This window comes from Cronobacter malonaticus LMG 23826 (genome assembly GCF_001277215.2).
Taxonomy (GTDB): domain Bacteria; phylum Pseudomonadota; class Gammaproteobacteria; order Enterobacterales; family Enterobacteriaceae; genus Cronobacter; species Cronobacter malonaticus.
In genome coordinates, this window is record NZ_CP013940.1 from 3769506 (window position 1) to 3827176 (window position 57671).

Below are 57671 nucleotides of genomic sequence, written 5' to 3' on the forward strand. Positions count from 1 at the left end.
CAGCCTAAATTCCAGGCGCCCTCCGGGCCAGTAGTGGGCTTTGAGGCGCTGCTGCGCTGGCAGCATCCGCAATACGGATTGCTGTCGCCCGACGCGTTTCTGCCGCTGGCGGAAAAGACCGGAATGATAATCAGCATTGGTGAATGGGTGCTGGACGAAGCCTGCCGCCAGCTAAATGAATGGCACCAGGCGGGCCATCAGGCCTGGTCGGTGGCGGTGAATCTCTCTACCATGCAATTCGAACAACCCGATCTGGTGGAGACGGTGATGAGCTGTCTTGAGCGCCACCAGATAGCGCCGGAGAAACTGATTCTGGAAGTGACCGAAACCACGGCCATGAGCAACCCGGACGAAAGCGTTCGCCTGCTGACCCGGCTTACGGAACTTGGCGTTAAAGCGTCGATTGATGATTTCGGCACGGGTTATTCGAGCCTGCTCTACCTGAAGCGACTGCCCGCCAGCGAGCTGAAAATCGACCGCGCGTTTGTCAATGAACTGCGCGCCGAGGGCGAAGACGCGACGATTGTTTCCGCCATCGTGGCGCTGGCGAAAACCCTGAATCTGCGGGTAGTCGCAGAAGGGGTGGAAACGGTTGAACAGCAGCAGTTTCTGACGGAGCTTGGCTGTAACACCTTACAGGGCTATCTGCTCGGTAAACCGCTGGCGCCGGAGGTGATCACGCGCGAAGGCAACAATCTGGAGCATCCTCAGCCCGCCACTGCCGCCAACGAGAACGTACAAGCCTGACTGCCACGCCAGCAGCACCAGGCTGCTGGCAAAATGCGGTTAATGTTCATTGCCCGGCTGCGGATTATTATTTTCCGGGCGCGGCAACATCCGCAATATATTGTCCACCAGCACGGGGGCTTGTCTGAAAAGATCGCACGCCTCTGGCTCAAATAACCAGTTTTTAAGAATACCGCTCAGGCAGCCGTGTAAAATCGTTAACATAATATCGACATCCAGAGATCCCGCTATCTGTTTCTCCGCAATCCCCTTACGCAGTAATTCCCCGATATAACAACGACTGAAACCAATTCGCTCACGGATTTCACTCTCCGGCATCATCTCTTCATCAAATTCGCATTTGCGGTAAAGAATTTGCAGCAGCGCGCGCTGGCGTGGGCTACGGGCGATATATTGCAGCGCAGCAATAAAGGTTTCACGTAATAAGCATAAAGGATCGCGCCATACGTCTTCCGGGATGTTCGGGCGAATAATGTCTCTTACCGGTAATTGCTGTTGCCAGATTTCATTAAACAGTTCGGCTTTACTGGTGAAATGCCAGTACACCGCGCCGCGCGTCACCTGCGCGGCCTGCGCGATATCCGTAAGCGTCGTGTGCGCGACACCGCGCTCGGCAAATGTAAAGATAGCGGCTTCAATAAGCTGCTGGCGCGTTTTTAGCGCCTCTTGTTTGGTTCTCCGGGCCATAAATCACCTTGCCTTTTCCTGGCGGGGGACAATCAACGATAACGCTGCGTTTTTATCACATCTTTTATTTCCTGGCGTGGGTTTTATATATAGATTTAGTGAATACATTAATTATTGAAATACACAAATTAAATATATTTCGTTCGGGATACGCTTTAACGCAAACAGAAACAAAATAATTTCAGAAATCATAACATCAAGAACAAATGAAGCGCATTCTTTGCTTTCTGATGCTTTTCGCCGTCCGAATAAATAAGGAATACTGACACAGACGCTGAATTATTTGTACGATAGCGCGTTGCTATTTTCATCTCACCCGTATTCCTGCTACCGACGTAACGGTAGATTTTGTATTTATGCTAATCAAGGAACAGCAATGACCAATTATGCCAGGCTTCTGCTTATGCCTTTTGGCCTGTACCTCTGTGTGTCAGGGATGACAGGTTGTGATAACCAGTCTAATGAGGCGCCTGCCGCTGCCGCACCGCAGGTGACCGTGCATATCGTAAAACCCTCTCCCGTCGCGGTCGTGACGGAACTGCCGGGCCGCACGCGCGCTTTTCGCGTAGCTCAGGTTCGCCCGCAGGTGAGCGGCATTATCCTCAGCCGTAACTTTACCGAAGGCGCGGATGTGAACGCAGGCGACTCGCTGTATCAGATCGATCCGGCGATGTACCAGGCCGCCTGGCAGAGCGCCAAAGGCAGTCTCGCGAAAGCGCAGGCTGCCGCGGAGATGGCCCGTCTGACGGTAAAACGTTACGCGGCGCTGACAGGCACGCAGTACATCAGCAAGCAGGAGTATGACGAGGCGGTGGCGAACGCGCATCAGGCCGAGGCGAGCGTGGCGGCAGCGAAAGCGGCGCTGGAGAGCGCCAGAATCAATCTGGCATGGACAAAAGTCTCCTCCCCAATCAGCGGTCGCATCGGTAAATCGAACGTCACCGAAGGCGCGCTTGTCACCAGTAGTCAGGCGAGCGAACTGGCAACCGTTCAGCAGCTCGATCCGATGTATGTGGATGTTACTCAGTCCAGCACCGACTTCCTGCGCCTGAAAAACGCGATGGCGCAGGGGAGCGTTGAAAAAGAAGCCAATGACGGCAACGTCGAGCTGGTGATGGAAAACGGCGACACCTACCCGCTGAAAGGCCAGTTGCAGTTCTCCGATGTGACGGTCGATGAAAGCACCGGCTCGATTACCCTGCGCGCCATTTTCCCGAACCCGCAGCATCTGCTGCTGCCAGGCATGTTCGTGCGCGCCCGTGTTCACGAAGGCATTCAGCCTGACGCCATTCTGGTGCCGCAGCAGGGCGTGACGCGCACGCCACGTGGCGAGGCGATGGTGATGGTGGTGAATGAGAAAAACCAGGTGGAAAACCGCAGCGTAACCACAAGTCAGGCCATTAAAGAAAACTGGCTGGTTACAAGCGGTCTCAAAACGGGCGAAAAAGTCATTGTCAGCGGGCTGCAAAAAGCGCATCCGGGCGTGGTCGTCACGCCTGTTTCCGCGCCTGCGAAGTAAGGTGACATCATGGCTAACTTTTTTATTCAACGCCCCATTTTCGCCTGGGTTCTGGCGATCATCATGATGATGGCGGGCGCGCTGGCGATTCTGCAACTGCCTATAGCCCAGTACCCGACCATCGCTCCACCGGCCATCGCCGTCTCAGCCACCTATCCGGGTGCCGACGCGCAGACCGTGCAGGACACCGTGACGCAGGTTATCGAACAGAACATGAACGGCATCGATAACCTGATGTATATGTCCTCCACCAGCGACTCCGCAGGCGGCGTGACGGTTACGCTCACCTTTACGTCCGGTACCGACCCGGATATCGCCCAGGTGCAGGTACAGAACAAGCTGCAGCTCGCCATGCCGCTGCTGCCGCAGGAGGTTCAGCAACAGGGCGTCAGCGTTGAGAAATCCAGCAGCAGCTTTCTGCTGGTCGCCGGGTTTATCAGCGACAACCCGTTACTGACGCAGGAAGATATCGCCGACTACGTCTCTTCAGATGTGAAAGACACCATCAGCCGAACTAACGGCGTAGGTGATGTGCAGCTGTTCGGCGCGCAGTATGCCATGCGCATCTGGCTCGATACGCATGCGATGAATAATTTCCAGCTCACGCCGCTGGACATTATCAATCAACTGCAAGCGCAGAATAACCAGATAGCGGCAGGCCAGCTCGGCGGCACGCCTGCCGTGCCGGGGCAGCAGCTTAACGCGTCGATCATCGCCCAGACGCGGCTTAAAGATCCGCAGGAGTTTGGCCGCGTGATGCTCAAGGTGAACCCGGACGGCTCGCAGGTGCGGTTGCGCGATGTGGCGCGCATTGAGCTTGGCGGTGAGAACTACAATATGCTGACCAAAATTAATGGCCAGCCCGCCACGGGGCTTGGGATCAAACTCGCTACCGGTGCCAACGCGCTGGATACGGCGAAGGCAATCAAGACCACTCTTGCCGACCTGCAGCGTTATTTCCCGCAGGGCATGAAAGTGGTTTACCCCTACGACACCACGCCGTTTGTGAAAATCTCCATTCACGAAGTGGTGAAAACCCTGTTTGAAGCCATCGTTCTGGTTTTTCTGGTGATGTACCTGTTCCTGCAAAACCTGCGGGCGACGCTTATTCCTACCATCGCCGTGCCGGTCGTATTGCTTGGTACATTCGCTGTGCTGTCGGCGTTCGGCTATTCGATTAATACCCTCACGATGTTCGGCATGGTGCTGGCGATAGGGCTGCTGGTGGATGACGCCATTGTGGTGGTCGAGAACGTCGAGCGCGTGATGGTGGAAGAAAAACTGCCGCCCAAAGAGGCGACACAGCTGTCGATGTCGCAGATTCAGGGCGCGCTGGTGGGGATCGCGATGGTGCTCTCTGCTGTTTTCGTACCGATGGCGTTCTTTGGCGGCTCTACCGGCGCTATCTACCGGCAGTTCTCCGTCACCATCGTTTCTTCTATGGCGCTTTCCGTCCTGGTGGCGCTGATCCTTACGCCTGCCCTGTGCGCCACGCTGCTTAAACCAGCGGGCGACGATCACCACGCGAAGAAAGCGAAATTTTTCGTCTGGTTTAACGCGCGCTTTGATTTAAGCGTGAATCACTACACGCAAAGCGTCGGCGGCATTCTGCATAAAACCGGACGCTATCTCGTACTTTATCTACTGATTGTCGCCGGTATGACGGTGCTGTTTGTCCGCCTGCCGACGTCCTTCCTGCCGGAGGAAGATCAGGGCGTTTTCATGACGATGGTGCAGTTGCCGTCAGGCGCGACGCAGGCGCGTACCCAGCAGGTACTGGATCAGGTTTCTCATTATTATCTCAACGATGAGAAAGCGAATGTGGAGTCGGTGTTTACCGTCAGCGGCTTTAGCTTCAGCGGCCAGGGGCAAAACGCCGGGATTGCGTTTATCAGCCTGAAACCGTGGGAAGAACGGCCCGGCCATGAAAACAGCGTCGGGGCGATTGTCGGCCGCGCGGGCCATGCGTTCAGCAAGATTCAGGACGGGCTGGTATTTCCGTTTAACCTTCCGGCTATTCTTGAGCTGGGTACCGCGACCGGCTTTGACTTTGAGCTGAAAGACCAGGCCAACCTTGGGCATAACGCGCTCACTCAGGCGCGTAACCAGCTACTCGGTATGGTACGCGAACATCCGGATCTGCTGACGCGCGTACGCCCGAACGGGCTTGAAGATACGCCGCAGTTCAAACTGGATGTCGATCAGGAGAAAGCGCAGGCGCTGGGCGTGTCGATTCCGGATATCAACCAGACCATCATGACAGCGCTGGGCGGCACCTACGTGAACGACTTTATCGACCGTGGCCGCGTGAAAAAAGTCTACGTACAGGCCGATGCCGCGTTCCGTATGTTGCCGTCGGATATCAACACCCTTTATGTGCGCGGCAGCGGCGGCGATATGGTGCCGCTCTCTGCATTTACCACGTCTCGCTGGATCTACGGTTCGCCGCGCCTGGAGCGCTATAACGGGATGCCGTCGATGGAAATTCTTGGCGAGGCGGCACCTGGCAGAAGTACCGGCGAAGCGATGGAGTTAATGGAAAGTCTCGCCGCTAAGCTGCCCACTGGCATCGGCTACGACTGGACCGGCCTCTCTTATCAGGAGCGGCTTTCCGGCAACCAGGCGCCCGCGCTCTATGCCATTTCACTGATTGTGGTGTTCCTGTGCCTGGCGGCACTTTATGAAAGCTGGTCGATTCCGTTTTCGGTGATGCTGGTGGTACCGCTGGGGATTATCGGCGCGCTGCTGGCGGCGTCGCTGCGCGGGCTCAATAATGACGTCTATTTTCAGGTGGGTCTGCTCACTACCATCGGTCTGTCAGCGAAAAACGCCATTCTGATTGTGGAGTTCGCCAAAGACCTGATGGAAAAAGAGGGCCGCAGCCTTACAGAAGCGACGCTTGAGGCGGTGCGCTTACGCCTGCGCCCGATTCTGATGACGTCGCTGGCGTTTATTCTCGGCGTACTGCCGCTGGTGCTGAATAACGGCGCGGGCAGCGGTGCGCAAAACGCGGTCGGCACCGGCGTGATGGGCGGTATGTTGAGCGCCACGCTGCTGGCGATTTTCTTCGTGCCGGTCTTTTTTGTGGTGATCCGCCGACGGTTTATAAAACCCAACGGCAATGCGTAAGGATTAATTACAAGGCGCCTTTATGGCGCCTTGATTTATTCTGCTTATCTGATTTTCTATTTCGTTGTATCATTGCAAACACCCTAAGCCCTTACTGCCATTAGTTTATTATTCATGACATCGTAACGGTGAATGATAACGTAAAGCGCCATCCTTCATAATTTCTTCACATTACCTCTGATTTACACCCTGACTATCCATCATTTTTACATTTCACATGAATTGCAATTATTGTCTGCTCAACGAACAGCAAAACGCGTGATAACCTTCTTTTATTGGCCGCCGCTGATAAATGATTGATTAATTCGAATCGTTTCGGGACGGCGGTTTATTCTGTAGAGGTGAATGATGAAAAAACTAATTCCCGCCGCACTGCTGTGTACGTTACTGGCTGGCTGCGCCCATGATTCCCCTTGCGTGCCGGTTTATGACGATCAGGGACGGCTGGTGCATACCAATACCTGCATGAAAGGCACTACGCAGGATAACTGGGAAACCGCAGGCGCTATCGCAGGTGGTGCCGCCGCGCTCGCCGGGATGACGATGGGCATCATCGCGCTGAGTAAATAAAAAAGCTGACGGGGCGATCTCCGCTGGTCTTATTGCTTTAAAACGGTGCAGAGTTTTGTCATAAGGTAAAATTTTGGCATTGCTTTGGCGCATAATAAAAAAGACGTCATAAAACGGACGTCTTTTTTATCCTCAACGCCTCGTTATTTTAATTCCTCGCGTGAGTTATCTCACAGGTTTCCCCACTGATTGTGGCTGCAATATTAACGCAGGAAATCATCTTTATGCCGTCTGAATAAAACGCGCTTTATTTTGCTCCAAAATGTGGCGTGCATTGTCTTTTTGCACTTTTTCAGTGCGCTTATTTTTTTCTTTTCTGTCTACACTTCGCTTAATACATCAGCGCGCGGCTTTTTATGCCTGATGTAAACCTGGCATTCCCTTTGCTTTACCCCCTATGGCTTATGCCACAGACAGCAAACTGGCGCCTCCCGGTCGCCTTATATCTATAACGATAATTCTCGCCACACAGGATGCATTATGAAGAAGATGATGATCGCCACTCTGGCCGCCGCAGGCGCGCTGTTCGCCGTTGCTAACCAGGCCCATGCCGGCGCCACGCTGGACAGTGTGAAAAAGAAAGGTTTTGTACAGTGCGGCATTAGTGACGGTTTGCCGGGCTTTTCCTATGCGGATGCCGGCGGCAAGTTTACCGGTATCGACGTTGACGTCTGCCGCGGCGTGGCTGCTGCTGTCTTTGGCGACGCCTCAAAAGTGAAATATACCCCGCTGACTGCGAAAGAGCGTTTCACCGCGTTGCAATCCGGCGAAGTGGATGTCCTCTCCCGTAACACGACCTGGACGTCATCCCGCGATGCGGGCATGGGCATGTCGTTTACCGGCGTTACCTATTACGACGGCATCGGCTTTCTGACCCACAACAAAGCGGGCCTTAAAAGCGCAAAAGAGCTGGATGGCGCGACCGTCTGTATTCAGGCTGGCACCGACACCGAGCTGAACGTGGCGGATTATTTTAAAGCCAACAATATGAAATATACGCCGGTGACTTTCGATCGCTCCGATGAATCGGCCAAGGCGCTGGAATCCGGGCGCTGCGATACGCTGGCGTCTGACCAGTCTCAGCTTTACGCGCTGCGCATTAAGCTCAGCAACCCGGCCGAATGGATTGTTCTGCCGGAAGTTATCTCCAAAGAGCCGCTCGGCCCGGTGGTTCGCCGTGGCGATGATGAATGGTTCTCCATTGTACGCTGGACGCTGTTCGCCATGCTGAACGCCGAAGAGATGGGCATCGACTCTAAAAACGTCGATGCTAAAGCGGCTAACCCTTCCACGCCGGATATGGCGCACCTGTTAGGCAAAGAAGGCGACTACGGCAAGGATCTGAAGCTTGATAATAAATGGGCGTATAACATCATCAAGCAGGTCGGTAACTATGGCGAGATCTTCGAGCGTAACGTCGGCCAGGAAAGCCCACTGAAGATTAAGCGTGGCCAGAACAATCTCTGGAATAAAGGCGGCATTCAGTACGCGCCGCCGGTACGTTAAGCAGTATGCCGTTACGGGCGTCGCTGTCGCGGCGCCCAGCCCAGAGTTAAGGTTGCCTGAGGTTTACCTATGTTCCATCGACGCCCTGGCGTGAAAGGCCCCCTGTCCCTTTCCAGCCCTGCGGTTCGCGCATGGCTGTACCAGATTGTGGCGATTGCTGTCGTGCTTGGCATCGCCGCGTATTTGATTCATAACACCATTACTAACCTGAATAATCGGGGCATTACCTCAGGATTCGCGTTTCTCGATCGCAGCGCCGGGTTTGGCATCGTCCAGCATCTGATTGATTACCAGGAAGGCGATACGTATGGCCGTGTTTTCCTGGTCGGTCTGATGAATACGCTGCTGGTTTCCGCACTCTGTATCGTTTTCGCCTCGTTTCTCGGCTTTTTTATCGGCCTTGCGCGGCTCTCTGATAACTGGCTGCTGCGTAAACTCTCGACGATTTATATCGAGACCTTCCGCAATATTCCGCCGCTGTTACAGATCTTCTTCTGGTACTTCGCGGTGCTGCGCAACCTGCCAGGCCCCCGGCAGGCAGTCAGCGCGTTCGATCTGGCGTTTTTAAGCAATCGCGGGCTTTACCTGCCCTCGCCCGAGGCGGGAGAAGGCGCGCTGGCTTTTGTGGCAGCGCTGGTCATCGCGGTCGCGTTGTCCGCCGGGTTGTATCGCTTTAATAAGAAGCATCAGATGAAAACCGGTCAGCTGCGGCGTACCTGGCCTTCGCTTTTACTGCTGATCGTCGTGCTGCCGTTGCTGGCGCATCTGATATTCGGCCCGGCGTTACACTGGGATGTGCCTGTGCTGCGCGGGTTTAACTTCAATGGCGGGCTGGCGCTCATCCCGGAGCTGGCGGCGCTGACGCTGGCGCTTTCGGTTTATACCTCTGCCTTTATCGCTGAAATTATCCGCGCCGGGATTTTGTCCGTACCGCACGGCCAGCATGAAGCGGCCCGCTCGTTAGGCCTGCCGAACCCGGTCACGCTGCGCCAGGTCATTATTCCGCAGGCGATGCGCGTCATTATTCCGCCGTTAACCAGCCAGTATCTGAATATTGTGAAAAACTCGTCGCTGGCAGCCGCTATCGGTTACCCCGATATGGTGTCGCTGTTTGCCGGTACGGTGCTGAACCAGACCGGACAGGCGATTGAAACGATCGCTATCACGATGTCGGTCTACCTCATTATCAGTCTGTCGATTTCACTCCTGATGAACCTTTATAACCGGCGTATAGCCCTGGTGGAGCGCTAAACCATGACGACAAATGCGATATCGCCTGCACCTGCGCGTCCGGTTAACCGCGGCGCGCTGGTCTGGATGCGCAAAAACCTGTTCTCCAGCTGGAGTAATAGCCTGCTGACGCTGTTTTGTCTCTGGATGATATGGGAGCTTATCCCGCCGCTGCTGAACTGGGCGTTTTTGCAGGCTAACTGGGTAGGCAGCACCCGCGCCGACTGCACCAAAGAAGGCGCCTGCTGGGTATTTATTCACGCTCGCTTTGGCCAGTTTATGTATGGACTTTATCCACATGACGAACGCTGGCGAATTAATCTGGCGCTGATTATCGGTCTGGTCTCGATTGTGCCGATGTTCTGGAAATCCCTGCCGCAGCGCGGTCGCTATATCGCGTGCTGGGCCATTGCATATCCCGTTGTGGTGTGGTGGCTGCTGTATGGCGGTTTTCTGGGGCTGGAGCGCGTCGAAACCCGCCAGTGGGGCGGACTTACGCTGACGCTGATTATCGCCTCGGTGGGAATAGCCGGCGCGCTGCCGCTGGGGATCCTGCTGGCGCTGGGGCGTCGCTCCCGAATGCCAGTGGTGCGGGTGCTCTCAGTGATTTTTATTGAGTTCTGGCGCGGCGTACCGCTTATTACGGTGCTATTTATGTCATCCGTGATGCTGCCGCTGTTTATGGCGGAAGGAACCAGCATCGACAAGCTTATCCGCGCGCTGGTCGGGGTAATTCTGTTCCAGTCCGCCTATGTGGCGGAAGTGGTGCGCGGCGGCTTGCAGGCGCTGCCCAAAGGCCAGTACGAAGCAGCGGAATCGCTGGCGCTGGGCTACTGGAAAACGCAGGGGCTGGTGATCCTGCCGCAGGCGCTGAAGCTTGTGATACCGGGCCTGGTCAATACCATTATCGCCCTTTTTAAAGATACGAGCCTGGTCATTATTATCGGGCTTTTCGATCTGTTCAGCAGTGTACAACAAGCCACTGTCGATCCCGCCTGGCTCGGGATGTCGACGGAGGGCTATGTTTTCGCCGCGCTGATCTACTGGATCTTCTGCTTTAGCATGTCGCGCTACAGTCAGCATCTGGAAAAGCGCTTTCACACCGGGCGTACGCCGCACTGAGGATAACCATGAGTCAAATTACACTGCAGCCTGCCGACGCGATGATTACGCTTGAGAACGTGAATAAGTGGTACGGTCAGTTTCATGTGCTTAAAGATATTAATCTGAAGGTGAAACAGGGGGAGCGCATCGTACTATGCGGGCCATCCGGCTCCGGCAAATCAACCACGATCCGCTGTATCAATCATCTGGAAGAACATCAGCAGGGGCGCATTGTCGTGGACGGCATTGAGCTGAACGACGATCTGCGCAACATCGAAAAGGTACGCACCGAAGTGGGGATGGTGTTTCAGCATTTTAATCTGTTCCCACACCTGACCGTATTGCAGAACTGTACGCTGGCACCGATTTGGGTGCGTAAACTCCCTAAAAAAGAAGCGGAAGCGCTGGCGATGCATTATCTGGAAAGGGTGCGTATCGCCGAACATGCGCATAAATTCCCGGGGCAAATCTCCGGCGGACAGCAGCAACGCGTGGCGATTGCCCGCTCACTCTGTATGAAACCGAAAATTATGCTGTTTGATGAACCAACCTCAGCGCTCGATCCGGAGATGGTCAAAGAGGTGCTCGACACGATGATTGGTCTTGCTAAGTCAGGTATGACGATGCTATGCGTGACGCATGAAATGGGGTTTGCGCGTACGGTGGCTGACCGGGTGATCTTTATGGATCGCGGCGAAATAGTAGAAGAAGCGCCGCCACAGGCGTTTTTCTCGAATCCGCAGTCAGAACGTACCCGCGCATTTCTCTCTCAGGTTATTCACTGATAGTCCTTTCGCCCCGCCGTTCTGGTGGGGCGCATCTTTTCTTTTACTCTTTATTCTCGAAAATGAGGCAGAGACACGCTGTTTATCGGCATGACTATGCAGACATGAAACAAATAGAGCCTTATTCAGATCCAGAAATGCAGGGGCAGGAAGAATTAAAGGAGACTGGCTGGTATTAGCTGTACGGCTAAAGGCTTTAACTGCCGCTGGTATTGGAGGACGGTCGCCCGGCCCACTCTCCGGTTCGTTGCTGCGCACCCATAACAGACAAAACAAAAGGCCCAGTCTTTCGACTGGGCCTTTTGTTTTATTTGATGTCTGGCAGTTCCCTACTCTCGCATGGGGAGGCCCCACACTACCATCGGCGCTACGGCGTTTCACTTCTGAGTTCGGCATGGGGTCAGGTGGGACCACCGCGCTACAGCCGCCAGACAAATTCTTTTTAAATGCCGAACATTACCCGAAAAACTGGTGCTGATACCCAGAGTCGAACTGGGGACCTCACCCTTACCAAGGGTGCGCTCTACCAACTGAGCCATATCAGCACACTTAATTTGATGCCTGGCAGTTCCCTACTCTCGCATGGGGAGGCCCCACACTACCATCGGCGCTACGGCGTTTCACTTCTGAGTTCGGCATGGGGTCAGGTGGGACCACCGCGCTACAGCCGCCAGGCAAATTCTGTCTCGTTCACCGCTTCCGCCATGAACGTTTATCCGTCACAAGCTGAATATCTCTCTCAACACGCCAGACTTCTTTGGCGTTGTAAGGTTAAGCCTCACGGTTCATTAGTACCGGTTAGCTCAACGCATCGCTGCGCTTACACACCCGGCCTATCAACGTCGTCGTCTTCAACGTTCCTTCAGGAGACTTACAGTCTCAGGGAGAACTCATCTCGGGGCAAGTTTCGTGCTTAGATGCTTTCAGCACTTATCTCTTCCGCATTTAGCTACCGGGCAGTGCCATTGGCATGACAACCCGAACACCAGTGATGCGTCCACTCCGGTCCTCTCGTACTGGGAGCAGCCCCCCTCAATTCTCCAGCGCCCACGGCAGATAGGGACCGAACTGTCTCACGACGTTCTAAACCCAGCTCGCGTACCACTTTAAATGGCGAACAGCCATACCCTTGGGACCTACTTCAGCCCCAGGATGTGATGAGCCGACATCGAGGTGCCAAACACCGCCGTCGATATGAACTCTTGGGCGGTATCAGCCTGTTATCCCCGGAGTACCTTTTATCCGTTGAGCGATGGCCCTTCCATACAGAACCACCGGATCACTATGACCTGCTTTCGCACCTGCTCGAGCCGTCACTCTCGCAGTCAAGCCAGCTTATGCCATTGCACTAACCTCCTGATGTCCGACCAGGATTAGCTGACCTTCGTGCTCCTCCGTTACACTTTGGGAGGAGACCGCCCCAGTCAAACTACCCACCAGACACTGTCCCCACGCCGGATCACGGCGCCAGGTTAGAACATCAAACATTAAAGGGTGGTATTTCAAGGTTGGCTCCACGCAGACTGGCGTCCACGCTTCAAAGCCTCCCACCTATCCTACACATCAAGGCTCAATGTTCAGTGTCAAGCTGTAGTAAAGGTTCACGGGGTCTTTCCGTCTTGCCGCGGGTACACTGCATCTTCACAGCGAGTTCAATTTCACTGAGTCTCGGGTGGAGACAGCCTGGCCATCATTACGCCATTCGTGCAGGTCGGAACTTACCCGACAAGGAATTTCGCTACCTTAGGACCGTTATAGTTACGGCCGCCGTTTACCGGGGCTTCGATCAGGAGCTTCTCTTGCGATAACCCCATCAATTAACCTTCCGGCACCGGGCAGGCGTCACACCGTATACGTCCACTTTCGTGTTTGCACAGTGCTGTGTTTTTAATAAACAGTTGCAGCCAGCTGGTATCTTCGACTGACTTCAGCTCCACCCGCAGGGGCTTCACCTACATGTCAGCGTGCCTTCTCCCGAAGTTACGGCACCATTTTGCCTAGTTCCTTCACCCGAGTTCTCTCAAGCGCCTTGGTATTCTCTACCTGACCACCTGTGTCGGTTTGGGGTACGATTTGATGTTACCTGATGCTTAGAGGCTTTTCCTGGAAGCAGGGCATTTGTCACTTCAGCACCGTGGTGCCTCGTCATCACGCCTCAGCCTTAACCTTCCGGATTTGCCTGGAAAGTCAGCCTACACGCTTAAACCGGGACGACCGTCGCCCGGCTGACATAGCCTTCTCCGTCCCCCCTTCGCAGTAACACCAAGTACAGGAATATTAACCTGTTTCCCATCGACTACGCCTTTCGGCCTCGCCTTAGGGGTCGACTCACCCTGCCCCGATTAACGTTGGACAGGAACCCTTGGTCTTCCGGCGAGCGGGCTTTTCACCCGCTTTATCGTTACTTATGTCAGCATTCGCACTTCTGATACCTCCAGCATGCCTTACAGCACACCTTCGCAGGCTTACAGAACGCTCCCCTACCCAACAACACATAGTGTCGCTGCCGCAGCTTCGGTGCATGGTTTAGCCCCGTTACATCTTCCGCGCAGGCCGACTCGACCAGTGAGCTATTACGCTTTCTTTAAATGATGGCTGCTTCTAAGCCAACATCCTGGCTGTCTGGGCCTTCCCACATCGTTTCCCACTTAACCATGACTTTGGGACCTTAGCTGGCGGTCTGGGTTGTTTCCCTCTTCACGACGGACGTTAGCACCCGCCGTGTGTCTCCCGTGATAACATTCTCCGGTATTCGCAGTTTGCATCGGGTTGGTAAGCCGGGATGGCCCCCTAGCCGAAACAGTGCTCTACCCCCGGAGATGAGTTCACGAGGCGCTACCTAAATAGCTTTCGGGGAGAACCAGCTATCTCCCGGTTTGATTGGCCTTTCACCCCCAGCCACAGGTCATCCGCTAATTTTTCAACATTAGTCGGTTCGGTCCTCCAGTTAGTGTTACCCAACCTTCAACCTGCCCATGGCTAGATCACCGGGTTTCGGGTCTATACCCTGCAACTTAACGCCCGGTTAAGACTCGGTTTCCCTTCGGCTCCCCTATACGGTTAACCTTGCTACAGAATATAAGTCGCTGACCCATTATACAAAAGGTACGCAGTCACCCTCTTACGAAGGCTCCCACTGCTTGTACGTACACGGTTTCAGGTTCTGTTTCACTCCCCTCGCCGGGGTTCTTTTCGCCTTTCCCTCACGGTACTGGTTCACTATCGGTCAGTCAGGAGTATTTAGCCTTGGAGGATGGTCCCCCCATCTTCAGACAGGATATCACGTGTCCCGCCCTACTCATCGAGCTCACAGCCTGTGTGCCTTCGTGTACGGGGCTGTCACCCTGTATCGCCGGCCTTTCCAGACCGTTCCACTGACACACAAGCTGATTCAGGCTCTGGGCTGTTCCCCGTTCGCTCGCCGCTACTGGGGGAATCTCGGTTGATTTCTTTTCCTCGGGGTACTTAGATGTTTCAGTTCCCCCGGTTCGCTTCGTTAGCCTATGTATTCAGCTAACGATGATGCACCGAAGTGCACCGGGTTTCCCCATTCGGACATCGCCGGTTATAACGGTTCATATCACCTTACCGGCGCTTTTCGCAGATTAGCACGTCCTTCATCGCCTCTGACTGCCAGGGCATCCACCGTGTACGCTTGTTCGCTTAACCTCACAACCCGAAGAAGTCTTCGTGCTGCGAGTTTGAGAGACTCTGACACACCGCGCATTCCTTATTACGGAGGAATACAGCAGCATGTCTGTTTCAATTTTCAGCTTGTTCCGGATTGTTAAAGAGCAAATATCTCAAACGTGACTTTACAGTCAGTTTTGAGATATCAATCGGTAACGCCTTTCACTCATTACCAGCAGGTGGCGTCCCTTAGGGGATTCGAACCCCTGTTACCGCCGTGAAAGGGCGGTGTCCTGGGCCTCTAGACGAAAGGGACTTCGCTTTCGCAGACAACCCTGCTTCTTTACTTTCTATCAGACAATCTGTGTGAGCACTACGAGGTTGTATCTTTCAGGTAAGGAGGTGATCCAACCGCAGGTTCCCCTACGGTTACCTTGTTACGACTTCACCCCAGTCATGAATCACAAAGTGGTAAGCGCCCTCCCGAAGGTTAAGCTACCTACTTCTTTTGCAACCCACTCCCATGGTGTGACGGGCGGTGTGTACAAGGCCCGGGAACGTATTCACCGTGGCATTCTGATCCACGATTACTAGCGATTCCGACTTCATGGAGTCGAGTTGCAGACTCCAATCCGGACTACGACGCACTTTATGAGGTCCGCTTGCTCTCGCGAGGTCGCTTCTCTTTGTATGCGCCATTGTAGCACGTGTGTAGCCCTGGTCGTAAGGGCCATGATGACTTGACGTCATCCCCACCTTCCTCCGGTTTATCACCGGCAGTCTCCTTTGAGTTCCCGGCCGAACCGCTGGCAACAAAGGATAAGGGTTGCGCTCGTTGCGGGACTTAACCCAACATTTCACAACACGAGCTGACGACAGCCATGCAGCACCTGTCTCAGAGTTCCCGAAGGCACTCCCGCATCTCTGCAGGATTCTCTGGATGTCAAGACCAGGTAAGGTTCTTCGCGTTGCATCGAATTAAACCACATGCTCCACCGCTTGTGCGGGCCCCCGTCAATTCATTTGAGTTTTAACCTTGCGGCCGTACTCCCCAGGCGGTCGACTTAACGCGTTAGCTCCGGAAGCCACGCCTCAAGGGCACAACCTCCAAGTCGACATCGTTTACGGCGTGGACTACCAGGGTATCTAATCCTGTTTGCTCCCCACGCTTTCGCACCTGAGCGTCAGTCTTCGTCCAGGGGGCCGCCTTCGCCACCGGTATTCCTCCAGATCTCTACGCATTTCACCGCTACACCTGGAATTCTACCCCCCTCTACGAGACTCAAGCTGACCAGTTTCAAATGCAGTTCCCAGGTTGAGCCCGGGGATTTCACATCTGACTTAATCAACCGCCTGCGTGCGCTTTACGCCCAGTAATTCCGATTAACGCTTGCACCCTCCGTATTACCGCGGCTGCTGGCACGGAGTTAGCCGGTGCTTCTTCTGCGGGTAACGTCAATCGCTGTGGTTATTAACCACAACGCCTTCCTCCCCGCTGAAAGTACTTTACAACCCGAAGGCCTTCTTCATACACGCGGCATGGCTGCATCAGGCTTGCGCCCATTGTGCAATATTCCCCACTGCTGCCTCCCGTAGGAGTCTGGACCGTGTCTCAGTTCCAGTGTGGCTGGTCATCCTCTCAGACCAGCTAGGGATCGTCGCCTAGGTGAGCCGTTACCCCACCTACTAGCTAATCCCATCTGGGCACATCTGATGGCATGAGGCCCGAAGGTCCCCCACTTTGGTCCGAAGACGTTATGCGGTATTAGCTACCGTTTCCAGTAGTTATCCCCCTCCATCAGGCAGTTTCCCAGACATTACTCACCCGTCCGCCACTCGTCAGCGAAGCAGCAAGCTGCTCCCTGTTACCGTTCGACTTGCATGTGTTAGGCCTGCCGCCAGCGTTCAATCTGAGCCATGATCAAACTCTTCAATTAAAAGTCTGATGCTCAAAGAATTAAACTGTTAGTTCGTAATGAATTAACTGTTGTTCACTTGAGACTTGATATTCGTTTATCGTCCGTAGACGTTAAGATATCAGTGCCCCGAGTGCCCACACAGATTGTCTGATAAATTGTTAAAGAGCGGTGCGACGCGGCCTTAAGCCTGCTGTCGCGAGGTGGCGTATATTACGCTTTCCTCTTTCAGAGTCAACCCTTAATTTCAGGATTTTTCTCTTTCCGACTTACCGTCGCTGTGTGATGTTTCTCATCAGCGCCGTGTCGATGGAGGCGCATTATAGGGAGTTCTCTCCGGCCCGCAACACCTAAATCGCAGAAAAATGACTGACTGCTGCATTCCCCAGCAAAACCCCGGTTTATACGCATTTGCACACAGACTTATCCACAGACAGCCTGCACGCCGAAATTTTGCGAGCGCCACGCAAACGTTTTCGCTACAATGCGGCCCTGTTACCGACACACGCTTTTTCAGGAGCGTGAGCTACATTTCAGTCAAAAATGGCTGGAATTTAGCTAACGCTCTTCTGTAATGATCAAATCCAGGGGATTTATACATGCAACAACCTCGTCCTGTACGCCGCGCTCTGCTCAGCGTTTCTGACAAAGCCGGTATCGTCGACTTCGCCCGCGCCCTCTCAACGCGCGGGGTTGAACTCCTCTCCACGGGTGGTACGGCTCGTCTGCTGGCGGAAGCTGGCCTGCCGGTAACGGAAGTCTCCGACTACACGGGCTTTCCGGAGATGATGGACGGCCGCGTCAAAACCCTGCACCCGAAAGTCCACGGCGGCATTCTGGGTCGCCGCGGCCAGGATGACGAGATTATGGCGCAGCATGCTATCTCCCCGATTGATATGGTCGTGGTGAACCTCTACCCGTTCGCACAGACGGTCGCGCGCGAAGGCTGCACGCTGGAAGACGCGGTTGAGAATATCGATATCGGCGGCCCGACGATGGTTCGCTCCGCCGCCAAGAACCATAAAGATGTCGCCATTGTGGTGAAGAGCAGCGACTACACCACCATTATTGAAGAGCTGGATGCGAACAACGGCTCGCTGACGTTTGATACGCGTTTCGATCTGGCGATCAAAGCTTTCGAGCACACCGCCGCGTATGACAGCATGATCGCCAACTACTTCGGCAGCCTGGTGCCAGCCTATCATGGCGAAACCAGCGCGCCTGCTGGCCGCTTCCCGCGCACCCTTAACCTGAACTTTATTAAGAAGCAGGATATGCGTTACGGCGAGAACAGCCATCAGCAGGCAGCCTTCTATATAGAAGAAGAAATAAAAGAAGCGTCCGTCGCGACCGCAAAGCAGGTTCAGGGTAAAGCGCTCTCTTATAACAACATCGCCGATACCGACGCCGCGCTGGAGTGCGTAAAGGAATTCAGTGAACCGGCCTGCGTCATTGTGAAGCATGCCAACCCGTGCGGCGTTGCTGTCAGCAACTCGATTCTCGACGCCTATGACCGCGCTTACAAAACCGACCCGACCTCCGCCTTTGGCGGCATTATCGCCTTTAACCGCGAGCTGGATGCTGAAACCGCACAGGCGATCGTTTCCCGCCAGTTCGTTGAAGTCATCATCGCGCCGTCCGCCAGCGACGACGCCCTGAAAATCACCGCCGCGAAGCAAAACGTGCGCGTACTGGTGTGCGGCGAATGGCAGTCTCGCGTACCGGGCCTTGATTTCAAACGCGTCAACGGCGGCCTGCTGGTTCAGGACCGCGATCTGGGCATGGTGACCGAAGCCGATCTGCGTGTGGTGACAAAACGCCAGCCGACCGAACAGGAGCTGCGCGACGCGCTCTTCTGCTGGAAAGTGGCGAAGTTCGTGAAATCCAACGCCATTGTTTACGCGCGCGACAACATGACCATCGGTATTGGCGCAGGCCAGATGAGCCGCGTCTATTCCGCTAAAATCGCGGGTATCAAAGCTGGCGATGAAGGCCTGGAAGTCAAAGGCTCGGCGATGGCCTCTGACGCATTCTTCCCGTTCCGCGACGGCATCGACGCCGCCGCGGCCGTGGGCATTACCTGTGTTATCCAGCCAGGCGGCTCGATTCGCGATGAGGAAGTCATTGCCGCCGCCGACGAACACGGCATCGCCATGATCTTCACCGACATGCGCCATTTCCGCCATTAATTACGGAGCTACGATGAAAGTATTAGTTATTGGCAACGGCGGGCGCGAGCATGCGCTGGCCTGGAAAGCCGTCCAGTCGCCACTCGTTGAAACCGTTTTTGTCGCCCCCGGCAACGCCGGTACGGCGCTCGAGCCTGCGCTGCAGAACGTCGCGATAAGTCCGACCGATATTCCGGCGCTGCTAAGCTTCGCGCAGGCGGAAAATATTGATCTGACGATTGTCGGGCCGGAAGCGCCGCTGGTTATCGGCGTGGTGGACGCGTTTCGCGCCGCGGGCCTGAAAATCTTCGGGCCGACCAAAGGCGCGGCGCAGCTCGAAGGCTCGAAAGCCTTCACGAAAGATTTCCTGGCGCGCCATCGCATTCCGACGGCGGAATATCAGAACTTTACCGAGACCGAACCCGCACTTGCCTATATTCGTGAAAAAGGCGCGCCGATAGTTATCAAGGCCGACGGCCTGGCGGCGGGTAAAGGCGTTATCGTGGCGATGACGCTTGCCGAAGCCGAAGCGGCGGTACTGGACATGCTGGCGGGCAATGCATTTGGCGACGCGGGCCACCGCATTGTTGTTGAAGAGTTTCTGGATGGCGAAGAGGCCAGCTTTATTGTGATGGTGGATGGCGAACATGTGGAGCCAATGGCCACCAGCCAGGATCATAAACGCGTGGGCGATGGCGACACCGGTCTCAACACCGGCGGTATGGGCGCTTACTCACCTGCTCCGGTCGTAACGGATGACGTTTTCCAGCGCACGATGGAACGCATCATATGGCCGACCGTGCGCGGCATGGCGGCGGAAGGCAACACCTACACTGGCTTCCTCTATGCAGGTCTGATGATCGACAAGCAGGGCAACCCGAAAGTTATCGAATTTAACTGCCGCTTTGGCGACCCGGAAACGCAGCCGATCATGATGCGTTTGCAGTCCGATCTGGTGGAGCTTTGCCTGGCGGCTTGCGATGGCAAACTCGATACGGTGAAATCGCAGTGGGATCCGCGTCCGTCGCTGGGCGTCGTTATGGCCGCGGGCGGCTATCCGGGCGATTACCGCACCGGTGATGTTATCCACGGTCTGCCGATTGCCGAGATCGCGAACGGTGATGGCAAAGTCTTCCACGCAGGCACCACGCTGCGTGACGATGACCGCGTCGTGACCAGCGGCGGGCGCGTACTGTGCCTGACCGCGCTGGGCGATAGCGTCGCCCAGGCGCAGGCACGCGCTTACCGCTTAGCGGAAGATATCCACTGGGATGACTGCTTCTGCCGTAAAGATATCGGCTATCGCGCTATCGCGCGCGAGCAGGCGAAGTAAGCGCCCCCACGCCGGAGCGCCTTAAACGCAAGAGCGACGGTAAATGCCGTCGCTTTTTTTATGGGATTCAGAAACTGTCAGGCTTCGGCTGCCAGGCGCAAAAATCTTCGTTCGCCACCAGCAACAGCTGTGTGCCTTCCGGCGCCTCCAGCCAGGCGGCGCTAACGCGCGCTTTCGCATGACGCTGACGCTCTGAGAGACGCTCCTGCGCCCTTCTGTCGAACTCAGGCTGCACCATCTGCCCTTCACAGGTCGTTATCGTGCCATCAGGGTTCCAGCGCCCCTGGCGCAACACCACGCGGCCTGCGCGCAGCGCGTCGCTGGTATTGCGCATCTGCGTGGCACGATATTGCCACAGCGCGACCTGATCGCTGGAGAGCTGCTGTTTCTGCCCGTTAACTTCACGCTGCATAAAGCTCAGCCCGCCGCGATCGTCAAAGCGTATTTTCACCTGTTCAGGCTCTTTACCCTGAAGCTGATAATCCACGGACGTAAGTGCATCATTTTGCCAGCGATAATCGCTCGTCGATGTCTTATCGCCAGACCAGGGGCTGAACGCCGCCAACAAGTGAACGGAGCCATCGTTATTGTCTTTACGCCACAGGCGCACGACGCCGTCATCAGCCAGATAGCCGCTGGCGGTAAAGGGGGGAATTTCCGGGGTGGAACGACAGGCGGAGAGGAACAGCACGCCCGTCAGCGCCAGCATACGCCAGCCAAACAAAAGGGGCGATCTCGCCCCTTCGTTAAAACCTTTCACTGCCACGCGGTTTACTTAACAGCGTCTTTCAGTGCTTTGCCAGAAACGAATGCCGGCACGTTAGCTGCAGCGATTTTGATTTCTTTACCGGTCTGCGGGTTGCGGCCAGTACGCTCAGCGCGGTGGTTCACTTTGAAGGTACCGAAACCAACCAGCTGTACAGCATCGCCTTCTTTCAGAGACTCAGTAATCGCAGCCAGAGTGGATTCCAGAGCAGCTTTCGCTTGCGCTTTAGACAGGTCAGCCTTGTCTGCAATTACATCAATCAGTTGAGTCTTGTTCATAAGTTATCCTTACAATGTGTTTATCGCTTGCTAAGCATCGAGTGCGACGGAAATGCCTTGAAAGCACTCTCCTGCATACACGCACCGATAGCCACTTTTTTTCGCCTCCCAAATGTAGACCAGACGGGGGGCTAATTGGAAGCCTTCAGGTGAGACAAAACAGGCTGTAAATCACGTTTTATTGTCTCATTGCTGCAAATTTATACCGATATTACTGGTTCCATCCTCACGCAGGTCTGCGCGCAGACCTTTTATCAGCTCAATATCGCGTTCTTCGCAGGCGGCCAGCAAGCGGAAAATTTCCCACTGAATATCCCATTCCTGCTCTACAGCCGGGTTCGCTTTCAGCTCATCGTCGGTCATTTCACGGCCCGCCTGGGTCATCTCCAGCATCGCCACGGTGGTGATGGAGGTCTCGCTGACTTCAATCGCGTGCTCCAGCGTCTCGCCGCTCAGGCGCGAATGCACCAGCTCGCTCAGCGCGACGCAGGCGTCGATAGCCGGATAAACACCGTAAAGGTCATAATCTTCCGCCGCCGGAATCGCTTCTTCGAGCTTTTCGAGCTGGCTGTCGAAATTCACTTTGGCGTCTTTGACCGTCAGCGTCTCCCAGATGAGATCGAGAATACGGCGATAGAGCTGCGCATCGCCGAAACCGGTCTGCTGGCAGAACATGGCGTAGTTGGGGTACATCCGCTCGCAGAGCGAGGCCATGAACGTCACATGCTGCCAGGCTTCGAGCTTTTCCAGCCGCAGGTGAATAGGGTTTTGTAACATAGTGGTGTCTCACAAACCGAAAATTAGCGGCAGTGTACCTGAATCACCCCTGAATTTCCTGCCATCGTAGAAAGGCGGGACGACCGGACGCCACGGCATCCGCCCAGCGCGTCGGCTCCGGCAGCCGGTAGCCTTTCGTGCAACGCTGCACCCAACCAAGCGCCGTATCGATGCTGACGCGATGCCCCGTCGAGACGAACAGCGGATTGCAGCGTGCTTTGCTGCGCCACACCCACGCCAGCTGCTCGCCTTTGTCTATGAGCGGCGAAACCGCGCCGGGTTCGTCGCTGAGCGGCTCAAACTTGCCGCACAGCCGCTTTTTAGCGACGCCTATCGTCGGCACATCCACCAGCATCCCGAAGTGGCTCGCCACGCCGAGACGTCGCGGATGCGAAATACCGTGCCCGTCGACAAACAGTAAATCCGGCTTTCTGGAGAGCATCTCCCAGGCCGTCAGCAGCGCCGGGTATTCACGAAACGACAGAAAACCGGGGATATACGGCATAGTGGTCGGAATGCGCGCCACCTGATACTCCAGAAGCTCCAGCGACGGATACTTCAGGAGCACCATCGCCGCTCGCGTCACTTCGCCGCCCTGCTCGAATCCAACATCCGCCCCACCGATTATCGTTGGCGGGTCGACGTTTAACCGGTCCTCGCGGACCACATTAGATGCCAGTTCGATTTGTTGTGCGCGAAGCGTCGCGAGATCCATAGTTTCTCCTTACAGGTGATAAGGCGCCGATAAGCGGTGAACCGCCTCGACGAAGGCCCCCGCATGTTCCGGGGGCACATCCTGATGAATACCATGGCCCAGGTTGAACACATGGCCTTCACCGTGGCCGAAACCAGCAAGTATAGACGCCACTTCTTCTTCGATACGGGCAGGCGACGCATAAAGCATCGAGGGATCCATGTTGCCCTGCAAGGCGACCTTGTGCCCCACGCGACGGCGCGCATCGGCGATATCGGTCGTCCAGTCGAGTCCCAGCGCGTCACAGCCGGTCTCCGCTATCGCTTCCAGCCACTGGCCGCCGCCTTTGGTAAACAGCGTCACCGGCACGCGGCGGCCTTCGTTTTCGCGCAGCAGCCCGTCGACGATTTTATGCATGTAATACAGTGAGAACTGCTGGTAGTCGCGTCCGGTCAGCACGCCGCCCCAGGTATCGAAAATCATCACCGACTGGGCGCCCGCGCGGATCTGAGCGTTCAGATAGAGCGTGACGCTTTTCGCGAGCTTATCGAGCAGCAAATGCAGGGTCTGCGGCTCGGCATACATCATTTTTTTAATGACGGTAAACGCCTTGCTGCTGCCACCTTCCACCATATAAGTGGCGAGCGTCCAGGGGCTACCGGAGAAACCAATCAGCGGCACTTCGCCTTTCAGCTCGCGGCGGATCGTGCGCACCGCGTTCATCACATAGCCAAGTTCCTGTTCCGGGTCCGGTACCGGCAGTTTTTCAACGTCCGCTTTGTTGGTAATCGGCGATGTGAAGCGTGGGCCTTCGCCCGCTTCAAAATAGAGCCCCAGCCCCATCGCATCCGGAATTGTCAGAATGTCCGAAAAGAGGATCGCCGCATCGAGCGGATAGCGACGCAGCGGCTGTAGCGTCACTTCGCACGCCAGCTCGGCGTTTTTGCAAAGCGACATAAAATCGCCCGCCTGCGCGCGGGTGGCCTTATATTCCGGCAGATAACGCCCTGCCTGCCTCATCATCCACACCGGGGTGACATCCACAGGCTGACGTTGCAGGGCGCGCAGGTAACGATCGTTTTTCAGTTCGGTCATTTTTTCTTATTCCTCAAGCGACAGGCCGCTATTGTATCACGTCATTCATCGTCTGCCCGGCAGCGCGCCACCGTATCTTCTATCAGGCGGCGCGCCACGGTGCCTGGCGCTGGCAGCAGCGGCAACTGGTCGTAGCGATACCAGCCCGCGTCGATGAGTTCTTTGGTGTCTATCTGGATTTCACCGCTGTCATAATCCGCCGTAAACGCGGTCATCAGCGATTGCGGGAACGGCCAGGGCTGAGACGTCACATAGCGTAAATTCTTGATGCGGATATTGCTCTCTTCCATGACCTCACGCGCTACCGCCTGCTCCAGCGTTTCGCCTACTTCGACAAACCCGGCCAGCACGGTGTAAACGCCGTTGCGGTGTCTTGTATGCTGCGCCAGCAGGATTTTATCGTCACGGCGGATAGCCACGATGATGCACGGCGCGATTTGCGGGTAGTAGCGTTCGCGGCAGTGGCCGCAGAGCATCGCCCACTCGGTTTTGCTCGGGTGCATCTCATGGCCGCAGTAGCCGCAATATTTATGAGAGCGGTAAAATTCGGCGAGCTGTACGCCCCGCCCCGCCAGTTGAAACAGCCCGGCGTCCTGGTCGATAAGCTGTCGCACCGAGGCCATGTCCTTTTCGCGCTTTTGCAGTACCAGCCAGACCGGCGCGTCCTCCCAGAGGCCAATTTGCAGCGCCTTTTCGCCCGTAAGACCAAAATCCGCGGCCTGGCCGTAAGGTAATTCTGCATTTGGCAGCCATAATTTCTGTTCATGGCTGACTATCCACCAGCCATGGTCTAAATTTTCTAGTGTACGTTCCATAATTGATTGCACTACCTCTGCGTCACTGGCACGTTATTAACATTGTTCTTACATATTTTGGGTCATTTGCGTTTTTACATCTTATATCTCATGGAGTCGATCATGCTAAACCAGCTAAAAAGTCTGACGGAACGCGTTGGTGGGAGTAATGAGTTAGTTGATCGTTGGCTTGCTGCCCGCAACCATCTGTTGGTCACCTATTACAAGATGGTCGGCATCAAACCCGGCAAGGAGCCGATGACTGCGCTTGATGAACAGGCGCTGGACGATTTCTGTCACTGCCTGGTGGATTACCTCTCCGCCGGACATTTCAATATTTATGAGCGCGTCATCAGCGAAATGGAAGGCACCAGCCCGCTGGTCGCCGCCACGCAAATCTATCCTCAGCTGGAATCCAACACCCAGCAAATCATGGATTTCTACGACACACATCTGGAAAGCGCTATCGACCACGATAACTGCCTGGAGTTTCAGGAAGCGCTTTCCGGCATTGGCGAGGCGCTCGCCGCCCGCTTCGCGCTGGAAGATAAGCTCATCATGCTGGCTTTTGACAACAACCTCGGCGAAAGCGCCAATGACGAAACCGGCCTCGCCAAACCGGCTTGAGTTCGGCTGTATTAACGAGTAGTTTAAATATGCCCCCGCGATTTTAGCGGGGTTTATCTTGTCGGAGTGCCCAGTGCGACAGCACGGGCTGAGACCGTTAATTCGGGATCCGCGGAACCTGATCAGGTTAATACCTGCGAAGGGAACAAGAGTAATTCCATTTTGCCCCGTTCAGGGCGCGATTTCGCCCTGATGCCCTGTTAAGGGTGCACGGGCGCACGCCATTACTCCTCCGTTGTTCTGACAAGCCACTTCCTGACCGTTAACTGGAATGCGCTATGTCTGTATCAAACAAACCAGGCCGCCGCGAACAGCGCGCCGCCGCACAACACTTTATCGACACCCTGGAAGGCACCGCTTTCCCCAATTCTCACCGCATCTATCTCACCGGTTCGCGTGAAGATATTCGCGTGCCGATGCGCGAAATCCGCCTGAGCCCGACGCTTGCGGGCGGCAGCAAAGAGAACCCGCGCTATGAGCCTAACGAGCCGGTGCCAGTGTATGACACCTCCGGCCCTTACGGCGATCCGGCGGTGCGTATCGACGTCCGCGAAGGGCTGGCTAAACTGCGCAGCGCCTGGATAGACGCGCGTAATGATACCGAAACCCTCGATTCCCTCAGCTCCGCGTATACCCGCGAGCGTCTGGCCGACGACGGGCTGGATGAGTTGCGCTTTCGCGGGCTGCTGACGCCAAAGCGCGCAAAGGCGGGCAAGCGTGTCACCCAGTTGCACTACGCGCGTCAGGGTATCGTGACGCCCGAAATGGAATTTATCGCCATCCGGGAAAACATGGGCCGCGAGCGTATTCGCACGGCGGTACTGCGCCAGCAGCATCCGGGCCACGGCTTTGGCGCGCGCCTGCCGGAGAACATCACGCCGGAGTTCGTGCGTGGCGAAGTCGCCGCCGGGCGCGCCATTATTCCTGCCAACATTAATCACCCGGAATCGGAGCCGATGATTATCGGTCGTAACTTCCTGGTGAAGGTCAACGCCAATATCGGCAACTCGGCGGTGACGTCGTCTATCGAAGAGGAAGTCGAAAAACTGGTCTGGGCGACCCGCTGGGGCGCAGATACCGTGATGGATCTCTCCACCGGGCGCTACATTCACGAAACCCGCGAATGGATCCTGCGCAACAGCCCGGTGCCGATCGGTACGGTACCGATCTACCAGGCGCTGGAGAAGGCTAACGGGATCGCCGAAGATCTGAGCTGGGAGATGTTCCGCGACACGCTGCTTGAGCAGGCCGAACAGGGCGTCGATTACTTCACTATTCACGCGGGCGTGCTGCTGCGCTATGTGCCGATGACCGCAGGCCGTCTGACGGGCATCGTCTCGCGCGGCGGTTCGATCATGGCGAAATGGTGCCTGTCGCACCACCGTGAAAACTTCCTCTACGAGCATTTCCGCGAGATCTGCGAAATCTGCGCCGCCTATGACGTCTCGCTGTCACTCGGCGACGGTCTGCGCCCCGGCTCCATTCAGGACGCCAACGACGAGGCGCAGTTCGCCGAACTCCACACGCTCGGCGAACTGACGAAAATCGCATGGGAATATGACGTCCAGGTCATGATCGAAGGCCCAGGCCACGTGCCGATGCAGATGATCCGCCGCAACATGACCGAGGAGCTGGAGCACTGCCACGAAGCGCCCTTCTACACGCTCGGACCGCTCACGACCGATATCGCGCCCGGCTACGATCACTTCACCTCCGGGATCGGCGCGGCGATGATTGGCTGGTTCGGCTGCGCGATGCTCTGCTACGTGACGCCGAAAGAGCACCTCGGCCTGCCGAATAAAGAAGATGTGAAGCAGGGGCTTATCACCTACAAAATTGCCGCCCACGCCGCCGATCTCGCCAAAGGGCATCCTGGCGCACAGATCCGCGATAACGCCATGTCGAAAGCGCGCTTTGAATTCCGCTGGGAAGATCAGTTCAACCTGGCGCTCGATCCGTTCACCGCCCGCGCCTACCACGACGAAACGCTGCCGCAGGAATCCGGTAAAGTCGCGCATTTCTGCTCTATGTGCGGCCCGAAATTCTGCTCAATGAAAATCACCCAGGAGGTGCGCGACTACGCCGCGAAGCAGGCGATCGACGCGGGTATGGCCGAGATGTCGAATCGTTTTCAGGCGCGTGGGGGCGACATTTATCTGCGCCAGGAGGAAGTCGAGTGATGGAGCCTCTGTTCGCGCCCGTACCGCGCCGCCTCGGGCTTTATCCGGTCGTCGACAGCGTTGAGTGGGTCACGCGTTTGCTGGACGCTGGCGTGCGCACGCTTCAGTTACGCATCAAGGATAAAACCGATGCTGGGGTGGAAGCCGATGTCGCCGCCGCCATTGCGCTGGGGCAGCGCTGCCACGCCCGGCTGTTTATCAACGACTACTGGCGTCTCGCGATAAAACATCAGGCCTATGGCGTTCATCTCGGGCAGGAAGATCTGGAAACGGCCGATCTCAACGCCATTCGCAACGCCGGACTGCGGCTTGGCGTCTCCACGCATGATGATATGGAAATCGACGTAGCGCTGGCGGTGCGCCCCTCTTATATCGCGCTCGGCCATGTTTTTCCCACGCAGACCAAACAGATGCCCTCCGCGCCGCAAGGGCTTGCACAACTGGCGGCACACGTAAAAAGGCTCGGTGACTATCCGACGGTCGCCATCGGCGGCATCAGCCTTGAACGCGCGCCCGCGGTGCTGGAAACCGGCGTTGGCAGTATCGCGGTGGTGAGCGCTATCACCCAGGCACCCGACTGGCGCGGTGCCACGCAAGAGTTACTCGAACTGGCGGGGGTGGGCGATGAATGACGCCGATTTTATGCGCTACAGCCGCCAGCTGCTGCTGGAGGATATCGCCATCGATGGTCAGCAAAAACTGCTGGCAAGCCGCGTGTTGATTGTCGGCCTCGGTGGTCTCGGCTCGCCCGCCGCGCTCTATCTGGCAGGCGCAGGCGTCGGCACGCTGTGGCTTGCCGATGACGACGCCGTGCACCTCAGTAATCTCCAGCGGCAGATCCTGTTTGGCGTCAGTGATATCGAACAGCCGAAATCGCGCGTGGCGGCGCGTCGTTTACAGGCGCTCAATCCGGCCATCAACAGCGTGGCGCTGAATGAACGGCTTGAAGGCGACGCGCTGCGTGAAGCGGTGGCAGGCGTCGATCTGGTGCTGGATTGCAGTGACAACATGACCACCCGCCAGGCCATCAACGCCGCCTGCGTGGCGCTTGGCACGCCGCTTATCACCGCCAGCGCGGTCGGCATGGGCGGGCAAATCGCCACCTTCGCGCCGCCCTTTGATTACGGCTGCTACCGCTGCCTGTGGCCGGATGACAGCGAGCCTGAGCGCAACTGCCGCACCGCTGGCGTGCTCGGCCCGGTGGTGGGGCTGATGGGCACGATGCAAGCGCTGGAGGCTATCAAGCTCTTGTGCGGCATCACGCAAGAGCACGACGAGCTGCGCCTCTTCGACGCCCGCGCCACCCAGTGGCGCACCCTGACGCTACAGCGCGCGGCAGGCTGCCCGGTTTGCGGAGGCAAGCATGCGCATTGAACTCAACGATGAAGCCATGCAGTGCGTCGAAGGATTAAGCGCGGCGCAACTGCTGGCGCAGTTAAAACTCGACAGGCCCGGTACGGCGCTCGCGGTCAATCAGACCATTCTCCCGCGCAGCCAGTGGCCCGACTACACCCTGCAGGAAGGCGACAGCCTGCTGCTGTTTCAGGTTATCGCAGGAGGCTGAGATGTTACGAATCGCGAATAAAACTTTTCAATCACGCCTGTTTACCGGCACCGGTAAATTCGCGTCATCATCGCTGATGCTGGAGGCGATACGCGAAAGCGGCAGCGAGATGGCGACACTCGCCATGAAGCGCGTGGATCTGCTGCGTCGTGACGATGCGCTGCTGGCGCCGTTGCAGGCATCCGGCGTGGCGCTGTTGCCGAACACATCCGGCGCAAAAACGGCCGAAGAGGCGGTTTTCGCAGCGCAGCTCGCCCGGGAGGCGCTGGGCACTCACTGGATCAAGCTTGAGATCCACCCGGACGCCCGCTGGCTGCTGCCGGATCCGATAGAAACGCTGCGGGCGGCGGAAAAACTGGTCGCACAGGGATTTGTGGTGCTGCCCTATTGCGGCGCGGATCCGGTGCTCTGCAAGCGCCTTGAAGAAGCGGGCTGCGCGGCGGTGATGCCGCTCGGCGCGCCGATTGGATCAAACCAGGGGCTGCAGACGCGGGCGCTGCTGGAAATCATCATCGCCCAGGCGAGCGTGCCGGTGGTGGTGGATGCGGGCATCGGCGCGCCAAGCCATGCTGCCGAGGCGCTGGAAATGGGGGCCGATGCGGTGCTGGTGAATACGGCGATTGCCGTGGCGCGCGATCCGGTGGCAATGGCGCGCGCGTTCCGCCAGGCCGTTGAGGCGGGACGTACCGGGTATGAAGCCGGGCTCGGCGCGCGCGCGTTTCAGGCGCAGGCCACCAGCCCGCTCACCGGTTTTCTGGAGGCGCAGGCATGAACACCTTCACCGACCGCTGGCGTACGCTTAACTGGGACGACATCCGGCTGCGCATTCACAGCAAAACCGGGCGCGATGTCGAGCGGGCGCTCGCCGCTGCGCATCCTGACCGGGAAGATATGATGGCGCTGCTCTCCCCGGCCGCGCTGGATTATCTCGAACCGCTGGCGCAGCGCGCGCAGCAACTCACCCGCCAGCGCTTTGGCAACACGGTCAGCTTTTATGTACCGCTCTATCTTTCTAATCTTTGCGCCAACGAATGCACCTACTGCGGTTTCTCAATGAGCAACCGGCTCAAGCGTAAAACGCTGGATGAAGAGGAAATTGCACGCGAATGCGCCGCCATTAAAGCGCTCGGGTTTGAGCACCTGCTGCTGGTGACAGGCGAGCATCAGAACAAAGTGGGCATGGACTATTTCCGCCGTCACCTTCCGGCGATTCGCCGCCAGTTTGCGTCGCTGCAAATGGAGGTGCAGCCACTCGCGCAGGCGGAGTACGCCGAACTGAAAGCGCTCGGGCTGGACGGCGTGCTGGTCTATCAGGAGACATATCATGAAGCGGTCTACGCCCGACATCACCTGCGCGGTAACAAGCAGGATTTCTTCTGGCGGCTGGAGACGCCGGACCGGCTCGGGCGCGCGGGCATTGACCGCATCGGGCTTGGCGCGCTGACCGGGCTGTCTGACTGCTGGCGCACCGATAACTATATGGTGGCGGAGCACTTGCTCTGGCTGCAACAGCGCTACTGGCAGAGCCGCTACTCTGTGGCGTTCCCGCGTCTTCGCCCTTGCGCGGGCGGCATTCAGCCCGCCTCGGTGATGGATGAACGCCAGCTGGTCCAGCTCATCTGCGCCTTTCGCCTGTTTGCGCCAGAGGCGGAGCTGTCGCTCTCCACCCGCGAATCGCTGCATTTTCGCGATAATGTGGTGCCGATTGCGATCAACGCCGTCAGCGCCTTTTCCCGCACACAGCCGGGCGGCTACGCCGACGGGCATACCGAACTGGAGCAGTTCGCGCCGCATGACGGGCGTCGCCCGGAAGAGGTTGCGGCCAGTCTGATACAACGCGGACTGCAACCGGTGTGGAAAGACTGGGACGGATATCTGGGAAGAAGCACGCAAAACGCCTGAAACCAAACGCAAACTGGTAGATATCTTTCGGGATGTTACGCAAAACGGAAAGTTGCGCGTTGAGGGAAAACGCCTGCGGTTTTACTCTGCACCTGCCGGCCCGGGATGGCTGGCCGGGGCGGTTCCTGATGCTCTCTCATTGCCGCCCCGCCTCTTAATGTTCGCCCGGTAGCAAAGTAACCGGGCTTTGGAAACCGGTTTCCCTTTTTGCGGCTTTCTTTGTGATGGGTAACACACAATCACATCAAAGCGGTTGTTGGGACCGGAGGTGGGGGATAAATATCAGGAAAACAACAGTCACAGAGAGCGGATTATGAAAAATATCGTTTTATGCTGTGCCGCAGGTATGTCCACCAGCATGCTGGTTCAACGGATGAAAGATGCTGCTCAGAAAAAAGGCGTCGAGGTGGATATCAAGGCCGTTCCGGTCGCGGAGTTTAAAGATATTATCGGCACCGCCGACATCGTACTGCTTGGCCCGCAGGTCAAATATGAACAGCCTAAGTTTCAGGAAATTGCCGATCCGCTGGGTAAAAAAGTCGCCGTTATCGACATGATGGATTACGGCATGATGAAAGGCGATGTGGTGCTGGATAAGGCCCTTAAGATGCTGGAGCAATAAGGACATGGAAGATTTAGAGTCAATCATCATGGAGCTGCTGGTTAACGCCGGTAGCGCGCGCAGCCAGGCGCTGACTGCGCTGCAACTGGCCCGTAAAGGCGATTTCGAAGGTGCCGAAAAAGCGATGGAAGAGTCACACGAGTTCGTGAAGCATGCGCATAAAATCCAGACGCAGCTTATCGGGCTCGACGAAGGCAGCGGCAAACTGCCGGTCAATCTGATTACCGTTCACTCTCAGGACCACCTGATGAACGCGATGGTCATTCAGGATCTGGCGGGCGATCTGATAGAGCTTTACCGCCGCCTGCCGCTGGTGAAATAATGCCTCGCGACGCATCTCGTATCGCAATTATGCCCGGTGATGCCGGGCATTTTTATATCCATGACGCAAGTCTGTTTGCAAGCCGCTAAACCGGGCGGTGTCTTTTATTTATGCTTTATGGCACAACGGTATCCTCAGGCGCCGTCAGGCCCGTTAATGATAAGACAGGTTTTGCCATGCCCTCCGTTCCCGTTCCGGTGTTCACCCTCGCCATTCTTCTGATGCTGCTGGCGAAAGTCTCGTTATCTGGCAGCGATTGTTACCGGCGGGCAACGATGTTTCTTGCCGGATGCGCGCTGCTGCTGCTGCTCGCCGCGCTGCGCTGGTCGTTCGATTTTCAGGCCTTACGCCAGCTGCAATCGCTGGTGGCTGTCGTCCTGCCTCCGCTTGCCTGGCGCTGTCTTCACGAACGCCCGACGCCTCAACCGTTACGGCAAAACCTTATGTTATATGCGCCCGCCGTGGCGGCGCTTTCCGTTAACCTGGTGTTTCCTGCAGCGGCAGACGTTGCGCTTGCGGCGCTTTATCTCGGTTATGGCACCGCCCTGCTTCGCACCTCCCGTAGAGGATCGGACGCCTTCTCGCAAAGCCGCCTGAGCGATGCGCCGATGGCGGCGAGGCTTGCTTTTGGCGCAGGCGCGTTTCTCTGCTTTAGCGGACTGACCGATATCGCCATCGCAATAGATTTCAGCCTCTTTTCTGGCCAGCAGGCACCCATGCTGGTGGCCGCGTCGCAGATAATATTGCTGCCGTTTATCTGCCTCGCCATCGTGTTACCCGTCAGAAAACGCGCGCAGCCTGCACCCGTAGCTGTGCCGGACTTGAGCGAAAAAACCAGCGACGCCGTCCAGGACGCGCAGCGCTGTGCGCAGCTTGAAGAGACGCTGCGCGCGCGGTCGCTTTATCTGAACCCCGATCTCACGCTGGAGCTGCTGGCGCGAAAAACCGGTACGCCCGCACGTCATATCTCGCGGGCGGTTAATGCCACGCGGGGTTGTAACGTCTCGCAGTGGATTAATAGTTTTCGCATCGCGCACGCGCAGCAGCTGTTGCGCCAGACCGCTTCACCCGTTACGGAGGTGATGCTCGAGTCAGGCTTCAATACCAAATCAAATTTCAATCGCGAGTTTTCGCGGATTGTGGGGATGAGTCCGGTGGAATATCGCCGCGCGGCGGCTGATAACGCAGCGTCTGATTCAGAAACTCGCTTATCTGCGTCGTGAGCTGCTGGTGAATTTTCTCACGGCTAAAGCCAGCACCATCACGGCACACAATCCCTTCTCCCGGCTCCTGCGCGTCGATAACGGCTGCCGCGCCTGGCTTACAAAGCTGCATAAAACTGAAGTGTGTAGCGCCAGGCACGCTAATAGCGCGGGCGAATTTGCCCGGCAGAGCGTGGGCCAGATAGCCAGACTCCAGCGCGGCAGGCACGTCGTCGCTGTCGACACCTGCGCTCATCACCAGCACAGGAATTTCCACCTTCGCCAGGCTTTGCGGCGTAAAGCCGCGCGCCAGCCCCAAATCTAACGACACCACGGCCTTGATTCGCACATCGCGCTGGCTTTCCGCCAGCCGGTTCTGCGTGCCCGGTAAATCGATACCAAGCGTATGGGCAACGATGCAGCCACCGAGTGCTGGATGACTTTTACAATCCGCCAGAAACCGCGGCGCAGAGAACCGCGCGCCTGCCAGTTCCATCACCGTCCATCCGCCCAGTGAATGCCCGGCGGCAGCGATTCGCTGCTCATCAGGTTTCCCGGTTTTTTCCGGGCTGGCGATAAGCGCGTCCAGCACACGCATTACATCTTTAGGGCGTTGCCAGAGCGCCTGCGCCTGAGCAGGCGATTTGTTACGTGTCGTGGTGCCCGGATGATCCACCGTAGCAACAATATACCCCTGCTCTGCCATCGCGTGCGCCAGCCAGTTCAGGTTGCGCCAGTTACCGCCAAAGCCATGTGAGAGTAACAGCACCGGATGAGCGCCGGGCGCAGGTGTGGCGTCACGCTGCACGTTAACGCCCGAAAAAACGATGTTATCACCCACCGTCTCTGGCGCATGGTTATCGTAAGTCGGGTACCAGACGGCGGCATCCAGTGGACGCGTGGCAGGCGAGTCGATAGTGAACTGATGAAAGCCGACATCCGCTGACGCGGCGACGCTTAACAGTAAAGTTGTAATAAAGGTGGTCAATCGATACATAGTGATGCTCTCCGTTTACAGGTCGCGGAGTTGTAGCATCGGGGGCGATATGCGGGCGTCCTGAAACACGATCGAGGACGTTTGAGTGGATTTAAGACATAAAAAAACCCGCCGAAGCGGGTTTTTAATCAGGCTAAGAACGATTACTCGTTGTCGTTGCCGCCCAGACCTGCGTTCAGCAGTTCTGCCAGGCTTGCAGACGCGTCTTCCGCAGTCACCTGCGGTGCTGCCGGGAGTTCACCTGCAGCGCGACGGCGCATACGATCCTGGTGGTACGCGTAACCGGTACCGGCCGGGATCAGACGACCCACGATAACGTTCTCTTTCAGGCCGCGCAGTTCGTCGCGTTTGCCCGCAACGGCTGCTTCGGTCAGCACGCGAGTGGTCTCCTGGAACGATGCCGCGGAGATGAAGGACTCGGTGGCCAGAGACGCTTTGGTGATACCCAGCAGGTCGCGCATGTAAGTCGCGCTGACTTTGCCGTTCGCTTCCAGTTCGCGGTTAGCGATCTTGACGCGAGAGTATTCAACCTGCTCACCTTCCAGGAACTCGGAGCTGCCCGCGTCCATGATGGTGGCTTTACGCAGCATCTGACGAACGATAACTTCGATGTGCTTATCGTTAATCTTAACGCCCTGCAGACGGTAAACGTCCTGTACTTCGTTAACGATGTAACGGGTCACAGCCTGAACGCCACGCAGACGCAGAATGTCATGCGGCGCTTCCGGACCATCGGAGATCACGTCACCACGTTCCACACGTTCGCCTTCGAACACGTTGAGCTGACGCCATTTCGGGATCATCTCTTCGTATGCGTCACCGCCGTCAACCGGGGTGATAACCAGACGACGTTTGCCTTTGGTTTCTTTACCGAAGGAGACGATACCCGCCACTTCAGCAAGGATTGCCGGCTCTTTCGGACGACGCGCTTCGAACAGATCCGCAACGCGCGGCAGACCACCGGTGATGTCCTTGGTACCGCCGGATTCCTGCGGAATACGCGCCAGGGTGTCACCGGAACTGATCTGAACGCCATCTTCCAGCTGAACAATCGCTTTACCTGGCAGGAAGTACTGTGCCGGCATGTCGGTGCCCGGGATCAGAACGTCGTTACCGTTAGCGTCGACAATTTTCAGCGCCGGACGCAGATCTTTACCGCCCGCGGTACGTTCTGAAGAATCCAGAACCACCAGCGAAGACAGACCGGTCAGCTCGTCAGTCTGACGAGTAATGGTCTGGCCGTCGATCATGTCGGTGAAACGAATGTAACCCGCCACTTCGGTGATAACCGGCATGGTATGCGGATCCCAGTTCGCAACGGTTTCGCCGCCAGCGACCTGCTCGCCATCACCTTTCGCCATAACAGCACCGTAAGGCACTTTATAGCTTTCTTTGGTACGGCCGAATTCGTCGATCAGTTTCAGCTCGGTGTTACGGGAAGTAACAACCAGCTTACCGCTGGAGTTAACAACCGACTTCGCGTTGCTCAGGCGGATGCTACCTTTGTTTTTCACCTGGATGCTGGATTCAGCAGCCGCACGAGATGCCGCACCACCGATGTGGAACGTACGCATCGTCAGCTGAGTACCCGGCTCACCGATGGACTGTGCTGCGATAACGCCGATGGCCTCACCTTTGTTGATGATGTGGCCACGCGCGAGGTCACGACCATAGCAGTGCGCACAGACGCCGAAGTCGGTGTCACAGGTTACTACGGAGCGAACTTTAACGCTGTCTACGGAGTTAGCTTCCAGGATGTCACACCACTGCTCGTTGAGGAGCGTGTTGCGCGCAACCAGGATATCCGCCGTGCCAGGCTTCAGCACGTCTTCTGCCGTTACACGACCCAGAACGCGATCGCGCAGCGGCTCTTTAACATCGCCACCCTCGATAACCGGGGTCATGGTAATGCCTTCCAGCGTGCCGCAATCGTCTTCGGTCACAACCAGATCCTGCGCGACGTCAACCAGACGACGAGTCAGGTAACCGGAGTTCGCGGTTTTCAGTGCGGTATCCGCCAGACCCTTACGAGCACCGTGGGTCGAGATGAAGTACTGGAGTACGTTCAGACCTTCACGGAAGTTCGCGGTGATCGGCGTTTCGATGATGGAGCCATCCGGCTTCGCCATCAGACCACGCATACCCGCCAGCTGACGAATCTGTGCCGCAGAACCACGCGCACCGGAGTCGGCCATCATGTAAATGCTGTTGAAGGAAACCTGCTGCTCTTCTTCGCCGTTACGGTTGATAACGGTTTCAGTTTGCAGGTTGTCCATCATCGCCTTGGATACGCGATCGTTCGCCGCGGCCCAGATATCGATGACTTTGTTGTAGCGCTCGCCAGCGGTAACCAGACCAGACTGGAACTGCTCCTGGATCTCGGCCACTTCCGCTTCGGCTTCGGCGATGATCTCGGCTTTTTTCGCCGGGATAACCATATCGTCGATACCAACAGACGCACCAGAACGTGCAGCATACGCAAAACCGGTATACATGGTCTGGTCAGCAAAAATAACGGTCGGCTTCAGGCCCAGAATGCGGTAACAGGTGTTCAGCATTTTGGAGATCGCTTTTTTACCGAGCGGCTGGTTCACGATAGAGAACGGCAGACCTTTCGGTACGATCATCCACAGGATGGCACGGCCAACCGTGGTGTCGATCAGGCTGGTTTTGGAAACGAACTCGCCGTTCGCGTCTTTTTCGTATTCAGTGATACGAACTTTTACGCGAGCGTGCAGTTCAGCCTGGCCTGAGCGGTACAGACGTTCCGCTTCTTTCGGACCAGTCAGCACCATGCCTTCGCCTTTGGCGTTAATCTTGTCGCGGGTCATGTAGTACAGACCCAGTACAACGTCCTGAGACGGAACGATGATTGGTTCGCCGTTCGCCGGAGACAGGATGTTGTTGGTAGACATCATCAGCGCACGCGCTTCGAGCTGGGCTTCCAGCGTCAGCGGTACGTGAACAGCCATCTGGTCACCATCGAAGTCGGCGTTATAAGCCGCACAAACCAGCGGGTGCAGCTGGATAGCTTTACCTTCGATCAGTACCGGTTCGAACGCCTGAATACCCAGACGGTGCAGGGTCGGCGCACGGTTCAGCAGTACCGGGTGCTCACGGATAACTTCGTCCAGGATATCCCAAACGACCGCTTCTTCACGCTCAACCATTTTCTTGGCGGCTTTGATGGTGGTCGCGAGGCCACGCAGTTCCAGCTTGCCGTAGATGAACGGTTTGAACAGTTCCAGCGCCATTTTCTTCGGCAGGCCGCACTGGTGCAGACGCAGGTACGGACCTACGGTAATTACGGAACGACCAGAGTAGTCCACGCGCTTACCGAGCAGGTTCTGACGGAAACGACCCTGCTTACCTTTGATCATGTCTGCCAGTGATTTCAGCGGACGCTTGTTGGAACCGGTGATCGCACGACCGCGACGGCCGTTATCCAGCAGGGCGTCTACCGCCTCCTGCAGCATACGTTTTTCGTTGCGTACGATGATGTCCGGCGCCGCCAGATCCAGCAAACGTTTCAGACGGTTGTTACGGTTGATCACGCGACGATACAGATCGTTCAGATCCGACGTTGCGAAACGACCGCCATCCAGCGGAACCAGCGGACGCAGATCCGGCGGCAGCACTGGCAGCACGGTCAGGATCATCCACTCCGGCTTGTTGCCAGACTGTACGAACGCTTCCAGCAGCTTGATGCGCTTGGTCAGCTTTTTACGCTTGGTTTCGGAGTTGGTTTCGTTCAGCTCTTCGCGCAGCTGCTCGCACTCGGCTTCCAGGTCCATGCTTTTCAGCAGAGCCTGAATAGCTTCGGCGCCCATTTTCGCGTCGAATTCGTCACCGAACTCTTCCAGCGCGTCCAGGTACTGTTCTTCAGTCAGGATCTGGCTGCGCTCGAGGTTGGTCATGCCACCCTCGATAACCACGTAAGATTCGAAATACAGAACACGTTCGATATCGCGCAGCGGCATATCCAGCAGCAGACCGATACGGGACGGCAGTGATTTCAGGAACCAGATATGCGCGGTCGGGGAAGCCAGTTCGATGTGGCCCATACGTTCACGACGCACTTTAGTCTGGGTCACTTCAACGCCGCACTTCTCACAAATCACACCGCGGTGTTTCAGGCGCTTGTACTTACCGCACAGGCACTCATAGTCTTTTACCGGCCCAAAGATACGGGCGCAGAACAGACCATCGCGCTCCGGTTTGAAGGTACGGTAGTTAATGGTTTCCGGCTTTTTAACTTCACCGAAAGACCAGGAACGGATCATGTCTGGCGACGCCAGAGCAATTTTGATCGCATCAAACTCTTCGGTTTTAGTTTGCGCTTTCAGAAACTTTAATAAGTCTTTCACGGATTGGCTCCCGTCGGAGTTAGCACATTCCGGCGTCGGGTGTTACCCCGACGCCAGTGACCTGTTTGAGCGAGAATTACTCGTCTTCCAGTTCGATGTTGATGCCCAGCGAGCGAATCTCTTTCAACAGTACGTTGAACGATTCCGGCATGCCCGGTTCCATCTGATGGTTGCCATCCACGATGTTCTTGTACATCTTGGTACGGCCGTTCACGTCATCAGACTTAACGGTAAGCATTTCCTGCAGGGTGTAGGCGGCGCCGTAAGCTTCCAGCGCCCACACTTCCATCTCACCGAAGCGCTGGCCACCGAACTGCGCCTTACCACCCAGCGGCTGCTGAGTAACCAGGCTGTAAGAACCGGTGGAACGAGCGTGCATCTTGTCGTCAACCAGGTGGTTCAGTTTCAGCATGTACATGTAACCTACGGTTACCGGACGCTCGAACTGTTCACCAGTACGGCCATCGAACAGGGTGATCTGACCGGAAGTCGGCAGGTCGCCCAGCTGCAGCAGCTCTTTAATTTCAGCTTCTTTCGCGCCGTCGAATACCGGCGTGGCAAGCGGCATACCTTTACGCAGGTTTTCAGCCAGACGCAGTACTTCGTCATCGCTGAAGGTGTTCAGGTCAACTTTCTGACGAACATCCTGGCCGAGGTCGTAAGCTTTCTGAATGAATTCGCGCAGTTTCGCGACTTCTTCCTGACGCTTCAGCATGGCGTTGATCTTATCGCCGATACCTTTCGCCGCCATACCCAGGTGAGTTTCCAGGATCTGACCGATGTTCATACGAGACGGTACGCCCAGCGGGTTCAGTACGATGTCTACCGGCGTGCCGTTTTCATCGTAAGGCATATCTTCGATCGGGTTGATCTTGGAGATAACACCTTTGTTACCGTGGCGGCCTGCCATCTTATCGCCCGGCTGGATCTGACGTTTAACGGCCAGATACACCTTAACGATCTTCAGCACGCCCGGCGCCAGATCGTCACCCTGGGTGATTTTGCGGCGTTTCGCTTCGAGTTTCTTCTCAAACTCGTGCTTCAGTTCGTCGTACTGCTCAGCCAGCTGTTCCAGCTGATTCTGTTTCTCTTCGTCGGTCAGGCCGAGTTCCAGCCAGCGGTCGCGCGGCAGTTTGTCGAGCTTCTCAGCTTCAACGCCGCCTGCGATCAGCACAGCGCGAATACGGCTGAACAGACCGGCTTCGAGGATCTGCAGTTCTTCAGACAGGTCTTTTTTGGCCTGTTTGAGCTGCATTTCTTCGATTTCCAGCGCACGTTTGTCTTTTTCCACGCCATCGCGGGTAAAGACCTGAACGTCGATAACCGTACCGGAAACGCCGTTCGGCACACGCAGAGAGGAGTCTTTAACGTCAGACGCTTTCTCACCGAAGATAGCACGCAGCAGTTTCTCTTCCGGCGTCAGCTGGGTTTCACCTTTCGGCGTTACCTTGCCCACCAGAATGTCGCCGCCGGTCACTTCCGCGCCGATGTAGACGATACCGGATTCATCCAGTTTAGAGAGCGCAGCTTCACCCACGTTCGGGATGTCAGCGGTGATCTCTTCCGGCCCCAGCTTAGTATCACGAGATACGCACGCCAGTTCCTGGATGTGAATCGTGGTGAAACGGTCTTCCTGGACAACACGCTCGGAAACGAGGATGGAGTCTTCGAAGTTGTAGCCGTTCCACGGCATGAACGCTACGCGCATGTTCTGACCGAGCGCCAGTTCACCGAGGTCGGTGGACGGACCGTCTGCCAGCACGTCGCCGCGCTCAACCGGTTCATTCAGAGACACACAAGGCATCTGGTTGATGCAGGTGTTCTGGTTAGAACGGGTGTATTTAGTCAGGTTATAGATGTCGATACCTGCTTCGCCCGGATACATCTCGTCTTCGTTAACTTTGATAACGATACGGGACGCATCCACGTACTGAACGGTACCGCCACGTTTGGCCACGGCGGTTACACCGGAGTCAACGGCAACAGCACGTTCCATACCGGTACCTACCAGCGGCTTATCAGCGCGCAGGGTCGGAACCGCCTGACGTTGCATGTTCGCACCCATCAATGCACGGTTGGCGTCATCGTGCTCAAGGAACGGGATCAGGGACGCACCGACAGAAACCACCTGCTGGGTGGAAACGTCCATATAGTCAACCTGGTCTGCGCTGAAGAGGCTGGATTCGCCTTTGCTGCGGCAGGTGACCAAATCATCGGCGAAGCGGCCTTCTTCGGTCAGGTTGGTGTTCGCCTGAGCGATAACGTAGTTACCTTCTTCGATAGCGGAGAGGTAATGAATTTCATCAGTCACCACACCGTCGGTCACTTTACGGTACGGCGTCTCAAGGAAGCCATACTCGTTAGTCTGTGCGTACACGGACAGGGAGTTGATCAGACCGATGTTCGGACCTTCCGGCGTTTCGATAGGACATACGCGACCGTAGTGGGTCGGGTGTACGTCTCGAACTTCGAAGCCTGCGCGCTCACGCGTCAGACCGCCCGGGCCGAGAGCAGAGATACGACGCTTGTGCGTGATCTCAGACAGCGGGTTGTTCTGGTCCATAAACTGAGAAAGCTGGCTTGAACCGAAGAACTCTTTCACCGCCGCGGAGATAGGCTTGGCGTTGATCATATCCTGCGGCATCAGGGTATCCAGATCGCCCAGAGACAGACGCTCTTTCACCGCACGTTCTACACGCACCAGGCCAACGCGGAACTGGTTTTCAGCCATTTCGCCAACGGAACGGATACGACGGTTGCCGAGGTGGTCGATATCGTCCACTTCGCCTTTACCGTTACGGATATCGATGAGCTTCTTCATCACGTCGATGATGTCGGCTTTGCTCAGGATACCGGAACCTTCGATCTCGTCGCGCAGCAGAGAACGGTTGAACTTCATGCGGCCAACCGCAGACAGATCGTAACGATCTTCAGAGAAGAACAGGTTCTCAAACAGGCTTTCTGCCGCTTCACGCGTCGGCGGCTCGCCAGGACGCATCATGCGGTAGATCTCAACCAGCGCGCTCAGGCGATCGGTGGTCGGGTCGACGCGGACAGTCTCAGAAATATACGGGCCGTGGTCGAGGTCGTTGGTGAACAGCGTCTCGATACGTTTGTGACCAGCCTGGCTCAGTTTCGCCAGCAGATCCAGAGACAGTTCCATGTTGGCCGGGCAAATCAGCTCGCCAGTGGAAGCATCCACATAATCTTTCGCAGCGACTTTACCGGCGATGTATTCAACCGGAACTTCGATGTGTTTGATTTCGTCTTTTTCGAGCTGGCGAATATGACGCGCAGTGATACGACGGCCTTTTTCTACGTAGATTTTGCCGTTTGCTTCGATATCAAAGGACGCGGTTTCACCACGCAGACGCTCCGGAATCAGCTCCATCTGCAGCTTGTTGTCGCGGATTTCGAAAACCACTTTTTCGAAGAACAGGTCAAGGATCTGCTCAGTGGTGTAATCCAGCGCGCGCAGGATGATAGTTGCCGGCAGCTTACGACGGCGGTCGATACGGACAAACAGGTTGTCTTTCGGATCGAATTCGAAGTCCAGCCAGGAGCCACGGTAAGGAATGATGCGTGCGTTATACAGCACCTTACCAGAGGAGTGGGTTTTACCCTTGTCGCTGTCAAAGAACACGCCCGGGCTACGGTGCAGCTGAGAAACGATAACACGCTCAGTACCGTTGATGACAAAGGTACCGTTATCGGTCATGAGCGGGATTTCGCCCATGTAAACTTCTTGCTCTTTGATGTCTTTAACGGTGCCTTCCGGCGCTTCGCGCTCGTAGATCACCAGACGCAGCTTAACGCGCAGCGGTGCCGAATAGGTCACGCCACGGATTTGGCATTCTTTAACATCAAAAACCGGTTCGCCAAGACGGTAGCTGACGTACTGCAGTTCCGAATTGCCGCTGTAGCTCTGGATCGGGAATACGGAGCGGAAAGCTGCTTCCAGGCCGTACTGACCCTCAGGATCTTGCTCGATAAATTTCTGGAACGAGTCAAGCTGGATAGAAAGGAGATAGGGAACATCCAGAACTTGTGGACGTTTACCAAAATCCTTACGAATACGTTTTTTCTCGGTATAGGAGTAAACCATAGGGTTCCTCAGCTCGCTGACAAGTCGACCCACTCTGTCCATCGAAGGGACAGTTTATGCAACACCATTTTGTTGACCGAAAAGTGGAACACTTTTCGCAATACCTGTTGCTATCACGCTTAAACCATTTCATTGCGATTTACACAGTGCCGAAACCCTGTCGCAGTATATTAAGTCGTCGATAGAAACAAGCATTGACGGGTAACCAGCAGTAAAACAGTGTGAAACGCTACTGGTCCCCTAGCGCAAAAAGGCTGGTGACCAAAAAGTCACCAGCCATCAGCCTGATTTCTCAGGCTGCCACCAGAAGGGTTGGCTTATTTAACTTCAACTTCAGCGCCAGCTTCTTCCAGAGATTTTTTCAGAGCTTCAGCGTCATCTTTGCTCACGCCTTCTTTCAGAGCGGCCGGAGCAGATTCTACCAGGTCTTTAGCTTCTTTCAGACCCAGGCCAGTTGCGCCACGTACTGCTTTGATAACAGCAACTTTGTTAGCGCCAGCGGCTTTCAGAATAACGTCGAATTCAGTTTTCTCTTCAGCAGCTTCAGCCGGGCCAGCAGCAGCAACAGCTACAGCAGCAGCAGCGGAAACACCGAATTTTTCTTCCATTGCAGAGATCAGTTCTACAACGTCCATTACGGACATAGCGGATACTGCTTCAATGATTTGATCTTTAGTGATAGACATTTAATTGTTCCTGAATATCAGAATAAGTTTTATACGTAAGCAAATGCGTTGCGAGAGTAAGCGCTATTAAGCAGCTTCTTTTGCGTCGCGTACAGCAGCCAGAGTACGAACCAGTTTGCCGGCAGCGGCTTCTTTCATGGTCGACATCAGACGTGCAATTGCTTCTTCGTAAGTCGGCAGAGTTGCCAGGCGATCGATCTGGGACGCCGGGATCAGCTCACCTTCAAAGGCAGCGGCTTTAACCTCAAATTTTGCATTCGCTTTCGCGAACTCTTTGAACAGACGAGCAGCAGCGCCCGGGTGTTCCATAGAGTATGCAATCAGGGTCGGACCAACGAACGCGTCTTTCAGGCACTCAAAAGCAGTACCTTCAACAGCACGGCGCAGCAGGGTGTTACGAACAACACGCATGTATACGCCAGCTTCGCGACCTGCTTTACGCAGTTCGGTCATTTTATCTACGGTTACGCCACGGGAATCCGCAACAACCGCAGACAGCGCGCCTTTGGCTACTTCGCTGACTTCAGCAACAATCGCTTGTTTGTCTTGAAGATTTAAAGCCATTAGCTTTTGCTCCTGGATTTTAGCCGGGACACGTCCCGGAACTCACTTCACTCATTCATACGAAAGAGCGTCGAAATACGGTGAGCAGAAACAAGCCAAAGACTACTTAAAAAATATTCTTCAGGTTCTGTCACCGTCTACGCAGGGAATTAAGCTTCTTACGAAACACCTGCGGTCTTGGACGGAGGCCTGGATAAGGCCAGGCTCCAACCGAAATTCTTTTGTGCTCTGCTTAGCAGAACAATGGGCGTAAGATTGTAGACAAATCCGACGCCCACGTAAAGAGGCGAATTAGTTCGCCGCTGCGCTCAGACCAGACTGGTCTACCGCAACACCTGCGCCCATGGTGGTGGACAGGCTAACTTTCTTGATGTACACGCCTTTAGCAGAAGACGGTTTTGCTTTTTTCAGAGCAACCAGCAGCGCTTCCAGGTTTTCTTTCAGTTTGTCAGCGTCGAAATCCACTTTACCGATGGTGGTGTGAATGATGCCGTTTTTGTCGTTACGGTAACGAACCTGACCCGCTTTAGCGTTTTTAACCGCTTCAGCAACGTTCGGCGTTACAGTACCCACTTTCGGGTTCGGCATCAGGCCACGCGGACCCAGAACCTGGCCCAGCTGGCCAACAACGCGCATTGCATCCGGGGAAGCAATAACAACGTCAAAGTTCATTTCGCCTTTTTTGATCTGCTCAGCCAGATCTTCCATACCTACCAGCTCTGCGCCAGCTGCTTTAGCAGCTTCAGCGTTCGGGCCCTGGGTAAATACGGCTACGCGAACAGAACGGCCAGTACCGTGCGGCAGTACAGTCGCACCACGTACGTTCTGGTCAGATTTACGAGCGTCGATGCCGAGGTTAACAGCAACGTCAACACTTTCTACGAACTTGGCGGTAGCCAGTTCTTTCAGCAGAGTGATGGCTTCGTTGATGTCGTACTGTTTGGTCGCATCAACTTTGTCACGGATCACACGCATGCGCTTGGTCAGTTTAGCCATTTCTTAGTCCTCCACTACCAGGCCCATGGAACGTGCAGTACCTTCGATGGAGCGAGTCATCGCTTCAATGTCGGCGCCAGTCATGTCAGCAGCTTTGGTCTGTGCGATTTCCTGCAGCTGAGCGCGGGTAATGGTACCCACTTTGTCTTTGTTCGGCTTACCGGAACCAGACTTAATACCAGCCGCTTTTTTCAGCAGTACTGCTGCCGGCGGGGTTTTGGTAACGAAGGTGAAAGAACGGTCAGCGTAAACGGTAATAACAACCGGAATCGGCAGACCTTTTTCCATGGAATCAGTCTTCGCGTTGAACGCTTTACAGAATTCCATGATGTTAACACCCTGCTGACCCAGAGCCGGACCGACCGGCGGGCTCGGGTTAGCCATACCAGCTGCAACCTGCAGCTTAACGTAGGCTTGTACTTTCTTGGCCATGAAAATTTCCTCAGTTGGGTCTAGCGCCTCGACGAGGCTCCCCGTGATTAAAACGTTTTATGGGTTGGCCCCATAAAAACAAAAGGCGCGAAATTGTATTCCAATCTCGCGCCCTGTGCAACGGTTAACCGCTGGTTTTTCGAACTCAGCTTACGCTTTTTCTACCTGGCTGAAATCAAGCTCAACCGGCGTAGCACGACCGAAGATAGAAACCGACACTTTCAGGCGGCTTTTCTCGTAATCGACTTCTTCCACCACGCCGTTAAAGTCAGCAAACGGACCGTCATTAACACGAACCATTTCACCCGGCTCAAACAGCGTTTTCGGACGCGGTTTATCGCCAACCTGCTGCAGGCGGTTCATGATAGCGTCCACTTCTTTGTCGCTGATTGGCGCCGGACGGTCAGACGTACCGCCGATGAAGCCCATCACGCGAGGTACGCTACGCACCAGGTGCCAGCTTGCGTCGTTCATGACCATCTGAACTAACACATAACCGGGGAAGAATTTGCGCTCACTTTTGCGACGCTGGCCGCCACGGATTTCCACTACCTCTTCGGTGGGAACCATGACTTCGCCAAACAACTCTTCCATGTTGTGTAATTTGATATGCTCACGCAGCGACGTTGCTACGCGGCCTTCAAAACCGGAAAACGCCTGAACGACGTACCAGCGCTTTTTAGGTGCTTCAGACATCTCAGAACCTCAGGCCAGTGATAAAGGATACCAGGCGGACCAGAATACCATCCAGCCCCCACAGGATCAGTGACATAACTGCGGTCACTGCAGCCACGATTAATGTGGTGTGCAACGTTTCCTGGCGAGTCGGCCAAATAACCTTACGGACTTCGGTTCTCGCTTCACGGGCAAAGGCGACCGTAGCTTTACCTTTTGTCGTCAACAGCGCGACACCACCCGCTGCAGCAATCAGAATAACTACCGCAAGAGCACGCAGCGGCAGAGTCACCTCACGGTAAAGAAAGTTGCCTACGATAGCTACGATCAGCAGCGCAGCGACAACCAACCACTTCATCACTTCCAGGCCGCGCCCGCTTCCCTGAGCTTCGGTATTCGCACTCATAAACCAACCTGTCATAGTAAATCAGACAAACATTTTTGCCCCGCACATGCGAGGCAAGCCAGACCGAATTGCTCGTTTTACATTGCGCTTCGGAGTTACGCTATCTGCAGAGCCTGTCTCAGCAATGATTATGTGGAATAAATCACTGATGAGCCAGGTTCTGGGCCGAGAGCGTGCAAAAAGGGCATCAAATGATGCCCTTTTATTGCGCATTGCGTCAAATGTTATCAGCGATTAGCCGAGAACTTTAGCAACCACGCCCGCGCCAACGGTACGGCCGCCTTCGCGGATTGCGAAACGCAGACCGTCATCCATCGCGATCGGGTGGATCAGGGTAACAACCATTTTGATGTTGTCGCCCGGCATTACCATCTCCACGCCTTCCGGCAGTTCGATGGTGCCAGTCACGTCAGTTGTACGGAAGTAGAACTGCGGACGGTAGCCTTTGAAGAACGGAGTGTGACGGCCGCCTTCGTCTTTGGACAGAATGTACACTTCAGATTCGAACTTGGTGTGCGGCTTGATGGAGCCCGGCTTAGCCAGTACCTGACCACGTTCGATTTCTTCACGTTTGATACCACGCAGCAGAACACCTACGTTCTCGCCCGCACGGCCTTCGTCCAGCAGTTTGCGGAACATTTCAACGCCGGTACAGGTGGATTTCGCGGTGTCTTTGATACCCACGATTTCAACTTCTTCACCAACCTTGATGATACCGCGCTCTACACGACCGGTAACAACGGTACCACGACCGGAGATGGAGAATACGTCTTCGATCGGCAGCAGGAACGGCTTGTCAATCGCGCGCTCCGGTTCCGGGATGTAGGAATCCAGATGACCAGCCAGCTCGATGATTTTCGCTTCCCACTCTGCGTCGCCTTCCAGCGCTTTCAGAGCAGAGCCACGAACGATCGGGGTGTCGTCGCCCGGGAAGTCGTACTGAGACAGCAGCTCACGCACTTCCATCTCAACCAGTTCCAGCAGCTCTTCGTCATCAACCATGTCGCATTTGTTCAGGAACACGATGATGTACGGAACGCCTACCTGACGACCCAGCAGGATGTGCTCACGGGTCTGCGGCATCGGGCCGTCAGTCGCAGCAACAACCAGGATAGCGCCGTCCATCTGAGCAGCACCGGTGATCATGTTTTTCACGTAGTCGGCGTGGCCCGGGCAGTCAACGTGCGCGTAGTGGCGGGTCGGGGTGTCATATTCAACGTGAGAGGTGTTGATGGTGATACCACGAGCTTTTTCTTCCGGCGCGTTATCGATCTGGTCGAATGCACGAGCAGAACCACCGTAGGTTTTCGCCAGAACGGTAGTGATGGCAGCGGTCAGCGTTGTTTTACCATGGTCAACGTGGCCGATAGTACCGACGTTAACGTGCGGTTTTGTACGTTCAAACTTTTCTTTAGACATCGATTGTCCCTCTAAGACACGGATAAATCGGTGGTATCACCACATCAACCAGGCGTTTGCCTGAATTTGTTGAATACATCTACAGAAGAGAAACAGGGAGGAGATTGAGAAGTGGTGCTGATAGGCAGATTCGAACTGCCGACCTCACCCTTACCAAGGGTGCGCTCTACCAACTGAGCTATATCAGCACATCCTGGAGCGGGCAGCGGGAATCGAACCCGCATCATCAGCTTGGAAGGCTGAGGTAATAGCCATTATACGATGCCCGCATCCTGAAACTCGGCTACCCAGTTCTTTCTGTACAAAAAAGAAATTCTTTTTTGCTTGAGCTGGCAGGCTTACCGACCAACTCTGGCATCGCAATCGCGAAGCCGGAAATGGTGGTGGGGGAAGGATTCGAACCTTCGAAGTCTGTGACGGCAGATTTACAGTCTGCTCCCTTTGGCCGCTCGGGAACCCCACCTGAACTTGATGGTGCCGGCTACCGGAATCGAACTGGTGACCTACTGATTACAAGTCAGTTGCTCTACCTACTGAGCTAAGCCGGCATCAAGTAGCGCGCATTCTAGGAATAGCGGCGCGCGCATGCAACAAAAAAATTGCTTAATCCGATCTATTGCTCACATTTTGCGCATTAACGCGCATTTCTGACGCCTTTTCAGCCACTCATGATGAAATAATCCACACCTGGCGGCAACTGTTGATAGCGATGACGCTAAGAGACAAAATCGCCCAAGTGCGTTTTACAATCTATTTATGTGCTTCCTGTGCCCAAAACGCTTCTGATTTAAGCATTACAAAGAATGCTTTCATCGTCTCGCTCGCCGTTGGGTTTACATCAGTCAGAGACAACCCCTTACCAGCGGACAAGCTTTATACAATTAACGTTAAGAAGCGTGATGCTTTTCGGAGAAAGGAAAGTGAGGAAGATTTTTTCTTATTATTCCTTTTGATCTGATGTTACCCTCCTGCCCATTGTGAAATTCTCGCTTACCCGGCGTGCCATTAAGCGGTCTACGATGAAAGCATCACAGCGCTGAGCAAAGGGTTTTCATTTTGTCCTGAATAACAGGCAGAAGCATGCTTATGAGTAATAAAGATCAAACCTTAACGTCCCCTTATCTCCAGTTTAACCGGAGCCAGTGGGCCGCCCTGCGCGATTCCGTACCGATGACGCTTACCGAAGGCGAAATAGCGCGCCTGAAGGGCATTAACGAAGACCTCTCTCTTGAAGAAGTGGCGGAAATTTATCTGCCGCTATCGCGCTTGCTCAATTTTTATATTAGCTCCAACTTACGCCGGCAGGCCGTACTTGAGCAGTTTCTCGGCACCAATGGTCAGCGCATACCTTATATTATCAGCATTGCAGGTAGCGTTGCGGTGGGTAAAAGTACGACTGCTCGCGTATTGCAGGCGCTGTTAAGCCGCTGGCCTGAGCACCGTCGCGTAGAGCTGATTACGACCGATGGTTTCCTTCATCCGAACGCGGTTTTAAAAGAACGTAATCTGATGAAGAAGAAAGGCTTTCCCCAGTCGTACGATATGCATCGCCTGGTTAAGTTTGTTTCTGATATTAAATCAGGCGTGCCGAATGTCACCGCGCCGGTTTATTCACATCTCATTTACGATGTCATCCCCGATGGGGATAAGGTCGTTAATCAGCCGGATATACTTATTCTTGAAGGGCTAAACGTTCTGCAAAGCGGTATGGATTATCCTCATGATCCACATCATGTCTTTGTTTCAGACTTCGTCGATTTCTCTATTTATGTGGATGCGCCAGAGGATTTACTACAGCGCTGGTATATCAACCGCTTTCTGAAATTCCGTGAGGGCGCGTTTACCGATCCAGACTCTTATTTTCATAACTACGCCAAACTGTCAGAAGATGAAGCGGTAAATATCGCCACACAGTTATGGAAAGAGATTAACTGGTTGAACCTGAAAGAGAATATCTTACCAACTCGAGAACGGGCCAGCCTCATCATGACCAAGAGCGCGAACCATGCCGTCGACTGTGTCCGCTTAAGAAAATAAAGCAGACAGTAAAAAAGGGAGCCAGGCTCCCTTTTTTCATTCTGCGCTGCGTAATGAAATCTCGCCGCCCACCCAGGGTTTTATCACACCGTTTTGCTCCAGCAATAGCGCTCCCTGATTATCTATACCACGCGAAATCCCGTATATTTCCCGCTCACCAATAATAAGTTTAACCTGGCGGTGAATAAAATTATCCAGCTTTTCCCAGCGGGTTAAGAAGGGAGCCAGCCCCTCTTGCTCAAATTGCCGCAAAGACGCGCGCAGCTTTTCAATCAACCTGACGGCCAGCTCGTTTCTGTCAACCTTAATACCCGCCTCCTGAAGATTAATCCAACCCTGATTCACGATGTCGCTTTCTACCTGCCGCATCGCGAGGTTGATACCCGCGCCAATCACTATCTGTGCTGCATCGCCCGTTTTTCCCGTAAGCTCAACAAGAATACCAGCCAGCTTTCTGTCACTCAGATAAAGATCGTTAGGCCATTTAACGCGTACCTGATCGGCTCCCAGTTCGTGCAGTACTTCAGCCATCACGATACCAATAACCAGGCTTAAACCGATAGCAGCGGCAGGCCCCTGCTCAAGACGCCAGTACATAGAAAGATAAAGGTTTGCCCCAAACGGTGAGAACCATTTACGGCCACGACGCCCACGACCAGCCTGCTGATATTCAGCGATACAGGCGTCGCCAGAATCAAGCTCAGAAAGTCTGTCCAGTAAATATTGGTTTGTAGAATCAATAACAGGCAGCACTGTGACTGAACCGTTTTTTATATGAGAATGAATGTAGGCTTCGTTAAGTAACTGTATTGGACCTGGCAGGCTATATCCTTTACCCGGCACCGTAAAGACGTCAATACCCCAGTCGCGTAGCGTCTGGATATGCTTGTTAATCGCAGCCCGGCTCATTCCCAGCTTTTCACCAAGTTGCTCGCCAGAGTGAAACTCGCCGTCGGCAAGAAGCGAAACCAGGGTTAACGGAATAGTATTATCTTTCAAGCAATCGTCTCCACAGCATTCACCTCACCAGTAGAACCAATAAAGCGAACCTCAGGCTCAAGCCAGACATTAAATTTTTCGCCGACACGTTGACGAACTTCATGCGCGAGTTTCACGATATCTTCACTGGTCGCATTATGTTCATTAATAAGCACCAGGGCCTGATGGCGATGCACTGTCGCGCCGCCGACGCTATAGCCTTTCATATCACACCGATCAATAAGCCAGCCTGCAGCGAGTTTTACCTGCCCATCATTTTGCGGGTAACGCGGCGCATCAGGGTAATGTATAAATAACGCACTAGCTTCTTCTGCAGTGATCACCGGGTTTTTGAAGAAGCTGCCAGCATTACCGTATTCCTTAGGATCGGGCAGTTTAGTACGACGCATATGACATACTGCATCGAATACCTGGCGCGGTGTGACGGTATCAGGTGATAAGCGTGTCAAATCGCCATAGATCAGTACAGGCGACCATGCTTTAGGAAGACGAAGACCAATGCCTGTGATGGCATATCGATTCTGGTAATCATGTTTGAAAATGCTGTCGCGGTAACCAAAGCGGCAGTCACTATTACCAAGACGAACCGACTTGCCCGTTATTAAATCAAGGCAGTCAACATACAGACAGAGCTGTTTAAACTCTACGCCATAAGCGCCAATATTCTGAATAGGCGAAGAGCCAGCACAGCCTGGAATAAGTGCCAGGTTTTCAAGCCCGGCCATGTTATGGTCCAGTGTGTACTCAACGAGACGATGCCAGTTTTCACCCGCACCTGCATGTATCAGCCAGGCGTCATGCCGTTCTTCAACCTGTATGCCCATGATACGGTTCAGAATTACCGTGCCGTTGAAATCATCAAGAAATAGCACGTTGCTTCCCTCACCCAGGATCAAAACCGGCCGGGAGACTGCCTGCGCCTGCTGCCATGCTTCAGCCAGCGCCTCTGCACTATGCGCCGTCACGATCTGCTGCGCGCATTTATCAATACCGAATGTATTGTAGGGTTTAAGGGTGTTATTCATGCCATTAGTCCTGATGTCAAAACCCGGACAGTTTAACCGATTAGCAGGTTGATAGCTTCTTTGTGATTGGCTGAGCACACAAAAGGAGAGATAAAAGAAGACGCAACTGTGGATGAAAGAAAATAGGCAGCTGAAAATATATATCTTTCAAAAAGCAAAAACCCCTCAGCGGTGCTGAGGGGTTCTTTTATTTGATGCCTGGCAGTTCCCTACTCTCGCATGGGGAGACCCCACACTACCATCGGCGCTACGGCGTTTCACTTCTGAGTTCGGCATGGGGTCAGGTGGGACCACCGCGCTACAGCCGCCAGGCAAATTCTGTCTCGTTCACCGCTTCCGCCATGAACGTTTATCCGTCACAAGCTGAATATCTCTCTCAACACGCCAGACTTCTTTGGCGTTGTAAGGTTAAGCCTCACGGTTCATTAGTACCGGTTAGCTCAACGCATCGCTGCGCTTACACACCCGGCCTATCAACGTCGTCGTCTTCAACGTTCCTTCAGGAGACTTACAGTCTCAGGGAGAACTCATCTCGGGGCAAGTTTCGTGCTTAGATGCTTTCAGCACTTATCTCTTCCGCATTTAGCTACCGGGCAGTGCCATTGGCATGACAACCCGAACACCAGTGATGCGTCCACTCCGGTCCTCTCGTACTGGGAGCAGCCCCCCTCAATTCTCCAGCGCCCACGGCAGATAGGGACCGAACTGTCTCACGACGTTCTAAACCCAGCTCGCGTACCACTTTAAATGGCGAACAGCCATACCCTTGGGACCTACTTCAGCCCCAGGATGTGATGAGCCGACATCGAGGTGCCAAACACCGCCGTCGATATGAACTCTTGGGCGGTATCAGCCTGTTATCCCCGGAGTACCTTTTATCCGTTGAGCGATGGCCCTTCCATACAGAACCACCGGATCACTATGACCTGCTTTCGCACCTGCTCGAGCCGTCACTCTCGCAGTCAAGCCAGCTTATGCCATTGCACTAACCTCCTGATGTCCGACCAGGATTAGCTGACCTTCGTGCTCCTCCGTTACACTTTGGGAGGAGACCGCCCCAGTCAAACTACCCACCAGACACTGTCCCCACGCCGGATCACGGCGCCAGGTTAGAACATCAAACATTAAAGGGTGGTATTTCAAGGTTGGCTCCACGCAGACTGGCGTCCACGCTTCAAAGCCTCCCACCTATCCTACACATCAAGGCTCAATGTTCAGTGTCAAGCTGTAGTAAAGGTTCACGGGGTCTTTCCGTCTTGCCGCGGGTACACTGCATCTTCACAGCGAGTTCAATTTCACTGAGTCTCGGGTGGAGACAGCCTGGCCATCATTACGCCATTCGTGCAGGTCGGAACTTACCCGACAAGGAATTTCGCTACCTTAGGACCGTTATAGTTACGGCCGCCGTTTACCGGGGCTTCGATCAGGAGCTTCTCTTGCGATAACCCCATCAATTAACCTTCCGGCACCGGGCAGGCGTCACACCGTATACGTCCACTTTCGTGTTTGCACAGTGCTGTGTTTTTAATAAACAGTTGCAGCCAGCTGGTATCTTCGACTGACTTCAGCTCCACCCGCAGGGGCTTCACCTACATGTCAGCGTGCCTTCTCCCGAAGTTACGGCACCATTTTGCCTAGTTCCTTCACCCGAGTTCTCTCAAGCGCCTTGGTATTCTCTACCTGACCACCTGTGTCGGTTTGGGGTACGATTTGATGTTACCTGATGCTTAGAGGCTTTTCCTGGAAGCAGGGCATTTGTCACTTCAGCACCGTGGTGCCTCGTCATCACGCCTCAGCCTTAACCTTCCGGATTTGCCTGGAAAGTCAGCCTACACGCTTAAACCGGGACGACCGTCGCCCGGCTGACATAGCCTTCTCCGTCCCCCCTTCGCAGTAACACCAAGTACAGGAATATTAACCTGTTTCCCATCGACTACGCCTTTCGGCCTCGCCTTAGGGGTCGACTCACCCTGCCCCGATTAACGTTGGACAGGAACCCTTGGTCTTCCGGCGAGCGGGCTTTTCACCCGCTTTATCGTTACTTATGTCAGCATTCGCACTTCTGATACCTCCAGCATGCCTCACAGCACACCTTCGCAGGCTTACAGAACGCTCCCCTACCCAACAACACATAGTGTCGCTGCCGCAGCTTCGGTGCATGGTTTAGCCCCGTTACATCTTCCGCGCAGGCCGACTCGACCAGTGAGCTATTACGCTTTCTTTAAATGATGGCTGCTTCTAAGCCAACATCCTGGCTGTCTGGGCCTTCCCACATCGTTTCCCACTTAACCATGACTTTGGGACCTTAGCTGGCGGTCTGGGTTGTTTCCCTCTTCACGACGGACGTTAGCACCCGCCGTGTGTCTCCCGTGATAACATTCTCCGGTATTCGCAGTTTGCATCGGGTTGGTAAGCCGGGATGGCCCCCTAGCCGAAACAGTGCTCTACCCCCGGAGATGAGTTCACGAGGCGCTACCTAAATAGCTTTCGGGGAGAACCAGCTATCTCCCGGTTTGATTGGCCTTTCACCCCCAGCCACAGGTCATCCGCTAATTTTTCAACATTAGTCGGTTCGGTCCTCCAGTTAGTGTTACCCAACCTTCAACCTGCCCATGGCTAGATCACCGGGTTTCGGGTCTATACCCTGCAACTTAACGCCCAATTAAGACTCGGTTTCCCTTCGGCTCCCCTATACGGTTAACCTTGCTACAGAATATAAGTCGCTGACCCATTATACAAAAGGTACGCAGTCACCCTCTTACGAAGGCTCCCACTGCTTGTACGTACACGGTTTCAGGTTCTGTTTCACTCCCCTCGCCGGGGTTCTTTTCGCCTTTCCCTCACGGTACTGGTTCACTATCGGTCAGTCAGGAGTATTTAGCCTTGGAGGATGGTCCCCCCATCTTCAGACAGGATATCACGTGTCCCGCCCTACTCATCGAGCTCACAGCCTGTGTGCCTTCGTGTACGGGGCTGTCACCCTGTATCGCCGGCCTTTCCAGACCGTTCCACTGACACACAAGCTGATTCAGGCTCTGGGCTGTTCCCCGTTCGCTCGCCGCTACTGGGGGAATCTCGGTTGATTTCTTTTCCTCGGGGTACTTAGATGTTTCAGTTCCCCCGGTTCGCTTCGTTAGCCTATGTATTCAGCTAACGATGATGCACCGAAGTGCACCGGGTTTCCCCATTCGGACATCGCCGGTTATAACGGTTCATATCACCTTACCGGCGCTTTTCGCAGATTAGCACGTCCTTCATCGCCTCTGACTGCCAGGGCATCCACCGTGTACGCTTGTTCGCTTAACCTCACAACCCGAAGAAGTCTTCGTGCTGCGAGTTTGAGAGACTCTGACACACCGCGCATTCCTGATTACGGAAGAATGCAACAGCATGTCTGTTTCAATTTTCAGCTTGTTCCGGATTGTTAAAGAGCAAATACTTCGCAGTATACTCGTTGAGTACACTCTGAAGTGATGGTGGAGCTATGCGGGATCGAACCGCAGACCTCCTGCGTGCAAAGCAGGCGCTCTCCCAGCTGAGCTATAGCCCCATCGTAGTTAAACCTCTTCAACTCCTGTGGAGTTGGTAGGCCTGAGTGGACTTGAACCACCGACCTCACCCTTATCAGGGGTGCGCTCTAACCACCTGAGCTACAAGCCTGTAGAGGTTTTGCTTCTTTACTTTCTATCAGACAATCTGTGTGAGCACGCGAGGTTGTATCTTTCAGGTAAGGAGGTGATCCAACCGCAGGTTCCCCTACGGTTACCTTGTTACGACTTCACCCCAGTCATGAATCACAAAGTGGTAAGCGCCCTCCCGAAGGTTAAGCTACCTACTTCTTTTGCAACCCACTCCCATGGTGTGACGGGCGGTGTGTACAAGGCCCGGGAACGTATTCACCGTGGCATTCTGATCCACGATTACTAGCGATTCCGACTTCATGGAGTCGAGTTGCAGACTCCAATCCGGACTACGACGCACTTTATGAGGTCCGCTTGCTCTCGCGAGGTCGCTTCTCTTTGTATGCGCCATTGTAGCACGTGTGTAGCCCTGGTCGTAAGGGCCATGATGACTTGACGTCATCCCCACCTTCCTCCGGTTTATCACCGGCAGTCTCCTTTGAGTTCCCGGCCGAACCGCTGGCAACAAAGGATAAGGGTTGCGCTCGTTGCGGGACTTAACCCAACATTTCACAACACGAGCTGACGACAGCCATGCAGCACCTGTCTCAGAGTTCCCGAAGGCACTCCCGCATCTCTGCAGGATTCTCTGGATGTCAAGACCAGGTAAGGTTCTTCGCGTTGCATCGAATTAAACCACATGCTCCACCGCTTGTGCGGGCCCCCGTCAATTCATTTGAGTTTTAACCTTGCGGCCGTACTCCCCAGGCGGTCGACTTAACGCGTTAGCTCCGGAAGCCACGCCTCAAGGGCACAACCTCCAAGTCGACATCGTTTACGGCGTGGACTACCAGGGTATCTAATCCTGTTTGCTCCCCACGCTTTCGCACCTGAGCGTCAGTCTTCGTCCAGGGGGCCGCCTTCGCCACCGGTATTCCTCCAGATCTCTACGCATTTCACCGCTACACCTGGAATTCTACCCCCCTCTACGAGACTCAAGCTGACCAGTTTCAAATGCAGTTCCCAGGTTGAGCCCGGGGATTTCACATCTGACTTAATCAACCGCCTGCGTGCGCTTTACGCCCAGTAATTCCGATTAACGCTTGCACCCTCCGTATTACCGCGGCTGCTGGCACGGAGTTAGCCGGTGCTTCTTCTGCGGGTAACGTCAATCGCTGTGGTTATTAACCACAACGCCTTCCTCCCCGCTGAAAGTACTTTACAACCCGAAGGCCTTCTTCATACACGCGGCATGGCTGCATCAGGCTTGCGCCCATTGTGCAATATTCCCCACTGCTGCCTCCCGTAGGAGTCTGGACCGTGTCTCAGTTCCAGTGTGGCTGGTCATCCTCTCAGACCAGCTAGGGATCGTCGCCTAGGTGAGCCGTTACCCCACCTACTAGCTAATCCCATCTGGGCACATCTGATGGCATGAGGCCCGAAGGTCCCCCACTTTGGTCCGAAGACGTTATGCGGTATTAGCTACCGTTTCCAGTAGTTATCCCCCTCCATCAGGCAGTTTCCCAGACATTACTCACCCGTCCGCCACTCGTCAGCAGAGCAGCAAGCTGCTCCCTGTTACCGTTCGACTTGCATGTGTTAGGCCTGCCGCCAGCGTTCAATCTGAGCCATGATCAAACTCTTCAATTAAAAGTCTGATGCTCAAAGAATTAAACTGTTAGTTCGTAATGAATTAACTGTTGTTCACTTGAGACTTGATATTCGTTTATCGTCCGTAGACGTTAAGATATCAGTGCCCCGAGTGCCCACACAGATTGTCTGATAAATTGTTAAAGAGCAGTGCGACGCGGCCTTCAGCCTGCTGTCGCGAGGTGGCGTATATTACGCTTTCCTCTTTCAGAGTCAAGCGTTTATTTTCGCTTTCGTCTGCCTGACGGGCTGGCTCGTTTGCCGTTGTGCCGTGTCAGTGGAGGCGCATTATAGGGAGTTCTCTTCGCCTGACAACCCCTAATTTCAAAAAAGTTTTCGTTCGCTTAATTTCCAGGCAATGTGCCGGAAAAGAATACTAATCGCGGTTCAGGCGGGCGATTTCCTGCGCAAAAAGGGCCACCTGAGGCCAGTCCGTATAGACCACCTCTTTTGACGTATCTGTTTCCCCGCCCGTCATTTTCATAATCAGGCGAATCATAAAGCGGTCAAACCAGCGATAACGCGGATAACGCAGCGCGCCGGCGA

Annotated in this window: 41 protein-coding genes, 8 tRNA genes, 7 rRNA genes and 1 riboswitch (2 of these 57 cut by a window edge); of the genes, 21 read left to right on the forward strand and 35 right to left on the reverse strand. The window is 55.1% G+C overall.

Translation table 11 applies throughout. From position 1 onward, the window contains the following. A protein-coding gene (locus AFK66_RS17675; RefSeq protein WP_007780298.1) for a putative bifunctional diguanylate cyclase/phosphodiesterase crosses the window boundary here: on the forward strand, positions 1 to 747 show its 3' end. The gene continues 1356 nt to the left of window position 1, outside the view; only the last 747 of its 2103 coding nucleotides appear in the window; the start codon falls outside the window, past its left edge; the stop codon is at positions 745 to 747. 39 nt (positions 748 to 786) lie between these two features. Here AFK66_RS17675 and envR read toward each other — a convergent pair whose 3' ends face one another. Next, positions 787 to 1434, reverse strand: a complete 648-nt coding sequence (envR, locus tag AFK66_RS17680) for an acrEF/envCD operon transcriptional regulator (protein WP_007780296.1) — start codon at positions 1432 to 1434, stop codon at positions 787 to 789. Positions 1435 to 1810: 376 nt separating this feature from the next. Here envR and AFK66_RS17685 point away from each other — a divergent pair, with 376 nt between their 5' ends. From AFK66_RS17685 to AFK66_RS17715, 7 genes are all read left to right on the forward strand, one after another. Further along, positions 1811 to 2953, forward strand: a complete 1143-nt coding sequence (locus AFK66_RS17685) for an efflux RND transporter periplasmic adaptor subunit (RefSeq protein WP_032983027.1) — start codon at positions 1811 to 1813, stop codon at positions 2951 to 2953. A 9-nt stretch (positions 2954 to 2962) separates the two neighbouring features. Next, a complete protein-coding gene (locus AFK66_RS17690; RefSeq protein ID WP_007780290.1) occupies positions 2963 to 6082 on the forward strand; it encodes an efflux RND transporter permease subunit in 3120 nt (1039 codons plus the stop codon). Positions 6083 to 6430: 348 nt separating this feature from the next. After that, positions 6431 to 6652 carry a putative periplasmic lipoprotein gene (locus tag AFK66_RS17695; protein ID WP_007780287.1) on the forward strand — a complete coding sequence of 74 codons (222 nt, stop codon included), beginning with the start codon at positions 6431 to 6433 and terminating at the stop codon, positions 6650 to 6652. A 480-nt stretch (positions 6653 to 7132) separates the two neighbouring features. Beyond that, complete coding sequence (locus AFK66_RS17700) at positions 7133 to 8158, forward strand: amino acid ABC transporter substrate-binding protein (RefSeq protein WP_004385331.1); 1026 nt, start codon at positions 7133 to 7135, stop codon at positions 8156 to 8158. A gap of 69 nt (positions 8159 to 8227) precedes the next feature. Continuing rightward, on the forward strand, positions 8228 to 9409 hold the full coding sequence (locus AFK66_RS17705; RefSeq protein ID WP_007780283.1) for an amino acid ABC transporter permease: 1182 nt from the start codon (positions 8228 to 8230) through the stop codon (positions 9407 to 9409). A gap of 3 nt (positions 9410 to 9412) precedes the next feature. After that, on the forward strand, positions 9413 to 10510 hold the full coding sequence (locus AFK66_RS17710) for an amino acid ABC transporter permease (protein WP_007780280.1): 1098 nt from the start codon (positions 9413 to 9415) through the stop codon (positions 10508 to 10510). Positions 10511 to 10518: 8 nt separating this feature from the next. Beyond that, the gene (locus tag AFK66_RS17715) at positions 10519 to 11277 is read left to right on the forward strand and encodes an amino acid ABC transporter ATP-binding protein (RefSeq protein WP_007780278.1); all 759 of its coding nucleotides are present in this window, start codon (positions 10519 to 10521) and stop codon (positions 11275 to 11277) included. A gap of 316 nt (positions 11278 to 11593) precedes the next feature. On the opposite strand, the gene rrf (AFK66_RS17720) is transcribed toward AFK66_RS17715, so the two are convergent. The 6 genes from rrf (AFK66_RS17720) to AFK66_RS17745 all read right to left on the reverse strand — a co-directional run bounded on the left by rrf (AFK66_RS17720) (position 11594) and on the right by AFK66_RS17745 (position 16844). Beyond that, a 5S ribosomal RNA gene (gene rrf, locus AFK66_RS17720) occupies positions 11594 to 11709 on the reverse strand. A 37-nt stretch (positions 11710 to 11746) separates the two neighbouring features. After that, a tRNA-Thr gene (locus tag AFK66_RS17725) sits at positions 11747 to 11822 on the reverse strand. Between the two features lie 14 nt (positions 11823 to 11836). After that, a 5S ribosomal RNA gene (gene rrf, locus AFK66_RS17730) occupies positions 11837 to 11952 on the reverse strand. Positions 11953 to 12044: 92 nt separating this feature from the next. Further along, a 23S ribosomal RNA gene (locus AFK66_RS17735) occupies positions 12045 to 14946 on the reverse strand. Positions 14947 to 15147: 201 nt separating this feature from the next. After that, positions 15148 to 15223, reverse strand: a tRNA-Glu gene (locus AFK66_RS17740). A 79-nt stretch (positions 15224 to 15302) separates the two neighbouring features. After that, a 16S ribosomal RNA gene (locus AFK66_RS17745) occupies positions 15303 to 16844 on the reverse strand. Together the 16S, 23S and 5S rRNA genes with 2 tRNA genes alongside form the textbook arrangement of a ribosomal RNA operon. Before the next feature lie 578 nt (positions 16845 to 17422). Between AFK66_RS17745 and purH the strand changes: the two genes are divergently transcribed. Beyond that, on the forward strand, positions 17423 to 19012 hold the full coding sequence (purH, locus tag AFK66_RS17750; RefSeq protein WP_007780275.1) for a bifunctional phosphoribosylaminoimidazolecarboxamide formyltransferase/IMP cyclohydrolase: 1590 nt from the start codon (positions 17423 to 17425) through the stop codon (positions 19010 to 19012). Positions 19013 to 19025: 13 nt separating this feature from the next. Next, positions 19026 to 20324, forward strand: coding sequence for a phosphoribosylamine--glycine ligase (gene purD / locus AFK66_RS17755; protein ID WP_023899600.1), 1299 nt, complete (start codon positions 19026 to 19028; stop codon positions 20322 to 20324). A gap of 67 nt (positions 20325 to 20391) precedes the next feature. On the opposite strand, the gene AFK66_RS17760 is transcribed toward purD, so the two are convergent. From AFK66_RS17760 to nudC, 6 genes are all read right to left on the reverse strand, one after another. After that, the gene (locus tag AFK66_RS17760; protein WP_174514236.1) at positions 20392 to 21084 is read right to left on the reverse strand and encodes a DUF1481 domain-containing protein; all 693 of its coding nucleotides are present in this window, start codon (positions 21082 to 21084) and stop codon (positions 20392 to 20394) included. A gap of 11 nt (positions 21085 to 21095) precedes the next feature. Beyond that, positions 21096 to 21368, reverse strand: coding sequence for a nucleoid-associated protein HU-alpha (gene hupA / locus AFK66_RS17765; RefSeq protein ID WP_002884342.1), 273 nt, complete (start codon positions 21366 to 21368; stop codon positions 21096 to 21098). A 186-nt stretch (positions 21369 to 21554) separates the two neighbouring features. After that, complete coding sequence (locus tag AFK66_RS17770) at positions 21555 to 22145, reverse strand: YjaG family protein (RefSeq protein WP_004388099.1); 591 nt, start codon at positions 22143 to 22145, stop codon at positions 21555 to 21557. 43 nt (positions 22146 to 22188) lie between these two features. Further along, positions 22189 to 22860 (reverse strand): deoxyribonuclease V, encoded by a 672-nt coding sequence (nfi, locus tag AFK66_RS17775; protein WP_007780265.1) that lies wholly within the window; start codon positions 22858 to 22860, stop codon positions 22189 to 22191. Positions 22861 to 22869: 9 nt separating this feature from the next. Beyond that, positions 22870 to 23934 carry a uroporphyrinogen decarboxylase gene (gene hemE, locus AFK66_RS17780; protein WP_007780262.1) on the reverse strand — a complete coding sequence of 355 codons (1065 nt, stop codon included), beginning with the start codon at positions 23932 to 23934 and terminating at the stop codon, positions 22870 to 22872. Positions 23935 to 23975: 41 nt separating this feature from the next. Beyond that, on the reverse strand, positions 23976 to 24749 hold the full coding sequence (gene nudC / locus AFK66_RS17785) for an NAD(+) diphosphatase (RefSeq protein WP_007780259.1): 774 nt from the start codon (positions 24747 to 24749) through the stop codon (positions 23976 to 23978). A gap of 102 nt (positions 24750 to 24851) precedes the next feature. On the opposite strand from nudC, the gene AFK66_RS17790 reads away from it, so the two are divergent. The 10 genes from AFK66_RS17790 to AFK66_RS17835 all read left to right on the forward strand — a co-directional run bounded on the left by AFK66_RS17790 (position 24852) and on the right by AFK66_RS17835 (position 33168). After that, positions 24852 to 25355 carry an Rsd/AlgQ family anti-sigma factor gene (locus AFK66_RS17790; protein WP_007780257.1) on the forward strand — a complete coding sequence of 168 codons (504 nt, stop codon included), beginning with the start codon at positions 24852 to 24854 and terminating at the stop codon, positions 25353 to 25355. Positions 25356 to 25407: 52 nt separating this feature from the next. Further along, positions 25408 to 25517, forward strand: a riboswitch (TPP riboswitch). A gap of 116 nt (positions 25518 to 25633) precedes the next feature. Continuing rightward, positions 25634 to 27535: a phosphomethylpyrimidine synthase ThiC gene (gene thiC / locus AFK66_RS17795; RefSeq protein ID WP_007780253.1), complete on the forward strand. Its 1902-nt coding sequence runs from the start codon at positions 25634 to 25636 to the stop codon at positions 27533 to 27535. Continuing rightward, positions 27535 to 28167, forward strand: a complete 633-nt coding sequence (gene thiE / locus AFK66_RS17800; RefSeq protein WP_023899602.1) for a thiamine phosphate synthase — start codon at positions 27535 to 27537, stop codon at positions 28165 to 28167. The genes thiC and thiE overlap by 1 nt, the downstream gene beginning before the upstream one ends. Further along, positions 28160 to 28909, forward strand: a complete 750-nt coding sequence (locus tag AFK66_RS17805; RefSeq protein WP_007780248.1) for a HesA/MoeB/ThiF family protein — start codon at positions 28160 to 28162, stop codon at positions 28907 to 28909. The genes thiE and AFK66_RS17805 overlap by 8 nt, the downstream gene beginning before the upstream one ends. Next, entirely contained in the window at positions 28899 to 29099 is a 201-nt protein-coding gene (thiS, locus tag AFK66_RS17810) for a sulfur carrier protein ThiS (RefSeq protein WP_007780245.1), read from the forward strand. The genes AFK66_RS17805 and thiS overlap by 11 nt, the downstream gene beginning before the upstream one ends. 1 nt (position 29100) lies before the next feature. Then, positions 29101 to 29871, forward strand: coding sequence for a thiazole synthase (thiG, locus tag AFK66_RS17815; protein ID WP_007780243.1), 771 nt, complete (start codon positions 29101 to 29103; stop codon positions 29869 to 29871). After that, the gene (gene thiH, locus AFK66_RS17820; protein WP_023899603.1) at positions 29868 to 31001 is read left to right on the forward strand and encodes a 2-iminoacetate synthase ThiH; all 1134 of its coding nucleotides are present in this window, start codon (positions 29868 to 29870) and stop codon (positions 30999 to 31001) included. Before thiG ends, thiH begins: the two co-directional genes overlap by 4 nt. Positions 31002 to 31314: 313 nt before the next feature. Beyond that, entirely contained in the window at positions 31315 to 31623 is a 309-nt protein-coding gene (locus tag AFK66_RS17825) for a PTS sugar transporter subunit IIB (protein ID WP_004388109.1), read from the forward strand. A gap of 4 nt (positions 31624 to 31627) precedes the next feature. Beyond that, positions 31628 to 31945: a PTS lactose/cellobiose transporter subunit IIA gene (locus AFK66_RS17830; RefSeq protein ID WP_004388110.1), complete on the forward strand. Its 318-nt coding sequence runs from the start codon at positions 31628 to 31630 to the stop codon at positions 31943 to 31945. A 176-nt stretch (positions 31946 to 32121) separates the two neighbouring features. Beyond that, entirely contained in the window at positions 32122 to 33168 is a 1047-nt protein-coding gene (locus AFK66_RS17835; RefSeq protein WP_038882612.1) for a helix-turn-helix domain-containing protein, read from the forward strand. On the opposite strand, the gene AFK66_RS17840 is transcribed toward AFK66_RS17835, so the two are convergent. The 14 genes from AFK66_RS17840 to AFK66_RS17905 form a co-directional block, all read right to left on the reverse strand. Next, on the reverse strand, positions 33062 to 34144 hold the full coding sequence (locus AFK66_RS17840; protein ID WP_032983307.1) for an alpha/beta hydrolase family protein: 1083 nt from the start codon (positions 34142 to 34144) through the stop codon (positions 33062 to 33064). The two genes, AFK66_RS17835 and AFK66_RS17840, sit on opposite strands and share 107 nt — an antisense overlap. Before the next feature lie 143 nt (positions 34145 to 34287). Beyond that, positions 34288 to 38511, reverse strand: coding sequence for a DNA-directed RNA polymerase subunit beta' (gene rpoC, locus AFK66_RS17845; protein ID WP_004387077.1), 4224 nt, complete (start codon positions 38509 to 38511; stop codon positions 34288 to 34290). Positions 38512 to 38587: 76 nt separating this feature from the next. Further along, the gene (gene rpoB, locus AFK66_RS17850) at positions 38588 to 42616 is read right to left on the reverse strand and encodes a DNA-directed RNA polymerase subunit beta (RefSeq protein ID WP_023899605.1); all 4029 of its coding nucleotides are present in this window, start codon (positions 42614 to 42616) and stop codon (positions 38588 to 38590) included. Positions 42617 to 42933: 317 nt separating this feature from the next. Then, entirely contained in the window at positions 42934 to 43302 is a 369-nt protein-coding gene (gene rplL / locus AFK66_RS17855) for a 50S ribosomal protein L7/L12 (protein ID WP_004387079.1), read from the reverse strand. Positions 43303 to 43368: 66 nt separating this feature from the next. Then, positions 43369 to 43866, reverse strand: a complete 498-nt coding sequence (gene rplJ, locus AFK66_RS17860) for a 50S ribosomal protein L10 (RefSeq protein ID WP_004387080.1) — start codon at positions 43864 to 43866, stop codon at positions 43369 to 43371. Between the two features lie 291 nt (positions 43867 to 44157). Further along, complete coding sequence (gene rplA, locus AFK66_RS17865; protein WP_004387081.1) at positions 44158 to 44862, reverse strand: 50S ribosomal protein L1; 705 nt, start codon at positions 44860 to 44862, stop codon at positions 44158 to 44160. Between the two features lie 3 nt (positions 44863 to 44865). Then, positions 44866 to 45294 carry a 50S ribosomal protein L11 gene (gene rplK, locus AFK66_RS17870; protein WP_004387082.1) on the reverse strand — a complete coding sequence of 143 codons (429 nt, stop codon included), beginning with the start codon at positions 45292 to 45294 and terminating at the stop codon, positions 44866 to 44868. A 150-nt stretch (positions 45295 to 45444) separates the two neighbouring features. After that, positions 45445 to 45990 (reverse strand): transcription termination/antitermination protein NusG, encoded by a 546-nt coding sequence (nusG, locus tag AFK66_RS17875; RefSeq protein WP_001287521.1) that lies wholly within the window; start codon positions 45988 to 45990, stop codon positions 45445 to 45447. Position 45991: 1 nt separating this feature from the next. Further along, positions 45992 to 46375 carry a preprotein translocase subunit SecE gene (gene secE, locus AFK66_RS17880; protein ID WP_004387083.1) on the reverse strand — a complete coding sequence of 128 codons (384 nt, stop codon included), beginning with the start codon at positions 46373 to 46375 and terminating at the stop codon, positions 45992 to 45994. A gap of 234 nt (positions 46376 to 46609) precedes the next feature. Continuing rightward, a complete protein-coding gene (gene tuf / locus AFK66_RS17885; RefSeq protein WP_007872666.1) occupies positions 46610 to 47794 on the reverse strand; it encodes an elongation factor Tu in 1185 nt (394 codons plus the stop codon). A 112-nt stretch (positions 47795 to 47906) separates the two neighbouring features. Beyond that, positions 47907 to 47982 (reverse strand) — tRNA-Thr (locus AFK66_RS17890). Between the two features lie 6 nt (positions 47983 to 47988). After that, positions 47989 to 48063, reverse strand: a tRNA-Gly gene (locus tag AFK66_RS17895). A gap of 109 nt (positions 48064 to 48172) precedes the next feature. Next, a tRNA-Tyr gene (locus AFK66_RS17900) sits at positions 48173 to 48257 on the reverse strand. A gap of 9 nt (positions 48258 to 48266) precedes the next feature. After that, positions 48267 to 48342: transfer RNA gene (locus AFK66_RS17905), tRNA-Thr, on the reverse strand. Positions 48343 to 48880: 538 nt separating this feature from the next. Here AFK66_RS17905 and coaA point away from each other — a divergent pair. After that, entirely contained in the window at positions 48881 to 49831 is a 951-nt protein-coding gene (gene coaA / locus AFK66_RS17915) for a type I pantothenate kinase (protein ID WP_007780215.1), read from the forward strand. Between the two features lie 36 nt (positions 49832 to 49867). Here the strand turns inward: coaA and birA are convergent, their stop codons facing one another. The 8 genes from birA to hemG form a co-directional block, all read right to left on the reverse strand. Beyond that, positions 49868 to 50830: a bifunctional biotin--[acetyl-CoA-carboxylase] ligase/biotin operon repressor BirA gene (gene birA, locus AFK66_RS17920; protein WP_007780213.1), complete on the reverse strand. Its 963-nt coding sequence runs from the start codon at positions 50828 to 50830 to the stop codon at positions 49868 to 49870. Beyond that, positions 50827 to 51855 (reverse strand): UDP-N-acetylmuramate dehydrogenase, encoded by a 1029-nt coding sequence (gene murB, locus AFK66_RS17925; RefSeq protein WP_007780210.1) that lies wholly within the window; start codon positions 51853 to 51855, stop codon positions 50827 to 50829. The genes birA and murB overlap by 4 nt, the downstream gene beginning before the upstream one ends. Positions 51856 to 52051: 196 nt before the next feature. Beyond that, positions 52052 to 52167, reverse strand: a 5S ribosomal RNA gene (rrf, locus tag AFK66_RS17930). A gap of 92 nt (positions 52168 to 52259) precedes the next feature. After that, positions 52260 to 55161, reverse strand: a 23S ribosomal RNA gene (locus AFK66_RS17935). A gap of 168 nt (positions 55162 to 55329) precedes the next feature. Then, a tRNA-Ala gene (locus AFK66_RS17940) sits at positions 55330 to 55405 on the reverse strand. A gap of 33 nt (positions 55406 to 55438) precedes the next feature. Beyond that, positions 55439 to 55515: transfer RNA gene (locus AFK66_RS17945), tRNA-Ile, on the reverse strand. 68 nt (positions 55516 to 55583) lie between these two features. Beyond that, positions 55584 to 57125, reverse strand: a 16S ribosomal RNA gene (locus AFK66_RS17950). A gap of 376 nt (positions 57126 to 57501) precedes the next feature. Then, a protein-coding gene (gene hemG, locus AFK66_RS17955; protein WP_007780208.1) for a menaquinone-dependent protoporphyrinogen IX dehydrogenase crosses the window boundary here: on the reverse strand, positions 57502 to 57671 show its 3' end. The gene runs 364 nt beyond the window's last position; 170 of the gene's 534 nt are visible here — the last part of the coding sequence; its start codon lies beyond the right edge, outside the window; its stop codon occupies positions 57502 to 57504.

Bases quoted from the DNA above. Each gene is read 5' to 3' on its own strand.
- AFK66_RS17685 (WP_032983027.1), top strand. From the start codon at position 1,811: ATGACCAATTATGCCAGGCTTCTGCTTATGCCTTTTGGCCTGTACCTC.
- thiS (WP_007780245.1), top strand. From the start codon at position 28,899: ATGCGCATTGAACTCAACGATGAAGCCATGCAGTGCGTCGAAGGATTA.
- rplJ (WP_004387080.1), bottom strand. From the start codon at position 43,866: ATGGCTTTAAATCTTCAAGACAAACAAGCGATTGTTGCTGAAGTCAGC.
- AFK66_RS17705 (WP_007780283.1), top strand. From the start codon at position 8,228: ATGTTCCATCGACGCCCTGGCGTGAAAGGCCCCCTGTCCCTTTCCAGC.
- rplL (WP_004387079.1), bottom strand. From the start codon at position 43,302: ATGTCTATCACTAAAGATCAAATCATTGAAGCAGTATCCGCTATGTCC.
- purD (WP_023899600.1), top strand. From the start codon at position 19,026: ATGAAAGTATTAGTTATTGGCAACGGCGGGCGCGAGCATGCGCTGGCC.
- AFK66_RS17835 (WP_038882612.1), top strand. From the start codon at position 32,122: ATGCCCTCCGTTCCCGTTCCGGTGTTCACCCTCGCCATTCTTCTGATG.
- AFK66_RS17715 (WP_007780278.1), top strand. From the start codon at position 10,519: ATGAGTCAAATTACACTGCAGCCTGCCGACGCGATGATTACGCTTGAG.
- hemE (WP_007780262.1), bottom strand. From the start codon at position 23,934: ATGACCGAACTGAAAAACGATCGTTACCTGCGCGCCCTGCAACGTCAG.
- thiG (WP_007780243.1), top strand. From the start codon at position 29,101: ATGTTACGAATCGCGAATAAAACTTTTCAATCACGCCTGTTTACCGGC.
- nudC (WP_007780259.1), bottom strand. From the start codon at position 24,749: ATGGAACGTACACTAGAAAATTTAGACCATGGCTGGTGGATAGTCAGC.
- coaA (WP_007780215.1), top strand. From the start codon at position 48,881: ATGAGTAATAAAGATCAAACCTTAACGTCCCCTTATCTCCAGTTTAAC.
- rplA (WP_004387081.1), bottom strand. From the start codon at position 44,862: ATGGCTAAACTGACCAAGCGCATGCGTGTGATCCGTGACAAAGTTGAT.
- rpoB (WP_023899605.1), bottom strand. From the start codon at position 42,616: ATGGTTTACTCCTATACCGAGAAAAAACGTATTCGTAAGGATTTTGGT.
- rplK (WP_004387082.1), bottom strand. From the start codon at position 45,294: ATGGCCAAGAAAGTACAAGCCTACGTTAAGCTGCAGGTTGCAGCTGGT.
- AFK66_RS17825 (WP_004388109.1), top strand. From the start codon at position 31,315: ATGAAAAATATCGTTTTATGCTGTGCCGCAGGTATGTCCACCAGCATG.
- hupA (WP_002884342.1), bottom strand. From the start codon at position 21,368: ATGAACAAGACTCAACTGATTGATGTAATTGCAGACAAGGCTGACCTG.
- murB (WP_007780210.1), bottom strand. From the start codon at position 51,855: ATGAATAACACCCTTAAACCCTACAATACATTCGGTATTGATAAATGC.
- thiE (WP_023899602.1), top strand. From the start codon at position 27,535: ATGGAGCCTCTGTTCGCGCCCGTACCGCGCCGCCTCGGGCTTTATCCG.
- envR (WP_007780296.1), bottom strand. From the start codon at position 1,434: ATGGCCCGGAGAACCAAACAAGAGGCGCTAAAAACGCGCCAGCAGCTT.
- AFK66_RS17695 (WP_007780287.1), top strand. From the start codon at position 6,431: ATGAAAAAACTAATTCCCGCCGCACTGCTGTGTACGTTACTGGCTGGC.
- AFK66_RS17770 (WP_004388099.1), bottom strand. From the start codon at position 22,145: ATGTTACAAAACCCTATTCACCTGCGGCTGGAAAAGCTCGAAGCCTGG.
- AFK66_RS17805 (WP_007780248.1), top strand. From the start codon at position 28,160: ATGAATGACGCCGATTTTATGCGCTACAGCCGCCAGCTGCTGCTGGAG.
- AFK66_RS17690 (WP_007780290.1), top strand. From the start codon at position 2,963: ATGGCTAACTTTTTTATTCAACGCCCCATTTTCGCCTGGGTTCTGGCG.
- nusG (WP_001287521.1), bottom strand. From the start codon at position 45,990: ATGTCTGAAGCACCTAAAAAGCGCTGGTACGTCGTTCAGGCGTTTTCC.
- thiC (WP_007780253.1), top strand. From the start codon at position 25,634: ATGTCTGTATCAAACAAACCAGGCCGCCGCGAACAGCGCGCCGCCGCA.
- AFK66_RS17790 (WP_007780257.1), top strand. From the start codon at position 24,852: ATGCTAAACCAGCTAAAAAGTCTGACGGAACGCGTTGGTGGGAGTAAT.
- purH (WP_007780275.1), top strand. From the start codon at position 17,423: ATGCAACAACCTCGTCCTGTACGCCGCGCTCTGCTCAGCGTTTCTGAC.
- AFK66_RS17710 (WP_007780280.1), top strand. From the start codon at position 9,413: ATGACGACAAATGCGATATCGCCTGCACCTGCGCGTCCGGTTAACCGC.
- AFK66_RS17830 (WP_004388110.1), top strand. From the start codon at position 31,628: ATGGAAGATTTAGAGTCAATCATCATGGAGCTGCTGGTTAACGCCGGT.
- AFK66_RS17840 (WP_032983307.1), bottom strand. From the start codon at position 34,144: ATGTATCGATTGACCACCTTTATTACAACTTTACTGTTAAGCGTCGCC.
- tuf (WP_007872666.1), bottom strand. From the start codon at position 47,794: ATGTCTAAAGAAAAGTTTGAACGTACAAAACCGCACGTTAACGTCGGT.
- nfi (WP_007780265.1), bottom strand. From the start codon at position 22,860: ATGGATCTCGCGACGCTTCGCGCACAACAAATCGAACTGGCATCTAAT.
- AFK66_RS17700 (WP_004385331.1), top strand. From the start codon at position 7,133: ATGAAGAAGATGATGATCGCCACTCTGGCCGCCGCAGGCGCGCTGTTC.
- secE (WP_004387083.1), bottom strand. From the start codon at position 46,375: ATGAGTGCGAATACCGAAGCTCAGGGAAGCGGGCGCGGCCTGGAAGTG.
- thiH (WP_023899603.1), top strand. From the start codon at position 29,868: ATGAACACCTTCACCGACCGCTGGCGTACGCTTAACTGGGACGACATC.